Here is a 57023-nt window from a genome sequence, read left to right as displayed (position 1 = left end):
GAGCACAGCGGATTTAAAAAAATAAAGGCCTAGGGTTCCTCAGTGAGGAGCCCTAGGCCTTATCTGCTGCCGCTTGGGCGGCACAGGTTCTTAGTTCACGGTGTGGACGATCATGACGTCGCAATCGGACTGGCGAGCAACATCGGCCGGAACGGAACCCAGCAGACGGCCGGTCAGGGAGTTGATGCCGCGGTTACCGACGATGAGTAGGTCAGCGTTGTTATCGTTGACGATGGACATCAGTGCCTGGACTGGGGTGCCAGGGCGAACCGCGGTCTCAACCTTAGCAACACCGAACTTCTCGGCGTGCTCCTTGCCCGCCTGCAGGTTAGCCTCTGCCTTCTCGTCACCCAGAATGGTCACGGAATCCTGGCGCAAGGTCTTGGAAGCCTGCTCCTGGTTCTCGTAGTAAGCACAACCGATGATTAGAGTTGCATCGAATGCTGCGGCGATCTTGGCGGCGCGCTCCACTGCGAGGAGGGAGGACTTGGATCCGTCGGTGCCAACCACGATCTTGTTGTAATCGCTCATGATGACCTTTCTTTAGGGGCCTTAGCCCCAAGTGATGATGCAGAATATGCAAATTGCTTATGCTTTAAAGGCGCAATCGCTAGTCTAACAATTTTGTGACTGACTCGTTACTCGACGTGTCAATTTTGACGCATTAATCAACGTGCTGTTTTTCTCACAATTTTGCGACCGTGTCGCCCACGCTTCACCTTTAAGCTCTTTTAGATTCCCGCTTCCTTGAGACCGCGCAGTTCTTTCTTGAGATCCGCAATCTCATCACGTAGCCGGCCCGCCAGCTCAAATTTGAGTTCACGAGCCGCAGCGCCCATCTGGGCGGTGAGGTCGTCGATCAGCTTTTGTACCTCATCGACTGCCATCGTGGAGACATCAGGCTTATCCATCAGCGCGGCTGGGTCACTTGCGGCGGCCTCTTCCCCATCGGATTCGTAGACCTGGTCCAGAATGTCCGCGATCTTCTTGCGCAACGGCTGCGGGTCAATTCCGTGTTCCTCGTTATAGGCAATTTGCTTCTCGCGGCGTCGCTCGGTTTCCTCAATGGCCTCCTGCATCGAGTCAGTTATTTTGTCCGCGTACATAATGACCTCGCCTGAGACATTTCGCGCCGCACGGCCAATGGTCTGGATAAGTGACGTCGTCGAGCGCAGAAAGCCCTCCTTATCGGCATCAAGGATGGCCACCAAAGAAACCTCGGGAAGGTCAAGTCCCTCACGCAGCAGGTTGATGCCCACGAGGACGTCGTACTCGCCCAAGCGCAGCTGGCGCAACAGCTCCACGCGCTGCAAGGTATCGATGTCTGAGTGGAGATAGCGAACCTTAACGCCGTGCTCCAACAGGTAATCCGTGAGGTCCTCGGCCATGCGCTTGGTAAGCGTGGTGACGAGCACACGTTCTTGCTTTGCCGTGCGTTGCCGAATCTCATCGATGAGATCGTCGATCTGGCCCTTGGTCGGCTTGACTGTGACTTTCGGATCAATAAGGCCGGTTGGGCGAATAACCTGCTCCACGTACTCGCCTTGGGAGGCCGTGAGCTCGAAGTTGCCTGGGGTTGCGGACATGTAGACGGTCTGGCCAACGCGTTCTTCGAATTCGTCGAAGGTTAGCGGACGGTTGTCCGTAGCTGACGGCAGGCGGAACCCGAATTCCACAAGGTTGCGCTTGCGGGACATGTCGCCTTCGAACATGCCGCCAATCTGCGGAACGGTTACGTGAGACTCGTCAATGATGGTCAGGAAGTCCTCTGGGAAGTAGTCCAGCAGCGTAGCTGGTGCGGAACCTGCCGGGCGCCCGTCAATGTGGCGGGAGTAGTTCTCAATGCCGGAACAGAAGCCAACCTGCTCAATCATCTCTAGGTCGTACTCGGTACGCATGCGCAGACGCTGCGCCTCTAGTAACTTGCCGCGGTTTTCTAGGTCGGCGAGCCGCTCGGCAAGTTCCGCCTTGATATCTTCCACTGCCTTTGCCATGCGTTCTGGACCAGCCACATAGTGCGTAGCTGGAAAGATTCGCACCTCGTCGACGCGCTCGAGGACGTCGCCCGTCAGCGGATGGATGTAATAGAGCTCGTCAACATCATCACCAAAGAACTCAATCCGTACCGCACGTTCCTCGTAGGCCGGGATGATGTCGACCGTATCGCCCTTCACGCGGAAAGTACCACGAGTAAAGCCCACATCGTTGCGCTCATATTGAATATCCACAAGCAGGCGCAGGAAGCGGTCGCGGTCGATTTCCTCGCCTTCCTCGATTATCACCGAACGGTCTAAATAAGATTGCGGCGTGCCCAGACCGTAGATACAAGACACGGAGGAAACAACGACAACGTCGCGGCGAGAAAGCAGTGAGGAAGTCGCGGCGTGGCGCAGGCGTTCGACGTCCTCGTTAATGGAGGAATCCTTCTCAATGTAGGTATCCGTCTGCGCGATATAGGCCTCTGGTTGGTAGTAGTCGTAGTAGGAGACGAAGTACTCCACCGCATTGTGTGGGAGCAGCTGGCGCAGCTCGTTAGCCAATTGCGCTGCCAAGGTCTTGTTTGGGGCCATGACGAGCGTGGGACGCTGTTGCTTTTCAATGAGCCACGCTGCTGTAGCTGATTTGCCTGTACCGGTTGCACCCATGAGCACAACATCGCGCTCGCCTCTACTGAGACGCTCGTCGAGCTCAGCGATGGCAGCCGGCTGGTCGCCCGAGGGCTGAAACTCTGACTCCACCTTGAATTCTGCGGATCGCCGCTCCACCTCTCCAACGGGACGGTGTTCAGAGACGGGCAAAATGGGATGTTCTGCTGCAAAAGCCATGACGGCCAGTCTAGCGCTATTTCTTGGCAACCATTGCGCGGCTAAACGCGCTTTATCGTGTTCGTCCGCCTAGGGCAAAGACGCACGAACCGACTGCACCCAGATCTCCAACTCCCCTGTTGTTTCCCACAGCGCATAAACAGGCGAGCTTTCAGGCTCCAAGGTCGAATTAATCTTCTTTCGCAACCACGCTCGCGACTGCGGAGTACAAATCGACTTCAATTCCTTAGCTGACACGCCGTTGGGCAGCCGATCCTGCGGAGTATTCACTAGCGCTCCCAGCGCAATAACCATTTCAGCTTCATCTACGTCAAGGGGACTATCAGCGCAGGATCTCTTGAAATGCTCGAAATCGAAGGTGCCATCACGAAGCTCCGCAAGCAACTCACAAGCGGCATGATTATCAAATGGCCCTACGTCCCACGTCCCCATAGGAGCAGACACTAAGAAACCAAAATGAACACAAAAAGAGAACTGCGTAAATTTTGTCTACATCAATAATGAAAATTAGTTGTCTTAAGAAAAGCCTGCAACAATCTATTTCTTAACGGCGATTTCATGCACCACACGTTCAACTTGCCCAGGAAGTTCCTCAAGGGAACCGTTGTTATCAATGACAAAGTCAGCGGCTGCCAGCCGCGCGTCATCCGAAATCTGCGCTGCGATCCGGCGCCGCGCATCGGTCTCATCAAGACCGCGAAACTTCACGAGGCGCTGCACACGCGTGGCCACATCCACGTCGACCACGATGGTGTAATCCATCCCAGTGTGGAGACCTTTGTCCACGAGCAATGGCATGTCATACACCACAAATTCCTCGCCAGCGCTGCGGGCAGCGTCGAACCGCCGCTGAGTCTCAGCCTCGATTCGTGGGTGCGTAATGTCGTTGAGGCGCTGCGTCGACGCGGCGTCGCCAAACGCGCGCGTGGCCAGAAGACCACGGTTCAAGCTTCCGTCCTCGCGGATAATATCAGCGCCAAACGCCTCAGCAAGCTCTGTCAGTGCCGGCTCGCCTGGCTCAACGATGTCCCGCGCGATCTGGTCCGCGTCGACCACAGTCCAGCCCTGTTCCTTGAGCAAACGCGCAACGGTGGACTTTCCGCTTCCGATGCCGCCAGTGAGTCCGATGAGTTTCATAAAGGTTCAGATTACGCGAAAAGGCCGCATCCTGCGTTCAAATAAGAACGAAGGATGCGGCCTACATTCAGCTAGGCGCTGTTTAAGCCTTGAAAGTTAAGACTTAGTTGCCAGCGAGCTTGTCGCGCAGAGCAGCGAGCTGCTCGTCGGAAGCCAGGGAGCCGCCAACCTCAGCCGGTGCCTCGGATGCCGGAGCTGCATCGTTGGACTCGGAGGAGTAGTTGGAGGACTCGTTAGCCTCTGCAGCCTCAGCGGCTGCGGCACGGTTGCGCTCGATCTGAGCGGTGTGCAGGTTGAAGCGACGCTCGGACTCGGCGTAGCGTGCCTCCCAAGCCTGACGCTGCTCGTCGAAGCCCTCGAGCCACTCGTTGGTCTCTGGGTCGAAGCCCTCTGGGAAGACGTAGTTGCCCTGCTCGTCGTAGGAGTCAGCCATGCCGTACTTGGACGGATCGAACTCTTCGGTGTAGTCCTCGTCTGCCTGCTTAACAGACAGGGAGATACGACGACGCTCGAGATCGATGTCGATGACCTTGACCATGACTTCCTGACCAACGGTGACAACCTGGTCTGGAACCTCGACGTGGCGCTGAGCCAGCTCGGAGATGTGAACCAGGCCCTCGATGCCCTCCTCGACACGAACGAATGCGCCGAACGGAACGAGCTTGGTGACCTTGCCCGGGACGATCTGGCCCACAGCGTGGGTGCGGGCGAATACGCGCCACGGATCTTCCTGGGTAGCCTTCAGGGAGAGGGAAACGCGCTCGCGGTCGAGATCAACGTCGAGAACCTCAACGGTGACTTCGTCGCCAACGGTGACAACCTCGGACGGGTGGTCGATGTGCTTCCAAGACAGCTCGGAAACGTGAACCAGGCCGTCGACACCGCCGAGATCAACGAATGCGCCGAAGTTGACGATGGAGGAAACAACGCCCTTGCGGACCTGGCCCTTCTGCAGCTGGTGCAGGAACTCGGAGCGAACCTCAGACTGGGTCTGCTCGAGGAATGCACGGCGGGACAGAACAACGTTGTTACGCTGCTTGTCGAGCTCGATGATCTTTGCTTCCAGCTCCTGGCCGATGTATGGCTCCAGGTCGCGGACGCGACGCATCTCGACGAGGGAAGCAGGCAGGAAGCCACGCAGGCCGATGTCCAGAATCAGGCCGCCCTTGACGACCTCGATAACGGTACCGGTAACTGGCTCTTCCTTGGCGTGCAGCTCCTCGACTGCGCCCCAAGCGCGCTCGTACTGTGCGCGCTTCTTGGACAGGATCAGACGGCCTTCCTTGTCCTCCTTGGTGAGAACAAGTGCGTCGATCTGATCGCCGACCTCGACGACCTCATCCGGGTCGACGTCGTGCTTGATGGACAGCTCGCGGGACGGGATGACGCCTTCGGTCTTGTATCCGATGTCGAGCAGGACCTCGTCGTGGTCAACCTTGACCACGGTGCCCTCGACGATGTCACCATCGTTGAAGTACTTGATGGTTGCGTCAACAGCAGCGAGGAAGTCCTCAGCGGTTCCGATGTCGTTAATCGCAACCTGAGGGGTGTTAGAAGTTGGCATATGTAGAAATGCTCCGAAGTGATGTAGGAGATCGTAATTGGACAGTTACGAGTCTCTCGAAAAGCATCTCTAAACAGGCCAAATGGCGATGGTTTAGGATGGATTCCGATCCCGCCGTGACGATGTATAAAGCCCTCCTACGGAAGCCTTAGACAACCCACGGCATAGACACGCCCGTACAACACTACATCCGCGCAGCTAAAACGGCAAATATACACGCGGAACGCGCATTCAAGGAGCCCTTCAGTGTCTGCTGATTCACAGTCCCCCGCGCCACGCTTCTCCCCGTCGCACGCGAATCGTCAATTCTGGGACAGCGACGCCCGCGATTATCATGCGGCACACGAGGAATATTTGTCCTCGTTTTACTGGTGTCCCGAGATGCTACACGAGGAGCAGGCGCAGTTGCTTGGCGACGTCTCTACTTCCACAGTTTTGGAACTCGGGTGCGGCTCTGCGCCGTGTACTGCGTGGTTGCAAGGACGCGCGCGGTTTGCCACGGGCTTCGATATTTCGCGCGGGATGCTGACACACGCGCCTGGGGGCTTGCCGCTTGTGCAGGCTGATGTGTTGGCGCTTCCCTACTCCAACGATTCATTCGACGTGGTGTTCTCAGCCTTTGGCGCCCTTCCTTTCATTGCGAACATCGACCAAGCCTTGGCGGAAGTGCATCGCGTACTTAAGCCCGGTGGGAGATTCGTGTTCTCCACCAACCACCCGATGCGATGGATTTTCCCCGACGATCCCGCGAACCTCACCGCGGAGTTGCCGTATTTCGACCGCGCCTATATCGAGAGCGACGCGGAGGGAAACCTCACCTACGCTGAGTTCCACCGCACCGTAGGCGACTGGCTGCGCGCGCTACAAACCCGCGGCGGATTCCTGATTGAAGACATCCTCGAGCCCGTGTGGCCGGAGGACCTTGACCTGACTTGGGGCCAGTGGTCAAGAGAACGTGGCGAGATTTTCCCGGGAACAATCATTTTTGTCTGTGTCAGACAATGATCACAGTCTGCGTCAGACGACACTCACGGTCTGTGGCAGTTGCTCGCCATTGTCTAGCGCAGACACCCGTTGAGTAGGCTCTACTGCATGCAGATTTTGGTTAAGGAACGCCTCGGTATCACGCTGCGCCGTGTTGTGGCTTGGTGGATTGATGCCTTCCTCGCCGCGGCCATGATCATGGTGGTGAGGTGGAGCGTGAATGCGCTTTTCGACGCCCCGATAACTGGGCGAGTAGGCGCGATCTACGACATCGCGGCCCTCGCTGTGGTCTTTTACCTTTATCGAGTGATCTGCGAGGCACGCACCCGGACCTCGCTTGGAAAGTGGTCCTTGCAGCTCGAAGTCATCACAGACAAACCCGGTTGGTGGAGCGCGGCCCTGCGCAACGCCTGGATTCTGCTGACCCTGATTTCCTTAACCGGGGTCCCTCACGTCGAGACTATCGTGCTCGGAATCCTTGGTCTCTCCGTGTTGACCACTGGTCAAACGCCTTTCGACATGGTGGCTAACTGTCTCGTCGAACGCCGCCAGCGCGCGGCGTAGCGCGGCCCCGCGCGTGGAGTTGCGGGGCCGGTCCTGTCGAGTGACTGACCAGTGATTGCCGCGCCTTAGTGCGCTGCGGCGTCCCAATCCTTGCCCGCGCCGGCGGAAACCTCCAGCGGCACGGTGAGTTCAATTGCGGAGTCCATCTCGCGCTCAAGAATCTTCTTAACCTCATCCGCCTCCCCCGGCGCAACTTCGACGACAAGTTCGTCGTGCACCTGGAGTAGCACTCGGGACTTAAGTTCGCGCAGCGCATTATCGACGCGAATCATGGCTACCTTGATGATGTCGGCTGCGGTGCCCTGGATAGGGGCGTTGAGCGCTGCGCGCTCGGCGTTCTCACGCGCGAGGCGATTATCCGAGTTGAGTTCAGGGAGGTAACGGCGTCGCCCGAACACGGTTGCTGTGTATCCGTCCTTGCGTGCCTTCTCCACCACGTTATCTAGGTAGCGCTTCACGCCACCGAAGCGCTCGAAGTAGTTTTCCATGATTTCTTTAGCTTCACGCGCAGGAATGCCCAGCTGCTGGGAAAGACCAAAGGCAGACAGACCGTAGACCAGACCATAGGACATGGCCTTCACGCGGCGACGCAGCTCTGGGGTGACCTCGTCGACGGGCACGTCGAAGACCTTAGACCCCACGTAGTTGTGCAGATCCTCCCCTGCCCGGTAAGCCTCGATGAGACCGGGGTCCTCAGATAGGTGAGCCATGACGCGCATTTCGATCTGTGAGTAGTCGGCAGTCATCAAGGTTTCAAAGCCCTCGCCCACGATGAATGCAGAACGGATCTGGCGGCCCGCCTCCGTGCGCACAGGAATGTTCTGCAGGTTGGGTTCCGTCGAAGACAAACGGCCTGTCGATGCCACCGTTTGATTGAAGGTAGTGTGAATTCGGCCGTCTGGCTGCACAGTCTTGATGAGACCTTCGAGGGTGGTCTTCATCTTCTGGTACTCACGGTGTGCTAACAGGTGATCAAGGAACGGGTGCGGGTGGTTCACGGCAAGCTGCTCAATCTCTTTGGCAGCCGTGGAATAGCCCGTCTTGGTCTTCTTGGTCTTTGGCATCTCGAAAGTTTCGAAGAGCACGGCCTGCAACTGCTTAGGTGAGTTCAGGTTCAGCGAGTCGTCGCCAGCCAGCTCACGAGCAGCACGTTCCTGCTCGGCTACCTGCTCAATGAAGGCGTCGAGCTGAGTTTCCAGAATCTCCACGTCCACGGCAATACCGGTGGCCTCCATGCGGGCCAAGATTCCCACGAGCGGAAGCTCGAGGTCGGTGTAGAGCTCAAAGGAATCGATGGCTTGCAGCTGCTTTGTAAGTTCTGCGGCCAGCTCCATGATGGCTGCGGCCTGGTCCACCAGGGACGTATCGTCTAGCAGTGACAGCTGATCGCTGGCTTGACCGAGCGTCTTCTTAAGGTGTCGTTGATAAACATCTGACAGCTCATAGGTGCGCTGCCCAGGGCGCAGCAGGTACGCAGCAATTGCAGTGTCGTGCGCAATGCCGCGCAGCTCGATGCCACGGCCAGCAAGCATATGGAACGCTGCTTTGGCCTCGTGGAAATACTTGGGCGCATCCGAAGTAAGCCACTGGGCGAGTGCTGCATCGTCTTCGGCGCTGAGTTCGCCGAGCTCGAGCTGCATGCCGTGGAAATCGGCGTCGACAAGCGCAATTGCGCTCGCGTCCCCGCGGCCCGGACGCCCGTCGCCCTGTACGAACACAGCGACGTCCTTCTTGTCCTTGAGCCACTGCTTCAGCGGCGCATCGACGATCTCCGTCTCCTGCGTAGGCACTTCTGTTTGTGCAGGTGCCTCACCACCGTCATTTGGAATCGCATCAAGGACACGCTCGCGGAGCCCGCCGCCGAACTCGAGCGCGTCAAAACGCTCCGCAACCTCAGACACTGCTGCACCCTTGAACTGCAGATCCGCCGGGGCCACCTCCAGATCCATGTCTGTGATCATCTGGGTCAGTTTGCGGTTCATGCGCACCTGCTCGATGCGATCGCGGAAGTTCTGTCCCGCCACGCCCTTAATATCTTCGGCATGCTCGATGAGGCCCTCGAGGGAGCCGTACTCGAGAATCCACTTTGTTGCGGTCTTCTCACCTACCTTCGGAACCGACGGCAAGTTATCGGAGGGGTCGCCACGCAGCGCAGCGAAGTCCGGATATTGCCGAGGGGTCAAGCCATACTTCTCCACCACTGCATCCGGGGTGAAGCGGTGCAGGGTCGATACGCCGCGCATCGGGTACAGGACTGTGGTGTCCTCGTTAACCAGTTGCAGGTAGTCGCGGTCACCGGTGACGATGAGGGTTTCAAAATCCGTGGCCTGGGTTGCCAGGGTGGCTACGATATCGTCGGCCTCAAAGTTCTCACGTGACAGTGTCGTAATGCCCAGAGTGCCCAGCACCTCGCGAATGAGATCGACCTGGCCGCGGAATTCCTCTGGGGCAGCTTCCCGCTGCGCCTTGTATTCGGGAAACATCTCGGTACGGAAGGTCTTGCGGCCCACATCGAAGGCAACGCCCACATACTCGGGCTTTTCCTCGGCGATAATGTTCGCAAGCATCGAAAGGAATCCGTACACCGCGTTGGTGTGCTGGCCGCCCGACGTTGCGAAGTTTTCAGCAGGCAGCGCATAGAAGGCGCGGAAGGCCATGGAGTGGCCGTCAATGAGCAGAAGTCGCGGTTTGTTGCTGGAGTTTTTGGTCGTCGAAGAAGTCACTCGCCCCATCTTAGAGCCTTTACCCCCACCTGATTAGTATTTGGTTCGACGACTGCGCTAAACTTCATTTCAGTCAACACAACGTTGCACGCCCCTGTAGCCCAATTGGCAGAGGCAATGGATTCAAAACCCATTCAGTGTGAGTTCGAGTCTCACCAGGGGCACCAACAAACCCTCGCATCCGTGCGCTTTATTGCCTAGGTGCGAGGGTTTTTTCACATCGCAGAAACTATTCGCGTTCAACGGTGCCAGTTATCACGGGCTGCGCGCGCCAAAATACGGCAGCCCTTGGGAGGGAGTAGCCAGCTGCGCTTTCACCACCTATCCCCTAATTCCCCCAGAGTAAAATGCGTGTTTCCCGCATCTGTGCTCAGCTCAATCAATACTTTTTAGCAGTAAACAGGCTTTTGCTTAGAGCAGGATCTATGAATAATATAAGACTGAAGGTATTTATCATGTAATGTCGGCACCGCGGATTAAATGAATTAATCAGCATTTTGAGTAAATTCTTTAACCATTACGGCACGTCAGAACGAGAATGAGAGCACCAAGAGGTTAGTTTCGAAAACATGCAATTTGTACTCAACGCCATTCGCGGCGCACTCATTGGCTCGGCTGAATTAGTTCCTGGCATCTCGGGCGGCACGGTTGCGCTCATCGTGGGCATCTACGAACGCGCGCTGCACAATGCTAACTTCCTCATCTCAGGCCGGCTCAAGAAGGTTGAATGGGCTTTCCTCGCGTCGGTTGCGGTCGGCATGTTCGCGGCCGTTTTTGGATTCTCCACGATTCTCCATAACTTCGTCGAAAATCAGGTCTCCGTTTCTAACGCATTATTCCTCGGAATGGTGGCCGTCTCCATTTTCGTGCCTTTGACAATGATCGACAGGGACGAGCGATTCAAGTTTTCATCAATAGTGGCCTTTATCATCTCGGCAGCAGCAATTTTCTTCGTAACCGGTTTTACTTCCGATCCTGTTGAGAACCCATCGCTCATCGTCGTCTTCTTCGCCGCGATGGTCGCCGTGTGTGCTTTAGTCCTCCCCGGTGTTTCTGGCTCCCTGATTTTGCTCACCATGGGTCTTTATCAGCCAATTATCGGTGCTGTTTCAGACCGCGAGATGGGCACCATCGCTGTCTTTGCGTTAGGCGCACTTTGCGGACTTGCTGCATTTGTGAAGGTGCTCAACTACCTTCTGGACAACCATCGTGGGCCAACCCTGGCAGCTATGGCCGGCTTCATGCTCGGCTCGCTGCGTGCGCTGTGGCCATGGGGTGCGGACCAAGATGCTTCGAGTGGCCTCATTGTGGTGATGCTTATCTTGGGAGCGATCATCGTTTCGATCTTCATTTTTATTGACGCCCGCAAGGCTAAGAACTACCACGTGCCAGAAAAGCAAGGCTAAGACCATGTATAAAAAGATTGCTGCCAGCGGCGGGTTACTCGCCTGCGCGATGCTCGCTGCTGGCTGCGTAACAAACGTCGAGTCCTCGACTCCTGATGGCTGGGAAGAACCGCGCCTGGACAAAGTTCCAGAAATCGCCGCGCTTTACGACGACGCCGATGGAGTCCTGACGGCAGGCACTAACCCTCCCTTTGCGCCATTCGAGTTCAAAGACCCCGATGGTGCAATCGTCGGCGTGGAGATGGACATGATGAAGGCTATCGCCGACATCTTGGGCCTTGAATTCCAGCCTGTTGAGCAGGACTTCTCGATGATCCTGCCGGCCGTCCAGTCGGGTCAGATCGATATCGGCGCATCTGGCTTCACCGACAACCAGGAACGCCGAAAGAACTTCGACTTCATCGACCACCTCTACGCAGGCATCCAGTGGGCGGAACGCACAGACGGTATCAAACGCGTCGACCCTTCGAACCCGTGCGGGCTGACCGTGGCGGTTCAGCGCACCACCGTCTCAGAGACAGACGACGTCATTCCCAAGAAGGACGCATGCGGCGGCGACCTCCGCATCCTTTCCTACGATACGAGCGACAACGCTGCGCTCGCCGTCATCATGGGCCGCGCCGACGCAATGTCCGCGGACTCCCCTGTTTCCTCGTGGGCTGTCAACCGTTCCGACGGAAAAATGCGAATGGTCGGTGACATGTTTGACGCCGCACCTTATGGCTTCGCTGTACCTAAAGACTCGAAGCTTGGCCCCGCAGTTGCCGCGGCGCTCAACCACCTCATCGAAACCGGTGAATACCAGAAGATCTTGGAACGCTGGGGCATCAGCGATGGCCTCGTGGAAGAGGCAATGATTAATGAAAGGCCAGTCAATGACTAACCCATCACAGGCCCCTAAAGCCACCAAGTCGGCACGGTCTAACAAGGCCGCTGAGCCCAAAGAGATTCAAGCCCGCCCGCTGCGCCACCCCTGGCGCTGGGTTTTTGCCACGATTCTGGTGTTGCTCGGCGTCTGGTTTGTTATCAGTTCCGCCCGCAACGAAGCCTTCGGCTGGGATACCTATTTCCAGTACCTCTTCGATAGCCGCATCGCAGTTGCTTCCCTACACACCTTGGCAATTACAGCACTGGCGATGATCATCGGCGTCGTAGGAGGTGCCATCCTCGCTGTGATGCGGATGTCACCGAACCCGGTTCTCCAAGGCGTCGCCTGGCTCTTCCTCTGGATCTTCCGCGGCACGCCAGTCTATGTGCAGCTGGTGTTCTGGGGCCTGCTTTCTGCTTTGTACCAGTCCATCAACCTTGGTTTCACCGAGATTTCGCTCGCCAGCGTTTTGACCAACGCCTTCCTGCTTTCGGTCTTGGGCTTGGGCCTTAACGAAGCTGCGTATATGGCCGAGATTGTACGTTCTGGTATCTCAGCCGTTCCCGAAGGCCAGAAGGAAGCCTCTAAAGCACTTGGTATGGGCTGGTGGATGACCATGCGCCGCACCGTCCTTCCACAGGCAATGCGCATCATCATTCCGCCGACAGGCAACGAGTTCATCTCTTTGCTGAAGACCTCTTCGTTGGTCGTGGCAGTTCCGTATACCTACGAGATCTTCGGCCGCGCTACGGACATTTCTGCAGCGCTTTTCGAGCCAATTCCACTGCTCCTCGTGGCAGCAACCTGGTACCTCGTCATCACCTCCCTGCTGATGATCGCGCAGTACTTCTTGGAGCGTCGTTTCGACCGTGGTGCTACTCGTGAGCTCACTGCTCGCCAGCTCGCCGCGCTTGCCGACGCCGAGGGCACCATCCCCCACAACGTTTCCGTCATCCCAGAGGTTAAAAAGTAATGGCAACGCCAATGATTTCCGCACAGAACGTACACAAGTCCTTCGGAAGCCTCAACGTGCTCAAAGGCATTACCTTGGAAGTTCAGCCCGGCGAGGTCGCGTGCCTTCTCGGCCCTTCGGGCTCCGGTAAGTCGACGTTCCTGCGTTGCTGCAACCACCTTGAAAAGGTTACGGCAGGCAGGCTCTACGTAGATGGTGACCTCATCGGTTATCGTGAGCGTGACGGAGCGCTGTACGAGATTTCCGAGAAGGAAGCAGCAGCCCAACGCGCAGACATCGGCATGGTTTTCCAGCAGTTCAACCTCTTCGCGCACCGCACGGTCCTCGAGAACATCATCGAGGCTCCCGTCCATGTTAAAAAGCAGCCTGTGGAACAAGCAAAAAAGCGCGCCATGGAGCTACTCGAGCAGGTGGGCCTTGCACATAAGGCTGACGCCTACCCAGTACAGCTCTCCGGTGGCCAGCAACAGCGTGTTGCTATCGCTCGCTCCGTGGCGATGGACCCGAAGCTGATGCTTTTCGATGAGCCGACTTCAGCTCTCGACCCTGAGCTGGTGGGCGAAGTCCTGCGCGTCATGAAGGAACTCGCTGCGGGCGGCATGACCATGCTGGTGGTCACCCACGAAATGGGATTTGCCCGAGAAGTCGCCGACAAGATTTTCTTCATGGACGGCGGCCAAGTCATCGAATCTGGCACTCCGCAGCAGGTCATCGACAACCCGCAGCACCCGCGCACCCAGGAGTTCCTCTCCTCGCTCCTCTAAGCTCCTGTGGGCCCCTCGAGTGGCCCACATACAACAAAAGCGCTGTTACCTTTCAGTAGGTAACAGCGCTTTTGCTTTGCCCAATGCGGCTTAGTCTTGAGAATCGAACTCGTCTTCAAAATCTTGTGCCGACGCCTCTTCGGCTGCCACAGACATCGGGTTATCGGCCGACTGGGCCTGGATAACGTCATCCAACACAGCGTGGATATAAGGCGGAGCCTGGTCATTTGAATACTCGGAGGCTAGCTCAACGCCCTCGACTAGCGCCGTGGCGTTGGGAACATCCTCATTGAAGAGGATCTCCCACACGGCCACGCGCATGATGGCGCGGTCCACTGCTGGAATACGGTGCAGCTCCCAGTCCGCGGAGAGGTAGCGCTCGATGGTCTCGTCAATGACGTCGAGTTCTTCAGCGGCACCCTTGACGATGATCTGCGTGTACTCAGCGACTGGGGCTACGCCATTGTCATGATCGCGTGCCAGCGAGACTCGATCCTCGATGATGGCCACGGGATCAACATCACGGTTTTCAGCCTCGTACATGATGTCAGCGGCACGACGGCGCGCGCGGTAGCGGGCCGTGTGGCGCTTGTAATTGACGTCTTTTTGCTCAGACACGAAGAAACCCTAGCGTTCTTAGTTGTTGACGCGGGAGAGGTACTCGCCGGTACGGGTATCGATCTTGAGAACGTTGCCGATCTCGATGAAGAGTGGAACCTGGATCTCAGCACCGGTCTCGAGGGTAGCTGGCTTGGTGCCACCGGAGGAACGATCGCCCTGCAAACCTGGCTCGGTGTGCTCAACCTTGAGGTCGACGGAGATTGGCAGCTCGCCGAAGAGAGCCTCACCCTCGTGGAAGGAAACCTGCACGCGCATGTTCTCGAGCAGGAACTTGCCTGCGTCACCGAACTTGTCGAAAGGCAGCTCGAACTGCTCGTAGGTCTTGTCGTCCATGACGACGTAGTTCTGACCATCGTTGTACAGGTAGGTCATATCGCGGCGATCCACCGTTGCGGTCTCAACCTTGACGCCTGCGTTGAAGGTCTTGTCGGTGACCTTGCCGGAAACAACGTCCTTGAGCTTGGTACGCACGAATGCTGGGCCCTTGCCCGGCTTCACATGCTGGAACTCAATAATCTGCTGCAGCTTGTTGTCAATCTTGAGAACGAGTCCGTTCTTGAAATCGGTGGTATCAGCCATGGATCAAACTCCCAGTTAAAATAGTGGTGAAAACAGTGTTCCAGCATACCTTATGCGGCCACGCTGGCATAACAGGGGCCGCGCAAAAGTACGCACGGCCTGTAGGCAAATTTTCCCAAGTACCCTAGAGGATCTGCAGTTCCTTCGGGAATGCGGTGATAATTTTCGGCGCGCCGCCCGTAATGATGAGGGTATCCTCAATGCGCACACCACCCTTCCCGGGAACGTAAATACCCGGCTCAATGGTCAGGGTCATCCCCTCAGCCAGTTCACCGGTTCCCGTCTTAGCTGCAGACGGTCCTTCGTGAACGTCTAGTCCAATACCGTGGCCGGTGGAGTGAACGAAGTACTCGCCGTAGCCGGCTTCCTCGATGATGTCGCGGCACGCTGCGTCGACGTCGACGAGCTTTGCGCCAGGCACTGCAGCCTTAACGCCCGCCAATTGCGCGCGCAGGACAACATCGTAGATTTCACGCGAAAACTCGTTTGGTTCGCCGACAGCGAAGGTACGAGTGCAATCGGAGTTGAAACCACGCAGGTGCGCACCGAAATCGATGGTGACGAGATCACCACTTTCAAGAACGCGATCATCAGCGCCGTGATGTGGTTTGGCGGAGTTAGGGCCAGAGGCGACGATGGTATCGAAGCTAACTCGCTCCGAGCCCAGCTGGCGCATGCGATACTCAAGGTCCGCAGCAATCTGGCGCTCGGTGCGCCCCACCGCGATCTCCCCGGCAGCAACGAGGCCTTCGAGGGCTTCGTTTGCCAATGCTGCAATCTGCTCAAGGCGCTCTAGTTCAACTGGATCCTTTACCAGACGGATCTTTTCGATAACGCCAGAAATAGGAACGAGTACAACGTCCTCTGGCGCTGCCTTCTTTAGCGCTTCAAGCTGCGAAACTGAAACATAGTCTGCTTCAAAAGCAACACGCAATGGTCCTTCAACGCGCTTGAGAAGCTCCGGGCCCACAGCGCGGCCGAGGATGGCCTCCAGGTCAGGTACTTCCTCGGCAATCTGCGTGGTGTAACGGCCGTCAGTTGCCATGATGGCGGATAGGTCCTTGCGCAGGAAGAGTCCACCGTTAGAGCCAGAAAAGCCCGAGAGGTAACGCACGTGGGTCAGATGGGTGATCAAAACAGCGTCGATGCGCTGACCGGCAAGCTCCGCTGCGAGTTTGCGGCGGCGATTGCTAAAGCGAGTATCTGCGAGTGCCATGTGGTGTCCCTTCGTCAATGTTTGATACCTCATGGTATCGCGCGGGTCACAGAGATACATCAAGGACCACCGATATCTCGCAGTCTTTGCTTTTTCTGCCCGTAGCGCTCACCTCTTCGGGGCTATTCTTGCCGCATTTAGGCGCCTCGAACTAGTCCTGTAGAAAGTAACCGAGGGCAGCCTCGTAACCGTAAGCACCAAGGCCGGCGATAACACCACGCGCAATCGGGCTGAGATAGGAATGATGGCGGAAGGCTTCGCGCGCATGCACGTTTGAGATGTGTACCTCAACAAAACCGGGGCCATCAGCTACTTCAGCGAGCGCGTCACGCAGCGCCACCGAGGTATGGGTAAAGCCGCCAGGGTTGATTATGACCGGCCAACCGGCATCGGCAGCTTCGTGCACTTTGTCGATGAGTTCGCCCTCGTGATTGGACTGGAAGAACTCGAGCTCGAGGTCTGGGGAGAGGCTTCCTGCGACTTCACGCACGTGCTTTTCGACGTCCGCAAGCGTGGTCTTTCCATAAACCTCCGGCTGGCGCTTGCCCAAGCGGTTAAGGTTAGGCCCATTGAGAACCAAAATCTTCATCACTTATACCGGCTTTCTCTTGAAATGGCAGCGTAGGCTGCCTGCATTTCCTCAATGGTGGCGTCCTCGATGCGGGTGGTCTGACCGATTCCGGTCAGTGCTACGAAACGAATGTGCCCACCACGATTCTTCTTGTCATGGGTCATGCCAGCATAAAGCTCATCGAAGTGACCGGCCTCGTAGGTGGTTGGCAAACCGACCGATGCCAAGATGTCGCTGTGAGTCTGAAGCAGCGCGGCGTCGATAAGCCCGCGTGTATGAGATAGCTGCGCGATAAACATCATGCCCACCGCCACCGCACGCCCGTGGCGCCAGGTATAGTTCTCCCGCAGCTCCACCGCATGGCCAAAGGTATGGCCGTAATTGAGGGTCTCACGCAGACCTGCTTCCTTGAGGTCCTCGCCCACCACGCGGGCCTTGACCGCGATGGAACGCTCAATAAGCTCAGGAAGGGTCTGCAAAGGATTCAGGCAGGCGGCGGGGTCCGCGAGGTAACGCTCGATGATAACGGGATCATGGATGAAACCAGTCTTGATGATCTCCGCGGAGCCGGCGACGATTTCCTCTTCCGGCAAAGTGACGAGCCGGTCAAGGTCCACGAACACGGAGTCTGGCTCGTGGAAGGCGCCCACGAGGTTCTTTCCGGCGTCCGTGTTGATGCCGGTCTTACCACCTACTGCCGCATCGACCATTGCCAAAAGCGTGGTCGGAACCTGGATCACCTTGATGCCGCGCATCCACGTTGCGGCGAGAAAACCAGCCAAGTCAGTAGTGGCGCCGCCACCCAAGCCCACAATGACGTCACGGCGGCTAAAATTCGCTGCCCCCAACTCGTCCCACAATCCACCGAGCACCTCTAGGCGCTTGGAAGCCTCAGCATCCGGAATTGGTAGCAAAGTGACAACGACGTTGCGCGCCTCAGCCTCCGCAGCGAGCTGACGTGCGGCGGCAGCTAGCGGCGGTTGAAACACGATTCCTACATGGCCTGCGCCGGTGCTTTTTACTCGGTCCGCAATGTCGGCGGTCAAACCTGTGCCGACGGTAACTTCGTATGGATTGGGGCCATTAACTGGAATCGTGGTCATGAGTTCGCTTTCTTAGAGAGTATCGAGGAAGCCGAGGATATCGCCCACTACCTGCTGCGGAGTGCGCGCACCGGTACGGACTTTAAAGTCAGAGACCTCCTCGTAGTACGGGCGGCGGGCGTCGAGAAGCGATGCATAGTGCGCCAGCGGGTCCGCTGCTTCAAGCACGGGGCGGTTGGGATCGCCCAATGTACGCGCAACCCCTTCCTCGGCAGTGACGTCTAGAAATACCACCGTGTGGCGGTCCAACAGCTCGCGGGTGGAGTCAGTAAGCACCGCCCCACCGCCTAGGCTCACAACACCACGAGACTGCAACGCTTCCTTGACCACTTCGGCCTCCAGTTCGCGGAAAGCCAGTTCGCCTAGCGAGGAAAATACTTCGCCACAGGCAACAGATTCGCGCTCCTCAATCAAGACATCGGAATCAATGAGTTCACAATTGAGAGCATTAGCTAAGCGGCGTCCGATCGAGGACTTACCCGAACCCGGTGGGCCCACAAGCACGACTCGCGGGTGCGGGCTACCAGTTACTGAAACCGGTGTGGTCATCACTTACTCCTGTTCAAAAGCAAGACGCTGGGAAACATACTCATTGTAGGCATCGATATTGCGTTTAGTCTCAGCAACGCTATCCCCGCCGAACTTGTCCAAGACGGCACGCGCGAGAACCAAGGCAACCATCGCCTCGGCCACGACGCCAGCAGCCGGAACCGCGCACACATCGGAGCGCTGGTGGATACCGGTGGCGGGCGCGCCGGTGGCCATATCCACGGTCTTCAGTGCACGGGGGACGGTAGAGATCGGCTTCATCGCAGCGCGCACACGCAGTGCCTCACCATTGGTCATACCACCTTCTAAGCCGCCAGCGCGGTTGCTTAAACGCGAAACGGAGTCACCGTCGCGCACCATCTCGTCATGGGCTTCAGAGCCGCGGCGGCGGGCTTCCTCAAAGCCGTCTCCGACTTCCACGCCCTTAATTGCTTGGATGCCCATGAGCGCTGCTGCGAGCTGTGCATCAAGGCGGTCATCACCGGAGATATGCGAGCCCAAGCCGATGGGCAGGCCTTCTACGACAACCTCCACGATTCCGCCGAGCGTATCGCCCTGCTTCTTAGCAGCCTCGATTTCCTCAATCATCGATTCTTCAGCCGCTTTATCGAAGGCGCGGACCGGCGATGCGTCAATGGCCTCGATATCCGCAAAGGTGGGGGTTGGCCCCACGTACGGCTCGGAAGCACCGATGGAGATAACATGCGAAACCACTTCCACACCGAGGGTCTCGCGCAGGAAGTTGCGCGCAACCGTGGCCGCCGCAACGCGGGCAGCGGTCTCACGGGCGGAAGAACGCTCAAGGATTGGGCGGGCCTCAGTGTGACCGTACTTAATCATTCCAGCAAAGTCAGCGTGCCCTGGGCGGGGACGCGTCAGAGCCGCGCCGCGGCCGGAGGACATTGCCTTTACGGTTTCCTCATCGGTCATATCGAGTTCGTCCGGGGACATGATGGTGGTCCACTTCGGCCACTCGGTATTTCCAATCATGATGGCAATGGGGCTGCCCAAGGTCTTGCCGTGACGGATACCGGTGAGCAGCGTTAGCTCATCGGCCTCAAACTTCATTCGCGCACCGCGGCCATAGCCAAGGCGGCGGCGAGAGAGCTGAAGTGCAATGTCATCCTGAGAAACGGAAACCCCGGCGGGCATGTGCTCAAGCATGGCAATGAGCGCCTGGCCGTGGGATTCACCTGCGGTAGTCCAACGAAGCATGCCGATAATTATCGCACGACAGGCAATCCGTGGTGCCAGCAGGGTAAAACTTAGAGCGCAATCACACAAAGTGCTGCGGCAATCAGCATCCCAGGTCCGTGCGGTGGCGCTGAGTCTTTGCGCAACGTGCCCCACACAGCCGTGCTTAGCGACGCCCCCATCATCGCCAGGAGCTGCCCCATCACGCCGCACTCGTGAGTAACCCACATGCCCAGCGGGAAGGCCAACTTGATATCGCCGCCGCCAACACCGCCTCGCCAACAAGCCAAGGCTAGGTAGATCCCAGGCCAGATGAGTCCGGCCGGCTCAAAGAACAGCAACGAAGCCACCGCCGCTGGCAGAGTGAGCCAATCTGGAAGCCGCTTGAAACGGACATCAAAATAAATAAGCGCTGCACCCCACAGCGCACCAATGACAGCACTGATTTCCCCCATAGCCCCACACCCTAGCGAATTCCAGGCAGTGGCATCAGGGACGGGCTTTTATTGGTTAAGCCCCAGCGCTTCGTTGAGCGCCATCTGCATCTGCTCACGCGGAGCCGTATGTCCGGTAAATTGCTCAAACTGGCTAAAGGATTGATGCGCCAACATGACATGGCCGCCCACAGTGGCGTAGCCGTCTGCTGCCGCGTGAATAGTCAAAGGAGTAGGCCACGGATCATAAATAACGTCAAAGACTGGCGCATGGGCGAGATCAAATAGACGTCCTTCGAGTGCAGCAGAGGGAACAGTAGAAACGATCACGTCCATCGCCCGAGTCAATGCGACAAGGTCATCATCAAACGTGGCCTTGTGCAAGGTGATACCCAGAGCTCCGGCTAGAGGACGCAGCTCCTCCATGCGGTCGGAGCGGTTGAGCACCGTTACGTCACAAACGCCCCGCTGGGCAAGCCCCCACAGTGCGGGACGCGCCGTGCCACCAGAACCAATAAGCAACGCAGCATGGGGAGTTTTGTCCCCCAATAACGCGTTCAAAGCACCTAAAACGCCCTCGGTGTCGGTGTTGTCTGCTCGCCAGCCGTCGTCGATTCGCACGAGCGTATTCGCCGACCCGATGAGCTCCGCGCGCTCGGTGCACTGGGATGCGTATTCGAGTGCCGCAAACTTGCCAGGCATCGTGACGGAGAAGCCACGGAAATCCTCTGGTGCCTCATCGAGAAAGCGCGGGAGTTCTTCAGCGGTGACCTCGAATCGGGTGTATTCCCAATCGCTGAGCGACAAAGCAGCGTACCCAGCGTTATGCAGAACAGGGGAAAGAGAGTGCGCTATAGGCTTTCCAAGGACTGCAGCACGTGGCATTCTCTATCCCCTCGTTCCTCGTTAAAGTTCTGTCTTCACGGCCCCGCGCTACTGCGCCGGCTGTTCTGCAGGTTGCTCAGCCGGCTGTCCTTCGCCTTGCGCACCGCCCTGCTGGGCACCTTCGCGTTGAGTATCCAGGATGCCCGAGTTGATGGCCTTATCTACGTTGTCCAGATGCTCGTCATAGTTGTCGGTGAACACGGTAGTGCCTTGAGCATCAATCGTGGCGAAGAACAGCCAGTTGCCCTCAGCTGGGTGCTCCATAGCGTCGATGGCTTCGACGGACGGGGAAGCAATCGGGGTGTCCGGAAGACCTTCCTTGGCGTAGGTGTTCCACGGGGTAACCTCAGCGCGTGCCTCATCGGTGGTTGCAAGCTCAACGTCCGGCAGGCCGTAGTTAACGGTGGAGTCAAGCTCCAAGCGCATTGGCTCGTCGAGACGGTTGAGGATGACGCGGGCAACCTTGCCGAACTCACCGGCTGGGGCCTCGCGCTCGACCAGGGATGCTGCAACCAGCAATTCATATGGAGTCTTGCCAATTGCTTGTGCTCGGTCCACGATGCCGGTCTCGTTGTAGCGCTTGGTCGAACGCTCAATGAGGTCCTTCAGGATGTCCTTTGCATCCATGTTCGGGTCCACCACGTACTGGCCAGGAGCGATGAGGCCCTCCAAGCGCTTCGGGTCTTCACCACGAGAGCGCACCTTCTCCAGTGCCCACTCAGGTGCGCCGAGCTCGGCGGGATCCACCGTCGCAGCGACCTTCTCCAGATCTTCCTTGGTGACAGAGCCACCCTCTTGCTCGGAAACCTTGGCAATCTGCGAGAAGATGCCGTAGCGGACATCCCCGCCGACCACCTTGACGTCGGAAAGCGTTGCGCCACCCTGAACGTCCAGAGGATCAATCTTGTTCTCGTCCTTGAGCAGGGCATCCACTGCGGCCTTCGCACTCATCTCCTCTTGGAGACGGTAGAAGCCCGGCTGAATGCGGCTTGCGCGGGGATTGCTGTTGGCCGCCGAGGAGAATGCCTCTGCGGTCTTGACCACGTTCTTCTCTACAAGAGCAGGCCCAAGCTCGCTCATCGACGAGCCCTCAGGAACCTGTACCAACTGTACAGTTCCGTTGCCGGTGCCTTCGTAGTCCAAGCTACTTCCTCCTCCAAACAGGCGGAACCCTATGTAGCCCAAGGCGCCAATGATTAGAACGACAGAGGCCAGGACGACGGCAAGGCCGCGTTGACGACGCTTGACGTACTTGGGCTCCATAGAGCGTCCGATTCGTTCTTGGTTTCGGCTCACGTAACTAGTCTCCTGCTATTGAAGGCTCGTGGGTGGTTGCATCTGATTGCAGCGCATTGTGGCGCGCATCCAACCAAGATTGCAAAATCTCTACTGCGGCTGCTTGGTCAATAACCTTGCGGCCCTTCTTTTCGGAAACCCCTGACGCCCGCAAAGCTGTAGTCGCGGCGACCGTAGTCAAACGCTCATCAGCCATCCGAACAGGTGGTTGCCCTATCGTTTCATCTTTTCCCAGCCTACGGCGGATGCGAAACGCAATTTCCTTCGCATGTTTCACGCTTTTAGAACCATTGCCCTGCAAATCGCGCGGTAGGCCAACCACAACTTCCACAACGTGGTACTCACGGATGAGCTCCAAGATACGGTCGATGTCACCTTTGTCCTGATCTTTGAAGCCGGTTTCGCGGGACACAGTTTCAACGGGCAACGCCAAGCTGGCGTTTGAGTCAGAGACTGCGACTCCAATGCGCACGGTTCCAACATCAAGTGCTAGGCGACGCCCATTTCCCGGGTCATTAAGCCCCGGGGTATCGGGTTGTACGACCATACTCTTGAAGTTCCTTCGCGTTCGGGTACGACTTTAAGCATGAAGCCAATGTCGCAAAATGATAACGATGACATTTAGATTCTAGTCATATTGCATCAACCAATGGCGCGCAGGGGTTGAAAACATGGCATAAAAAGACAGATTCCCCCAATGCTCGCCCCTTTAGACGCGCAGACACCCCCGCTCCCAGCACGAGAAACGGGGGTTAAGCGCTAGCACCTCATGGGCTTTAGCGGATTAGGCCTTTTCAAGTTCGTCACGCAAAGCGTTGAAGGCAGCCTGCAGGCCTTCAGCATTGGCGCCGGACCCCTGAGCCATGTCAGGCTTTCCGCCACCCTTGCCGTCAACGTAGCCGGAAATTGTCTTGACCAAATCGCCAGCCTTGATGCCACGAGCAACAGCTGCCTTGGTGGCACCAACAATGAACGGGGTCTTGCCCCCCTCATTCTCAGATGCGAGCACAACGACGCCAGCTTCGTCACCTAGACGGTTTTTAATGTCGGTTGCCACGGTGCGCAGGTCGCCGCCGCTGACGTTATTCGGCAGGCGAACGCTGACAACGGTAAAACCGTTCACGGTGATTGCGCCACCGATCATGTCAGCGGTCTGTGCCATCAGCTGTGCCTTGTGCAGCTCATCGATCTGCTTCTCTGCAGCCTTGAGCTTCTCAGTCAGCTGAGCAATACGCTCCGGCAGGTCCTCAGACTGGATCTTGAGCTCGCGGGAGATGCCCTCAACGAGCGCGGTCTCCTTGGAGTAGTAGCGGAAGGCATCCATGCCGGAGTAAGCCTCGATGCGGCGTGTGCCGGAACCAACGGAGGACTCACCCAGGACGGACACCGGGCCGATCTCGGAGGTATTGGCCACGTGGGTACCGCCACAGAGCTCGATGGAGAAAGGACCGCCCATTTCGACGACGCGCACCTGGGAGCCGTAGTTCTCGCCAAAGAGAGCCATAGCGCCCATCTGCTTAGCCTGTTCCAGTGAGGTCTCGATGGTATTGACGGCGAAGTGAGCATCCACAGCCTGGTTGGTGATCAATGCGATCTCTTCCAACTGAGCCGGCGAAAGCTGCTCGGTGTAGTTGAAGTCAAAGCGCAGGTAGCCCGGACGGTTCAAGGAACCGGCCTGGACTGCGGTTGGGCCCAGCACCTGGCGCAGTGCAGCGTGGATGAGGTGCGTTGCGGAGTGAGCCTGGACTGCGCCGTGGCGCCACTTCTCGTCAACCTCAGCGGTCACGGAAGCACCCAGGTCGATGCCGCCTGCAGTAACGGTGGCCTTATGGACCCACAGCTTCTTGCCGATCTTCTGGACGTCGCCCACCTCAAGCAAGCTCTCGCCCGCGTACAGGCGGCCGCGGTCTGCGGTCTGTCCACCGGCCTCGGCGTACAGCGGCGACTGGTCGAGGATGACCTCTACCTGCTCGCCCTCGTGGACCTCGTTGACCTTCTGTCCATCGCGAACCAGACCGATGATCTTGGCGTCGGAAGTAAGCGTCTCGTAACCGGTAAAGACGGTAGGGTTGTTATCGACCCACTCACGGTAGAGAGAAAGGTCGGCGTGGCCGTGCTTCTTGGCCTGGTTATCGGCCTTGGCGCGGCGGCGCTGCTCTCCCATGGCTTCATTGAAGCCGTCCATGTCAACTTCCAGACCTGCTTCCTGAGCCATCTCGAGGGTCAGATCGATTGGGAAACCGTAGGTATCGTGCAGCTCGAAAGCCTTCTGACCCGAAAGAATCTTCGGCGTAGCAGCGCGCGAGGTGGACTTGAGCGCTTCAACAGCCTCGTCAAAGAGCTTGGTGCCGGATTCGAGGGTCTTGAGGAAGGCCTTCTCCTCCGCGATGGCAACGCGCAGGATGCGCTCGCGGTTGTCAGCGATCTCCGGGTAGGACGGGGTCATGGTGTCCATGATCGTGTTCATGAAGCGCTCCATGCTCGGTGCGGTAGCGCCAAGCAGGCGGGCAGAGCGGATGATGCGGCGCAGTAGGCGGCGCAGGATGTAGCCGCGGCCCTCGTTGCCTGGCGTCACGCCATCCAGGATGAGCATCATGCCGGTGCGGGAGTGATCAGCGATAACGCGGAAGCGAATGTTGTCCTGATCGGACGCACCCTCGCCGTACTTTGCGCCGGTGAGTTCCTCAGCTGCGTCGATAACCGGGCGCAACAAGTCGGTTTCGTAGACATTGTCTACGCCCTGCAGGATGCAGGCCACGCGCTCGATGCCCAGGCCGGTATCGATGTTCTTCTTCGGCAGTGGGCCGAGGATTTCGAAGTTGCCCTTGCCGATGCCTTCACCACGCTCGTTCTGCATGAAGACCAAGTTCCAGATCTCCATATAGCGGTTGTCATCAGCTACTGGGCCGCCTTCTGCGCCGTACTCAGGGCCACGGTCGTAGTAGATCTCGGAACACGGACCACACGGACCAGGGATACCCATGGACCAGTAGTTGTCTTCCATACCCAAGCGCTGGATGCGCTCGCGCGGCACGCCAACCTGCTCGTGCCAGATGTCGGCAGCCTCATCGTCATCGAGGTAGACAGTGACCCAGAGGCGCTCTGGATCCAGGCCGAAGCCGCCGTCTTCTACGGAGCCGGTCAATAGACTCCACGCGTTCTTGATGGCGCCTTCCTTGAAGTACTGGCCAAAGGAGAAGTTGCCAGCCATCTGGAAGAAGGTGTTGTGGCGGGTGGTGATGCCCACCTCTTCGATGTCCAGGGTGCGCACGCACTTCTGGATGGAAGTTGCCAAACCATTAGGGAATGGCGGATTCTGCTGTCCCAGGAAGTACGGTTTGAACGGAACCATGCCGGCGTTGACGAAGAGCAGGTTCGGGTCGTCCAGGATCAGCGACGCGCTTGGCACGGCTTCATGTCCAGTCTTGACGAAGTGCTGGGTAAAGCGTTCCCGGATCTCATGAGTCTTCACGAGCTAAAGTCCTTCACTGTTTAAGCGGTACGTAACAGCGCTCAACTCTACCCGTGCGGCAAAAATTTGCCGATATCGGGGCACACTTTTCGCGCGCTCGCCAGTACGAACTTGGCAGTTGGCCGCCCTGCGGCCGATGCGCGCCTTTAGCGCTTACCGCGGATGATGTTGCGCAGTCGCCCCAGATAGTCGAAGATTCGCTTCTCCGCACCGTGATCCGTTGGTTCGTAATAGATGGAGTCCTCGAGCTCGTCGGGCAGATATTGCTGCTTGACGACGCCGCGCGGATCATCATGCGGATACTTGTACCCCACGGCATGGCCCAGTTTCTTGGCCCCCTCATAGTGGCCATCACGCAGGTGCGAGGGCACGTGGCCAATGCGGCCCGACTGGACATCAGCCTGCGCTGCAGAGATCGCAGCGATGACCGAGTTGGACTTTGGCGCGGTAGCCAAGTGGATGGTCGCTTGGGCCAAGGGAATGCGCGCTTCGGGCATGCCGATGAGCTGCGCAGCTTCAGCCGCCGCCACTGCTACTTGCAGCGCAGTGGGATCGGCCATGCCGATATCTTCAGAGGCATGAACGATGAGGCGGCGGGCGATAAAGCGCGGATCCTCCCCTGCTTCCACCATGCGTGCTAGATAGTGCAAGGCCGCATCGACGTCTGAGCCACGAATGGACTTGATGAAAGCCGAGACCACGTCATAGTGCTGATCCCCGTCGCGGTCATAGCGCACCACGGCGCGATTGACGTTGTCACGAATGATTTGCGGCGTAAGCTCGCCGCCGTCGGGGACCGCTTCCGCAGCAGCTTCCAAGTAGGTCAGAGTGCGGCGGGCGTCGCCACCAGCCAAAAGGACCAAATGTTCAAGCGCTTCCTCACTCGCGCTAATCCTTCCGGCAAGTCCCCTCTCGCTCGTCAGCGCCCTTTGCGCAAGGGCTCGCAGGGAGGCGTCGTCAAGCGGCTCCAATTGCAGCAACAGGGAGCGGGACAGCAAGGGCGCAACGACGGAGAAAGAAGGATTTTCCGTGGTAGCAGCCACCAAAAGGACGGTGCGATTTTCTACCGCCGCCAGCAACGCGTCCTGCTGGGTCTTGGAAAAACGATGCACCTCGTCGATGAAGAGCACTGTGCGACGCCCATGGATGAGCTCCTGGCGCGCGTGCGTGATGACTTCACGCACCTGCTTTACGCCGGAATCGAGGGCGGATAAGCCCACAAAGTTCTGGCCAATCGCCTTGGCGATCAGCGAGGCAATCGTGGTCTTTCCCGTACCGGGCGGACCATAGAGAATGACCGAGGCTTCGCCGGAGCCCTCAATAAGGCGACGCAACGGCTTCCCCTTTTCAAGCAGGTGGCCTTGTCCCAAGACCTCGTCGAGGCTTTGCGGGCGCATCCGTGCAGCGAGCGGCGAGCCAGCATGGGTGGCGAAGATTTCCTGACCAGGAAGGGGCCCAGCAGGTTCGCTCCCCCTAGGTGCGGGTCCAAAAAGTGAGTCTTGCGACATCGCCTACGCTCCGCGAAGCCGCGTGGCCACGGTACGGCCAAACTCCGCAACGGGCTGGCAGGTGTCGCTGCCGCACTGTGCCGCATAACGTGACAAGGCCTCGAAGGTCTCATACAGGTCGCGCCTAATGAGGACTTCCTCCTCACTAAATGGCCCTTGGTCTGCAGGGCGCAGCAGGGAGTTGCGCGCATCGTGGAAGACCTCTGCGGAGCCTTCGGCCAAGGCTACGACTCCTTCAATGCCACCGGCATACATGGTGGTCACGCTGGATAGCGCCCACCCGATGAGGGAAGCGACGATGAGCTCGTGCAGCTCTGCGTCATCAGCAAAGCGCGGCCACACGCCGGTGACGTGGCGCTGCCATGCGGAGATGAAGATCTCCGCTTCCTCGTCAGAGATTGGGCGCGCGAAAAGGAACTGCGGGAAACCTGCGATAACGCAGGCGACGTCGAATCCAACGTTGCGGTAGCCGGCCCACTCATAGTCCAAGAAGGACAAACGCTGCGAGACAATGACGTTGTCGGGCGACAAGTCGAAGGGTGTAAAGGCACGCTCTTGGCCATAGCTCAAGGCACTCGCGGCCTTTTCCGCCAGTTCGACAAAGTGCGCTGGCGCGGGAAGGCCAGCCTTGGAGAGAATGTCTGCACCGATGAGGATGGACGCACGCAGGGATTCATCGCGCAGCGCCTGGTGCTCTTCGTATTCAGGATGCTGGCGCAGCATGCGGTTGAGCAAAGTCTCGTAGTCAAGCTCTCGTCCCGCGGTCCCCGCATGCATCTGGCCAAGCGAGCGTCCTAGCTTGCGGAGGACTTCTTTGCGGTCCTCCCCTTTTGCACGCGTCAGAACATCAGCCAATGTGTCACCTTCGCCGGCGTCGGAAAGCACCAAAATGCGACGCTCCAAGTCCGAAGCAAAAAGAACCGGACCAGGGCGCACGTCCTCGTTGAGGGCCGTGGTGAACTGATAGGCCACGACTTCAAGCAGCAACGCCGCATCGTCGATGGAATGGCCCGTCATGGGGTTGTATTTGATGACCACGGAACGGTGCGGGAGAAACGCGGTCGGTGTCATGCGTGCGCGCAGCACTAAGGCATTACCGGAACCGCCCAGGTCGGTCACCTGAGTAAATTCGGGCACACCTCCATAGCGGCGCGACAGCAGCTCTGCTGCAAATGTCACGACCTCATCTTGGGTGTAAACCTTCTCCGTGGTCACTATCTCTCCCTTAAAAATTCCTTATACTGCCCAACGCTAACCGCAATAAAGCGGGGCGCTTCGCTTCCAACGCCCTTTATCGAACGCTGTACCACGTTGCTGCCCCGCTTGATGCCCGCGCTTTAGTTGGCTTCGGCCTTCTTTTCAGCCTTCTTTTCCGGCTTGAAGTCAACGCCGGTCTCCTTGCGCTGTGCAGCAGGGATCGGACCAGGAGCATCAGTCAGCGGGTCAACTCCGCCACCGGACTTCGGGAAGGCGATGACGTCGCGGATGGAGTCAAAGCCGCCGAGCAGGGATACGATGCGGTCCCAGCCGAAAGCGATGCCGCCGTGTGGCGGTGCGCCGTACTGGAATGCATCAAGCAGGAAGCCGAACTTCTCCTGTGCTTCTTCCTCGCCGATTCCCATGACGTCGAAGACGCGCTTTTGCACATCCTGCTGGTGGATACGGATGGAACCGCCACCAATTTCGTTACCGTTGCAGACGATGTCGTATGCGTAGGCAAGAGCCTCGCCCGGCTCCTTGTCGAAGGAGTCGAGGTACTCCGGCTTTGGGGAGGTGAAGGCGTGGTGGACTGCGGTCCACTTGGAGTGGCCAAGTGCCACGTCGCCGGAAGCGGTGGCGTCAGCGGCTGGCTCGAAGAGCGGTGCGTCAACAACCCAGGTAAATGCCCAGTCGCCATCCTTGATGAGGTCGAGCTTGCGGGCGATCTCACCACGGGCTGCGCCCAGCAGCGCGCGGGAGGACTTGGTGTCGCCGGCGGCGAAGAAGATGGCGTCGCCTGGCTGTGCGCCGACGTGGGCGGCGATACCCTCGCGCTCTTCGTCGGTGATGTTCTTGGCGACGGGGCCACCGAGGGTGCCGTCCTCAGCGATGGTGATGTAAGCCAAGCCCTTAGCACCGCGCTGCTTTGCCCACTCCTGCCAAGCATCGAACTGACGGCGTGGCTGGGAAGCGCCGCCCTCCATGACGACTGCGCCGACGTACTCGTTCTGGAACACGCGGAAGGTGGTGTCCTTGAAGAAGTCGGTGCACTCGACGATCTTGATGTCGAAGCGCAGGTCGGGCTTATCGGAGCCGTAGTATTTCATGGCATCCGCGTAGGTCATACGTGGGATTGGGGTGGTGATTTCGTAGCCGATGAGCTTCCACAGGGCGGAAACGATCTCCTCAGCGAGAGCAATGACATCATCCTGATCGACGAAGGACATCTCAACGTCGAGCTGGGTGAACTCCGGCTGGCGGTCAGCGCGGAAGTCCTCGTCGCGGTAGCAGCGAGCAATCTGGTAGTAGCGCTCCATACCAGCCACCATCAGCAGCTGCTTGAACAGCTGCGGGGACTGCGGCAGTGCGTACCAGGAGCCTGGCTTCAGACGAGCCGGCACGAGGAAGTCGCGTGCGCCCTCGGGGGTGGAGCGAGTCAGGGTTGGGGTCTCGATCTCAGTGAAATCGTGGCGGGCCAGGACCTCGCGGGCAGCACGGTTCGCCTCGGAGCGCAGGCGGAGGGCATCACCCTGGGTCTTGCGGCGCAAGTCGAGGTAGCGGTACTTCAGACGGGTCTCCTCGCCGACCTCGCCGGAGGTTGCAGGATCGTCGATCTGGAACGGCAGTGCTGCGGACTTGTTAAGGACCTCAAGCTCAGAAACGTTAACCTCGATCTCGCCGGAAGGCAGGTTGGGGTTCTCGGAGCCCTCTGGGCGCGGCTCAACCACACCGGTAACCTTGACGCAGTACTCGGAGCGCAGGTCGTGGGCGCGCTCTGCAACGTCGGATTCACGGAAGACGACCTGAGCGATGCCGGAACGGTCACGCAGGTCGATGAAGATAACGCCACCGTGGTCACGGCGACGGGAAACCCAGCCGGTCAGGGTTACGGTTTCGCCTGCGATGTCCTTGCGGAGCTCGCCAGCCAAATGAGTGCGCAGCACTGTTGTTCAATCCCTTCTCTATATTTCTTCTTGTAGGCGCCCACGCCACGCGTAAACAGCACGCGCCGAGCGGTACAAGTCATGAACGGCCCAAGTCTACCCTCCAAGGTATGGACGAGTCGCGATGAGCCTAATTGTGACGCCCCTCACCCCCACTCATGGTCGTGTGCGCAGCCTTTATGGCAAGATCTAATCCATGACTTTTAGATCTGGTGCAAGTTTCGACGGCAAGCGAGCCACCACGGGAGGCCGCGGACGCGGTGGCGGTACCATCGCTGCCGGCGGCGGTATCGGCACCATCGTCCTCATTGGCCTGTTCCTGCTCATGGGTGGTAATCCTGGCGATCTAGGCCAGTTGCTCGGCACCGAAAGCAGCCAGCAGCAGGGCGAAGAAACCAGCTCCGGGCATCTCGACCATTGCAAGACGGCTGAGGACGGCAACAAGTACGACGACTGCCGCGTCGACTACACAGCTCAGTCGGTGGACGCCGTGTGGAAAGAACAGCTTCCCGCCCAAGCAGGCATCGAGTACACCGAGCCTGGCCGAGTAGTCTTCGAGAACTCCACCATGTCCGGCTGCGGCCAGGCTTCCGCGGCAACTGGCCCCTTCTACTGTCCTGCTGATCAGTCAGCGTACTTCGACACCTCATTCTTTGAGCAGCTCAAAAACTTCGGTGCGGAAAACGCTCCACTTGCGCAGATGTACATCGTGGCCCACGAGTTTGGCCACCACATCCAGCACCTTGAGGGCACGTTGGGTCTTTCCAACTACAACCAGCCGGGTGAGGATTCCAATGCTGTGAAGATCGAGCTGCAAGCTGACTGTTACGCAGGCATCTGGGCTTTCCACGCTGACGAAGGCGACAATGCCAAGCTAGAGCAAATCACTGATGAGCAGGCACAAGCCGCCATCGATACCGCCCGCGCAGTGGGGGACGATAACATCCAGCGTCGCTCCGGCGGCCAGGTCCGCCCTGACCAGTGGACTCACGGCTCCTCCGCGGACCGTGCCCAAGCGTTCATCAATGGCTATAAGTCCGGCAAGATGTCGCAGTGCGACTACTTGGGCCGCAACGTTTATAACTCCTGATGAACGCAATGCCTTACTAGCTGCATAGCCAACTTGCGCCACAGCCCTTAGCCCGTTGCCGCATCCACCAGGATGTTGCAACGGGCTTTGCCTTTCTTTTCCCTCCCAATGTGCTGTTCGCCCTTTGTGTCAGCCTAGTTGTGAACCTGCTTGATTCTGAGTGGATACAGATTCATGACTGTTGTAGTACCTCCGCAGGGTCTGCGCCGCCAGGAGGACATCAGCCCGGCTGAGCGCGAGGGGTTGGTGATGGCCTACACCAAAGCTCCGTATGGGACGAAGAAGGCTGCTGCCGTCGCGGCCCGTGTGACCCCGGAGTGGATTCGCAACTGGCGCGCCGCGCTTTCCGACGCCGAGCTCTACTGCGAGCGCCACTACCTCGCCGCCTTGCTCGACCTCTTCGAGGTCCGCCTCCCCAGCTATCGCTTCCCCCTGGGCGACCTCGTCGCCGACTTCGTCGCACTGTCATCCGAGTAATCTCACGTCGCCGCGGCAGGCTTACTGCTCTTCCTCGGGCAGCGGCTTGCGTCACATGAGATTGAGCAACTGATTCCGCCCGCGCGGGTCGCCGTCCCACTCCACTTCGAGGTCGTGACGCTTAAGGATGTCCAGGAGGAACCGCCCCAGCGCGGCGTCCATGCGCGCCCACTCCTCCTTCCTCTCGGGTTGGCCTTTGCGCAGCTTCTCGGCGTCGACCTCACCAGCAATCGGCGGGCCCGGCGTCCACGCACCGAAGACGAGATTAAGCTCCGTCGGCTCGTACGCCAGTCCCTCGGCATCCTGCATGTGGAAGCCACACGATGCCCATTCGCGGTAGGGATACTCCCCCTCCGGCACGTCGATCTGGGTGCGTTCCTCCCCGAGCAGCTCGTTACAGTCGCTGACATCGAATCCAAGGCTCATTCTCGTCACGAGCCCCTGTTCTTCCATCTCATCGAACGCAGCCTGCACCAGGTCGTAATCAGTGGGATGCTCCCGCTCCGACTCCTGGGCCTTGCGTTCTTTCCATACTTGCTCGGCGGCCGCGTGCGGATCATCATTGGGGTACCCGTCTTCAAGTTCGTTGTCGTCCACGGCTTCGTAGACCTCGTCCAAGGTCATGAAACCGGGAAGAATCCAATGGTTGAGTTGTTGGCGCAGCGAATCTGAAATCTCCATGCCTCCACAGGATAATGAAAATCTCCCCGCTCGCCGCGGCACCTGACGTGGCGATTTATCGAAGCGCCACCCTCGTCCAGGCACGCACCTACGACACCCCGGACGGCACCCCGCAGGAGTGCACCGGCGCGGCCATCGCGCCGGAATGGATCCTCACCGCCGCCCACTGCGCTGAGGGCCCCTACTCCGACCCGGACGTCTCCCCCGAACGTCCTCAAGGTCCACTTCTCCAACAATAAGTCGAACCCGGGCCCGTCCATCGATGTCGACCGCTTCGGAAAGGCGCCCAAGGCCGACATCGGGCTCCTTCACCTCGAAGCCCCGAAGAAGCTCAAGAAATACCCGACGATCGCCGATGACCACCAGAACCGCGACGGCGAGGACTGGCTCCACGTGGCCCGCATGGAGATCGTTGTCCAGCGCGACAACATAAACGCCGTCAAGACCATCGCCATGCACGGCATCACGGGCGGCTCCAACCACGGCTACTCCGGCGGCCCGGTCTTCACGCAGAAACGCTAGCTCAACGCCGTCGACGTCATGGGCTCCCACTCCGTGTGGTTTGACCCCTACGCCGACTCCGACGCTGTATACCTCAAGTACTACCGCTACTGGATTCGCGATACGGTGGGCGTCTAACGCCTCCAGACCCACAGCGCGAGCTCCCTCAGGGGTCAGTTCCCGGCAGCTGTCGATTTTGATGTTTGCGCCCCTCTTACTCGAGATGCGATTCGGGAGTTCGGGGAACAGATCGCAATTAAGGTCCGGTTTACAACTTCGGCTGGCAGGTTAGAACGACGGGGTTCATACGCTTCCTGACATGGACTCCGATGAGGATATCTTGCGAGACGCAAGACTTCCAGATACACCTTAACGGCGGTGGGCCAGCTTTCGAGAATGACTGCTGCCGCGCTGCGCGAGACGCGAAGAACCAGCCCCAGAGGTGAATCGAGGCTATTGAGCTATAGTTCTTCGTCAGCCTCAGCGGTTTGTTCCGGAGTAGTTCCGTATAAAGGATCGTCTTGATTCTTGGGTGGTTTGACAACGCACTCACGGACACCATCAACATGTTCATTTAAGCTCTCAGAGACTGGGGCCCAGAGCGGGTCTAATATGAAATCGATTCCTGACCTACGCGCGTGCTTAGCTGCGGGGACGAAATCGCTATCACCTGAAATCATGATGATTTGATTCACAAGTCCGCGTTCTGCCAGGGAAGCTATATCCAAGCCTATCCGCATATCCACTCCCTTCTGAGTGATATCCAGTGAGAAGTCTCGCTCAGTCAGATCTGAAACTTCAATTTCCCCGCGACAGAGCTTCTTTAGCAGGTTAGGTTTAAGGGTGTACTCATTTTGGGTTTCAAGTTCTTCGCCTCGGCGTAAAGCGACTTTTCGTTTCTTTACGATTTCGTCTAGAAAGTCTGTCATCCAGCGGTATTCCTCAGTTTTTCCGAGGTTCTTCTGTGTCTGTGTGAGCGGATGAAACAGGACCTTTGTTGAAGGATTGCAGTCGTAGTAGAAGATTCTATAGAGACTGCTTCCGGACTCCCGTATATGCCTACGGCAATACTCTAAAAGTTCGTTTGCTCGATCTCGCGGGTCTTTCTTGCCGAAGAGAACTCGCGCACGATGTCTGTAAAACCCACCGTCTACCAATATGGCTGTGACAATTGGCCGCCGAGGGAAATTACTAGCCGATTTCCCTGAAGAGTGCTTTCCCATTTTAACCTTCTGGAGAACTAGCTGGGGCCCAGTCATCGGCGATCTCCTTATCGGTGGAGGGTCAACGGCTAGGCCCAGTAAAACGATACTACCACCGGTCCCCTCGTCAATGTCAATACACATTCCGTCCTGTGGTTTGATGAGTTTTTCAAAGAATGCGCTACGACATGTCAGCGAGGCTAGCGGGGAACGAGAATGGCAGCGATGGTACAAGCGACCTGTGCATCCTAATAGTGAGCACATCGAGGCGGAGAAAACCCTTGCCGCATTCTCGAGGGGTGAATACAATGTATTCAAAGCGTTAACGAGAAGGAAGAATCGAATGGCAACTATGACCGTACGCATGAGCGACGAAGACGCCGCGCTCGTCCGCAAGTATGTCGGATTCGAAGGCACAACAATCTCGGAATTCGCCCGAAGCGCAATGCTGGAGAAAATCGAAGACCATGCCGACCTTCAGCAACTTCGAGCCGCCATCGAAGCCGATGACGGACAGCGTTTTAGCATCAATGATGTTCTCGAAGAGCTTGATTAATGTCAGCCAACGGCCCTAGCTACAGCGTTGAACTCACCGCCTCGGCTCGGAAACAGCTCAAAAAGATGGACCGCTTCGATGTCAAGCTTCTGCTCACTTGGATGAAAACCCATCTCGAAGGCTGTGCCGAGCCGCGTGCTTTCGGCAAAGGCCTCACAGGTGATCGATCTGGCGAATGGCGCTACCGTGTCGGCACTTATCGAATCCTCGCGCTCATTCACGAATCAACCATCACGACCGAAGTTTTTGCTGCTGGAAGGCGCGACACGATCGATCGCTAACCGAAACAAAAGAAGCGAGCTCCAGACCTTCTCAGTCTGGGGCTCGCTTTCGGCTCCGGGGTGGAAACCCGAGGCTGGGGAATCACGCAACCACCATCTCGCATCCGACTTCTCGCTGCCCACTGGTTTGACCGCCGCCAACCACGTCCTAGGCGGCCCTAACGGGAAAGCGACATGTGAGATGTCCCCTGCCAATGAGCATTTGCTGGAAGATGTGGCTGCGATCCGCCGGCCAGACGGACGTCGGCGCTATTCCTCGGTGTGGACCATTCGCCGCAAGAACCACAGGGGCGAGTTTCCCCACGCGATGCGTGCCGGCGCGTACTACGTGACCGGAGCGGAGCTGTACGCTCTGGCGCGGCTGCTGCCGGCGCCGCGGTAGATTCTTCACCGAGTTGCACGACAACACGGTAGACTTGCTGCGCACTGTCGGCATGGTTATGGCCGCTTCCTTGTTGGGCCTGCCAGTTTCCTCGACGCACATCCTCATCGGTGCCGTCCTGGGCGTCGGCATTGTTAACCGCGCCGCCAACTGGGGGGCATATGAAACCGATTGCTCTGGCGCGGGTCATTACGTTGCCTGCATCGGCAGGCATTGCCGCCATCACCGTTTCTGTCCTCCCCGCGTCCTGTTCTAACTCTCTCACTGCAGCGCGCCTCGTGGTTTCTTAGACTGGTCTTCTATGGACCAGAACACCCCGGCGCGCTTTTTTGCTGCTTTCAACGACATTGAGCAATTCCTCCGCCAAGCTATCAATGCCAAGAACTCGGATTCCTTCTGGTGGATAGTCGACCGCGCGCACGAGAAACACATGCTTAATAAACGCCAAACAGAGATGCTGAAAGACTTCGGTAATCTCCGCAATGCCATAGCTCACGGACGCTACTACGACGACGAGCCACTGGCCTCTCCGCACCCCAGGGTGGTGGAGCAATTGGAAAAGCTGCGCGAATTGTTAACTTCGCCGCCCAACGCGCTCGCCGTACTCGGTTCCTCCGAAGTTGTAACGCTGGAAGCCGATGCCGATATTCGCCAAGCGCTGAAGCTGATCGCACACAACGATTATTCCCAGATTCCGGTATATAGCGGTGAGAACTACGCGAATTTGTTGACAACTAACGTAGTAGCCCGCTGGATTGCCGCTGATTTAGCTGACGACAATCACGTGATCAGCGTGGCAGTTGGCAAGGTTTTGAAATACGCCGAAGCAGGTGACCGTGCTGCTTTCCTTCCCCGCACAGCCACTGCACAAGAAGCACTCGATGCCCTGACCGAATTGGCCAAGGACGGTACGCATCCTTGCGCGCTAATCTTTACAGAAGATGGCGCAAAGAATAAGCGCCCACTGGGCATCGCCACTCCCACTGACCTCGCAGTTTTGGTCGATGCGCTGGAGTGGGAATAAAGCTCACCCCCCTTCATGTTGACACGTCATATACACTCGTTGGCGAACACACCTTAAGGACTTCATATGCAATTCGGCATCTTCACCATCGGTGATGTCACCACCGACCCAACTAGCGGCATCACGCCTAGTGAAGCCGAACGTATCCGCAATATGACGGAAATTGCGCTCAAGGCCGAGGAGGTAGGCCTCGATGTTTTTGCCACGGGCGAGCACCATAATCCGCCATTCGTGCCTTCCTCCCCAACTACTCACTTGGCCTACATCGCAGCACAAACCAAGAACCTGCTGCTTTCGACTTCGACAACGCTAATTACCACCAACGATCCGGTGAAGATTGCTGAGGATTACGCCTTCTTACAGCACCTGTCTGGCGGGCGCGTAGACCTCATGATGGGCCGCGGCAACACCGGCCCGGTTTACCCATGGTTTGGCAAAGACATTCGCGAAGGCATCCCGCTGGCGGTTGAGAATTACCACCTGTTGCGCCGCCTATGGCGTGAGCCAGTGGTCAACTGGTCGGGCAAGTACCGCACTGCCCTGCAGGGTTATACGTCCACGCCTGCCCCGCTTGACGACGTCCCGCCTTTCGTATGGCACGGTTCTATCCGCTCCGTGCAAATCGCCGAACAGGCTGCCTATTACGGCGATGGCTTCTTCCACAACAACATCTTCTGGAACAAGGAGCACACGGCAAAGATGGTCAGCATCTACCGCCGTCGCTTCGAGGCTTACGGCCACGGCCGCGCCGACCAGGCAATCGTGGGACTTGGCGGCCAGGTGTTCATCGGCGAAACCGAGCAGCAGGCTAAAGACTTCTTCCGCCCTTATTTCGACAATGCGCCCGTCTACGGCCACGGCCCCTCACTGGAGGATTTCACCGCGCAAACGCCGCTGACGGTCGGCACCGTAGAACAGGTCATCGATCGCACGATGCAATTCGCAGATTGGGTCGGTGACTATCAGCGTCAGCTCTTCCTCATTGACCACGCTGGTTTGCCACAGGAGGTGGTGCTCCAGCAGATAGAGTTCCTCGGTATCCAAGTTGTGCCTGAGCTACGCCGTCGCATGGAGGCCCGCCGCCCCGACCATGTCGCTTCAAACCCGCCGACGCACGCAACGCTCAAGGCCAATCCTGGCTCGCCGCACTTCCGCGTCAACCCTGGTGAAGACGCTTCATAAGTACAACTGCAGATAGACCGATTGACAATCTGTTCCTAGGAGGAATTCTTTCATGCGCTCACTCGTCGTCGTCACGGCTGGCCTTTCCACGCCGTCGTCTACGCGCGCGCTAGCCGACGCCCTGGCCCAAGCCGTAGTCTCCCAAGTCGGCGCTCGCGGTGAAGGGCTCGAAGTAACCGTCATCGAACTACGCAAGCTAGCCACTGAGCTGGCTGAGGCAATGACTAATTGGGGTGCTACAACGCCCCTGCTCGACGAAGCAAAGCGAGCACTCTCGCATGCGTCCGGGTTGATTGCGGTAACTCCCATTTTCCAAGGCAGCTACTCGGGCCTTTTCAAGATGTTCTTCGATACCTTGGATCCGCACGCACTCGACCACCTTCCGACCTTGGTCGCAGCTACCGGTGGTTCTTCCCGCCACGCGCTGGTTCTGGACTACGCGCTTCGCCCGCTGTTTAACTACTTGCATGCCACCGTCGTACCAACCGGCATCTTCCAAGCCACAGAGGACTTCGGCACTGACGAGGGAGCAAAGACCACACGCCGCATCGAAAGAGCCGCCAAGGAACTTGCGGACCTCATTGTCATTCCTTCCGATCGCGTGGGCGGATTAGCCAGCCCCGACATCACGGCAAGTCAGCAAACTACGCCACGTAAAACCGGCTTGGATTTGGAAGAGGAATTCACCCCCTTTAGTTCTCTACTCTCCGGCCACGACGGAAACTAAGAAAAGTCCGCCACTTAGATTAAGGTGACGGACTTTTTGCTACTCAGCCAACGCGCACGGTGTTAGCAGCACCGCGCGCCGGGGTTGGCATCCTGTTCGGCGTAGCGGGCGCGCCAATATTCACGCTCCGTTGGAATCTCAGCATCAGGATGATGCGCACGGAGGTGATCGCAGTACTTAGCGTAAGCATGGTCCCCCATGAGCTCGCCGAAGTACCAGGAGATCTTTTTGAGCGCCGTAATCACTAATGCCCTCCTGTTTCCTCGAAGGTCATGTTGTACTCCGCTGCCACTTCCTTTTCGCGCTTTGTCGGCATGAGACCACGTGGAAGGAAGAGCTTGGATGGAATGAATTCCGTTTCGGAGTCCGCAGGTTCAATACCTGCAGAACGTTGCTGGAGAGCCTTGGCGCAGGCAACGATTGCCGCACCGATAACTACCAATACCAGCACCGCCAACAGAATAGATAGGCATCCTTGGATAAAGGTGTTGCGAACAACGGCATCAATCTCTTCGGCGCTCTTGGCAGATCCGAACTCGGTGAGACCTTGAGCTGCTGCTTCCTTCTATTTTGCATGGTTGGCCCAGTAACCAATAGAGGCGTCGGAGCTGAAAATCTTTTGCCACGAGGCGGTCATTGTCACGATGAGATCCCAAGCCAATGGAATAGCTGGAATCCATGCCCACTTGTACATTCCCTTCTTGATAACAACCACAAGCACCAAAGCGAGTGCCATTGCAGCAAGTAGCTGGTTGGCGATGCCGAAGAGTGGGAACAAGACGTTGATGCCGCCCAGCGGGTCAGTAACACCCATGATGAGGATGGCACCCCACAGTGCACACACGAAGAAGGTGGACAGGTAGGTGCCAAGCTTCCAGCTCTGATCACGAAACTTGCCCAGGCCCGGGATTGCGCCCAGCGAATCCGACATCATGAAACGTGCAACACGGGTACCAGCGTCCACCGTGGTCAGGATGAACAAGGCCTCAAACATGATGGCGAAGTGGTACCAGAATGCCTGCATTGCCGGATTACCGAGCATCTCGGTCATGATTTGGGACATGCCATAAGCAAGGGTTGGAGCACCACCGGTGCGGGAGACAATGGTTTCCTCTCCCACTGCTTGAGCTGCTGCGGCAAGCTGATCAGCGGTAATGTCGGCGCCGGGCAGGTGCAGGGTTGCTACGAAGTCCGCCGCGCCTTCTGGAGTACCCAGTGTCTTAGCTGCCGGTGAGTTCATTGCGAAGTACATGTGGCGGTCAATGACGACTGCAGAAATGAGTGCCATGACTGCGACGAAGGACTCCATAATCATGCCGCCGTAGCCGATGGCGCGCATGTGAGACTCCTTCTCAATGAGCTTCGGCGTAGTACCGGAGGAAATCAACGCATGGAAACCAGAAAGCGCACCACAGGCAATAGTGATGAACAAGAATGGGAAGAGGTTGCCGGAAAAGACCGGGCCGTTGCCATTAACAGCAAAGGAGGTAACCGCCGGCATGTGGACCTCAGGGCGTTCGATAACGATGGCGATGGCCAGCAAGGCGATAACGCCGATCTTTATGAAGGTTGACAGGTAGTCGCGTGGCGCAAGCAGAAGCCACACTGGAAGGATGGCAGCGACCAAGCCATAACCGATGATCGCGAATGCCAGGGTTTCCTTGGACCAGGTGAACATGCTAGCGCCGACCTCAGTGCCGGAAACGTAGCCGCCGCCGATGATGGCTGCCAGCAAGAGGATGACGCCGATGACCGAAATCTCCGTGACCTTGCCGGGGCGAATGTATCGCAGGTACAGGCCCATGAAAATGGCGATCGGGATGGTCATCGTGATGGAGAAAACACCCCATGGGGAGTCAGCAAGAGCGTTCACGACGATCAGCGCCAGCACGGCGATGATGATGATCATGATGGCGATGGTGGCCAGGATGCCCGCGGCGCCACCGACTTTGCCCATCTCATCGCTAATCATCTGGCCAAGCGAGCGACCCTTGCGGCGGGTAGATACCCAGAGCACCAGGTAATCCTGCACCGCGCCGGCGAAGATAACGCCCAGCACAATCCACAATGTTCCCGGCAAATAGCCCATCTGAGCAGCCATAACCGGGCCAACCAAGGGGCCGGCACCGGCAATGGCCGCGAAGTGGTGACCAAAGAGAACACGACGGTCCGTAGGCAGGAAGTCCTTACCATCGTTTGCATACTCTGCAGGGGTAGCGCGGTTGTTGCGCGGCTTAACCACCTTGTACTCAATCAAGCGTGCATAAAGCGTGTAACCAATGATGTAGGAGCCCACCGCCGCAAAGACCAACCACACGGAGTTGATGGTCTCACCGCGGTGGAGAGCGAGCACTCCCCAACCGGCAGCCGCAGCGATAGCGGCAATCAAAATGATGACCTTCTCAACGTTACCGATGAGCTTTTTCGGCTTTACGTCGATGGGCTGTGCTTGGCCGTCGACTTCAACAAATTCGATGTCGGACCGCGGTTCGGGTCCGGTCTTGATACTCACGATAATCTCCCGAGGAATCAGACAGAGCAAATGAAAGAACTTTTATCCAGCCACAACTGTTAGGCACGCTAAACTGCTTAACTAATGTGAACTGGGATACTAAACAGTATTCATTGTGGCCGAAAGTCACACATTAAAAATTCAATAATTTCTATCGGCTTATCCCTCAAAATCACCTGGCCTTGGTCACACCCGCTCCGCGGGGCTAACAATGCTGACTGCACGTAGTGAACTACTGACAAAGCGGTAACATGGAGAAACTGTATGCGCGGCCTACATGCAATACTCCTCATCCCAGAGAATTTTGACCGCAGCGAGACCGCAATTAACACGGGTTTAGCCACAGCCTGCCCCTAGAAATAATCCCCCCACCAACCCCCGACTTAATTTCCAAACTCACAAAGGAGGCACCGCCCAGCATGGCAATCAGCGTCACCGACATTTTCTCCATCGGCATTGGCCCATCTTCCTCGCACACCGTCGGCCCAATGCGCGCGGCCCTTGCGTTCCTGAAAACGCTGCCGGAGCATCCAGCCAAGGTGCACACCGAGTTGCGCGGCTCGCTCTCGCTGACTGGCCGCGGCCACGGCACCGACCGCGCGGTGATTCTGGGCTTGGCCGGCTGGGATCCGCTTACCGTCCCGGTTGACGCTGAACCGCGTTCCGATCAGCCCATTCCGAGCAAGGGCATGACCGACGGCCCGCTGGGCGCGTTAGAATATTCCATCGAGTTCAACAACGAGCCGGTCCCCGAGCACCCGAATTGCCTCATCTTTGACGCATGGGACGCTGAAGGCAACCTATTGGCAGAGCACGCCGAGTACTTCTCCGTCGGCGGCGGATTCATTCTCTCCCGCGAGGAACTCGACGCAGAGGTGGCAGCCTCCGCCGAAGTACCTGCTGGCATGGCGGCGGCCGAATCCACCGACGATGTTCCTTACCCATTCACCACGGGCGAGCAATTGCTTGCGCTGTGCGAGAAGCACGATTTGAAGATCTGGGAGATTGTCGCCGCCAACCAGGAAGCGCTCCATAAAGAAGACGGCGGCCTCGAATACGTCTACGCGCACCTGGATTTGGTGTGGGACATCATGCGCGAGTGCGTCACCGACGGCATCTCCACCTCCGGAATCTTGCCGGGCGGCCTGCAGGTCCCACGCCGCGCGCCGGGCATGTACAAGCAGCTGCTGGAGGGCCACGACGATAAGTCTTTCGGCTTTTCCGCTATGGAGTGGGTCAACCTGTATGCGCTCGCCGTCAACGAGCAAAATGCCGCTGGCGGCCGAGTGATTACGGCCCCAACAAACGGCGCCTGCGGCATCATCCCAGCGGTGTTGCACTATGCCCGCGACTTCAAGCCGAACTTCACCCGCGATTCCGCCCGCCGCTACCTACTTACTGCGGGTGCTATCGGCATGATCATCAAGCACAACGCCTCCATTTCGGGCGCCGAGGTGGGCTGCCAAGGCGAGGTAGGCTCGGCGTCGTCAATGGCGGCGGCTGGCATGGCTGAACTACTGGGCGCAACGCCGGCGCAGATCGAAAATGCCGCCGAGATTGCGCTAGAGCACAACCTCGGCCTTACCTGCGACCCAGTCGGCGGCCTCGTGCAGATTCCGTGCATCGAACGCAACGCTATCGGCGCGGTCAAGTCCATCAACGCCGCGCGCCTGGCTCGCATGGGCCAAGGCACGCACCACGTTTCTCTCGACGCCGCCGTGCAGACGATGGCCGATACCGGCCGCGACATGCTGGCGAAGTACAAGGAGACCTCCATTGGTGGCCTCGCGAAGACGCTAGGCTTCGCCGTCACGCAGGTGGAGTGCTAGTGCAAAAGGCTTGCATGGCAAAAGGTAGTCTTATCGCTAACGCACAGACTCTAACCTAGAAAGCGATACCTACCTCCATGCGAGCCGATGCATTACGCCGTCGAATAGCCATCATAGAGGCGGCATGTGCCATGTTTAAACGCCATGGCAACTCGGTCTCCCTTGAAAAGATTGCCCAGGAAGCAGGCGTGGGCGTTGCAACGCTTTACCGCAACTTCCCGGACCGTGAAGCGCTAATTCACGCGTGCGCGGAACACATGAGCGACGGTTTCCTGGTCTTCCAAAATCGCTTGATTGAAGACTTCGAATCCGATCCTTCGGACGCGGAAAACTTCGTCCTGGACTATGCCCTCAAGCTCACAACGATGGGTTTGACCAGCCTCATTCCCTCCTTCGCGCCGGAAGACTTAGATACCCTGCCGGAGCATTTGAAATTGAAGCGCGACGCGTTACAAGAAAATGGCGAAAGGTTCATTGAGCTCGGAAAGCAGCACGGAGTAATCGGCCCCGGCGTGGGGCACCTCGACTTCGTGGTGGGTATCTTGACGCTGGTGCGCCCCAGGAAGGTGCAGGTGGAGAACTACGTGCCCGATATCCAAAAGCGCATGCTGCGCATCTACTTAGCGGGCATCAAAAGCGGCATCACGAACGCATAGTAGCAAAACACAAGGCCCCTCACTCCCTAATCGATATGTAGGAAGGAAGGCGCCTTTGGCATCTCAGCGAGATGCCCTTTGACGTCATTGGCTTAGTTCAGCTGGTTGCGTAGGTGCTCAACAAGGGCGTCGATAGCCACATCGTTCTGCTCGTGGGCTGCCAGGTCCTTGACGGCCACAACGCCGTTTTCAAGCTCTTGCTCACCGAGCACGAGAGCAAAGCGCGCGCCTGCGCGGTCAGCGCCCTTCATCGCGCCCTTGAGTCCGCGGTCGCCGAAGGACATGTCCGCAGAGATACCGGCATTACGCAGGTCATTGATGATGCCAGCCATACGACGCTTCGCATCAGCGCCCAGCGCAACGCCGAACACAGCAACGCGCTGATCGACGCCGTCGAGCTCGATGCCTTCGGCTTCGAGAGCCAGGATCGTGCGGTCGACGCCAAGTCCATAACCAATACCGGAAAGCTCCTGACCACCGAGCTGTGCCATAAGTCCGTCGTAGCGGCCACCGCCGCCGATACCGGATTGAGCGCCCAGCAGTGGGTGCACAAACTCGAAACAGGTCTTGGTGTAGTAGTCCAGCCCGCGCACCATGCGCGGGTTGATGGTGTATTCAATACCCATGTCATCAAGAAGGCCGGTGACGGTCTCGAAGTGGGTACGGCATTCCTCGTTGAGGTGGTCGAGCATCAACGGGGCGTCGACAAGCTGCTCTTGCACCTCCGGACGCTTATCATCCAAAACGCGCAGCGGGTTGATCTCCGCACGCTTGCGGGTCTCTTCGTCCAAATCCAGCTTAAAGAGGAAATCCTGCAGCTTCTCACGATAAGCAGGACGACAATTGTGATCGCCAAGGCTGGTTAGCTCGAGGCGGAACTTGCTGAGTCCAAGCGAACGGAAGGAACGATCAGCTAGCGCAATAATCTCCGCGTCCAATGCGGGATCGTCGACGCCGATTGCCTCGACGCCCACCTGCTGAAGCTGGCGGTAGCGGCCGGCCTGCGGACGCTCATAGCGGAAGAAAGGTCCGAAATAATTGAGCTTGACCGGCAGCTGACCGCGGTCGAGGTTGTGCTCAATGACCGAACGCATCACACCCGCAGTGCCTTCGGGGCGCAGGGTTACCGAGCGGTCACCACGGTCTGCGAAGGTGTACATCTCCTTGGAGACCACATCGGTGGATTCACCAACACCACGCGCGAAAAGCGTAGTGTCTTCGAAGATCGGAAGCTCGATGTGCTGGAAGCCGGACAGATGCGCCTGGTGAACCAGGTTCTCACGCACCTTGTAGAAGGTCGCCGATTGCGGCGGAATGTAGTCCGGCACTCCTTTGGGGGCGGACAGGGCCTTGAACTGCTTCTTATCACTCACGCATATCAGAGTACATCCCGCAGCGTGGCGAGGAACGGATTAGTGGCCCTTTCTGCGCGCATCGTGGTCGTCGGGCCATGCCCTGGCAACACAGCCAGCCTGTCATCAAGGTTCCACACCGGACCAGCAAGCGAACGCTGCATGGCCGCAGGATCGGAGTGCTCCAAGTCAGTACGCCCGATCGAGCCTTTAAACAAAACATCACCGGCGAGGACAAAATCTTCCGCAATAATGAGAACGCAACCCGGGGAATGCCCTGGGGCGTGCTCGAGGCGGAATTCATGGCCAACCAGTTCGATAGTCTCGCCACCGCGCAGATCGCGCAGGTCCTCAATCTGCACCATGTTCTTCGCATCAAAGAGCACTTGGGACTCGGCGGAGACCCCGGAGCCGTCGACAAGCATGAATGCGTCATCAGGGTGGATATAAACCGGCAGGTCGAGCTGGCGCGCCAAGTCCCCTGCTTCACGGGTATGGTCCAGGTGGCCGTGGGTGAGGACGATCGCTTCGAAGGTCAGCCCCTGTTCAGCACCGATTTCCAGGACGCGCTGCATCGCATGCATGCCCGGATCAACCACGAAGGCACGTGCACCGTTTGCCACGATGTACGTGTTGGTCTTATAGGGGCCCGCTGCGAAACCTAAAACGCTCAAAGTCATAAAACGCAGTCTAGCGCCCCCACGGATGCGGAAGCGCTAGCTAGCTGGAAAGCCACTCGAAGCCGCCGCGCCCATAGAAAGCGACGTCGGCCAGGTGATTAGCTCAGTGCCTCAATGGCTGCATCGTAGTTAGGCTCGGTGGTCACCTCAGGAACCAGCTCGGTGTAGATCACCTTGTGGTTTTCATCGGTGACAACGACGGAGCGTGCGAGCAGGCCCTTCAGCGGGGAACCCTGCAGGGTAATGCCGAGCTTTTCACCGAAATCAGAGCGGAAGTCAGAAGCGCTGACGACGTTCTCGATGCCTTCAGCTGCGCAGAAACGCTCCTGTGCGAATGGCAGGTCACGGGACACGGACAGGACAACGGTGTTGTCCAATCCCGCTGCCTTCTCATTGAACGCGCGAAGCTGCGCCGCGCACACGCCGGTGTCAACGGATGGGAACAAGGAGATCACAAGGCGCTTGCCCGCGAAGTCCTTGTTGGTGACCTCAGAAAGGTCAGTGCCAACGAGGTTAAACTCTGGCAGCTGAGCACCAACCTCTGGCAGGTCGCCTGCGATCTGGGTTTCATTTCCTTGGAAGTTCACTGTAGTCATGGCGCCCCACTGTACTGGAGCTAAACAGCTAGCGCCACGAGGATCAGATGAGACTCACAGGAGACTGAATAAGGCCCAGTTTTGCTCACAAGCTAGAATCAGTGCGGTAATGCTCGAGTTCAATCGACCGAGCCCAAGTGACTGACATAGACACCCATTGCCAAAGGACACTTACATGCCCAACAACGCACAGCGCCGTGAAGAGGCGCTCAACAGCCTTGAGCGCGAGCTCAAGGCCCGTGACCGCAAAGAAAAGACTCGCCCGCTGGGCGTCGTTGCTGCTTCGCTCGTAGTCATTCTCGCCCTTGTTGGCGGAATTTACTTCTTTGCAACACGCGACAACTCTGCGGAGAAGGTCGTAGCTGAGGAATCCAGCACTGCCGCAACCTCAAGCCAGGATAAAACTCCCGAAGCAACTGCACTGAGCGGTAAGCGTAAGGAAGCACTCCCGGCAAGCGTCCAGTGCAAGTACGAGGATGACGGCCGCGACGACAATGGCGCCAAGGCCCCTAGCGGCAAAGACGTCTCCACGAAGGGCACCGTTCAGGTCACGTTCAAGACCAATCAGGGTGACATCGTAATGGACCTGGATCGTTCTCTCGCCCCTTGCACAGTGCAGGCAATCACTTCCCTGGCAAAGAGTGGCTTCTACGATGACACCATTTGCCACCGTATGACCTCCGGCGGTTTGAACGTCCTCCAGTGTGGTGACCCAACTGGTACCGGCTCCGGCGGCCCTGGCTTTAGCTTCGCCAACGAATACCCAACCGATGAGGTGGACTCCTCCGCTGGAAAGAAGCCTGTGACCTACCCGAAGGGTTCCATCGCAATGGCCAACTCTGGCAAGGACACCAACGGTTCCCAGTTCTTCATCAATTACGCCGACTCCATGTTGGCTCCTGATTACACCTACTTCGGCAACCTCACCGACCAGGGTCAAAAGACCTTGGACAAGATTGCCAAGATTGGCGTCGAAGGCGGTGCCACCGACGGCAAGCCAGCTGAAGAAATCAAGATTTCCACGGCTACCGTTTCCTCCTAAACCTAGGACCACGGCGCTCCTCTCCCCCACAATGAGGAGCCGAGAATTGCCCTTTCCAGTCGCAGCAGCTGGAAAGGGCTCTTTTTTACTTCTCACGCTCTACCCCCGCAGTTGAACCTAAGAGAAATTCAGGTCAGCCCGGCACGTTCACATTTGGTTTATTGGTTTAGACTCACTTGAACTTATATCCGCAGCACAACAAGCACCCAACCTCAACATCCAGTTAATTCACAGACAGAACTAATTCTTGGAAAAGGTGTTGCAAAAGTCTAGGAGCAACACTAACATTCATGGAGTCTTTGAAATTCCCGACTCTTAAGGATTGAACATATGAAGTTCTTCTCCCGCAAGGCACTCGTTGCCGCTGCAGCAGCTGCAACCATCTCCTTCGGCGGCGCTGGCGCTGCTATGGCTCAGGAAGGCCCAGCAGCTGACGCCCCGGCTCAGCCGGTCACCACAACTGGCCAAAATACCCCGGACACCGACAAGACCAACAAGGGATCTTCCCTCGACGGTCTCTCCTCCAGCCAGGGTGACAACAAGGACAAGAACAGCGGAGACAAGGCAAAGCAAATCAAGGATTGGATCGGCGTCTTCACCGCTGTTATCTCTGCACTTGGCGCACTGTTCGCTTTTGCAAACAAGTACCTGAAGTTCTAGTTTATTCCTGAGCTTCGATGTAAAGCACCTGCTTTGAGCAGGTGCTTTTCTTGTTTTCCTGCACAAACTCTATCCTGCCCACCTGGAGGCACGAGCCGCTACTAATCCCCTGCCTCGCCTTCGATTCCTTTAATGCGCTCAGCTCCCAAGATGTCACGGAATAAAGCGGGATCGACGAACTGTCCAATTTTAATTACCGAAATTTGGCCAGTGGGCTCCAAGATCATCAACTGGATGTCCGCGCGCCGACCCAACCCTGCCTTGCGAGTAGCCGAGTTAACATCACTTTCCGTAATGTGCGCAAAATGCATGTTCTCAGGCAATAACTCGCCGTCATAGACAAGAAGCACAGGGCGACGGTCGATGTAGCGTGACCAACGAATATAACGGCGGAACGTACCGAAGGCCGCCTCCAACACCATCAGAGTCAAAAGTCCGACGATACCTGCTGCCAGGGTGGGCGGGTTACCCACAATCACACGGCCCGAAACCGCGCCGAACATAATGATGATGACCGCGTCAGAGGCGGTCATCGATGTCAGTACGCGGGTGCCAAAGAGCTTGACCAAAATCATGAAGGCCAAATAGATACCCACCGTGGCCAAAATGACCACAGGTATTCGATGCGGCTCAATACCCAATTGGTATAAAGCCTCACGTCCCATTAGCCCTAGCGTATCCACGGTTTTCCAGCTTACATCGAGCGTCCTTGCGCTTTCCGACGCCCCCTTCCCCGAATCACGCCTCCACACGATGGTGGCATTAGCGCCCGGGGCAAAGTGCTTATCGACGTCGCAGGTTCCCAGGCGGAGGCCGCCCAGCCACAGCAGTAGCTAGGCGGTGACGCGACGAGCTAGGCGGTGACGCGGTAGACGTCGAAGACTCCCTCGGTGTTGCGCAGCGTAGTCATCAGCTGGCCCAGCTGCTTGGTATCCGAGATGGAGAACGTAAAGCGCATGGTGGCAATGTGGTCGTCGCCGCGGTTCGAGCTCATCGACAAAACATTGAGCTTTTGCTCGCTGAATACGCCAGTTAGCTCGGCCAGCAGACCTTGCCGGTCAATCGCTTCAAGCTGGAGGCTAGCGGAGAACTCGCCGGACGATCCCTTGCCCGAAGACCATTCGACCTTCATCATGCGCTCCGGCTCAGACTTGAGCTTTTCCGCATTGGTGCAGTCTGCGCGGTGGACGGAAACACCACCACCACGGGTGACGAAGCCGAAGATAGCGTCGCCAGGGACTGGCTGGCAGCAACGCGCCAGCTTAGCCATGACATCAGGGCTACCCTCAACCAAAATTCCGGTTCCTTGCTCTGAGTCGTGGGTGCGCTGATTACGCGAGCTTTCCAGCTCAGAGAATGGTGTACGCGACGCCAGGGCCTCTGCAGCGTCGTCTTGGTCCCCAAAGAGGGACATCAGTTGATTCGACACATGCTGTGCCGATACATTTCCGGCACCTATAGCGGTGTAAAGGGCGTCCACATCGGAATAGTGGAGTTGCTCGGCGACTTGCTTCATGGAAGAAGCAGTAAACAACCTATGCATTGGCAGGCCGCCGCGTTGAATCTCAGCCGCCAAAGCATCGCGCCCGGACTCCAAGTGCTCCTCGCGGCGCTCCTTGGCAAACCACTGACGCACTTTTGCTTTGGCGCGTGGCGAGACCAAGAAGTCCTGCCAATCCCTCGACGGCCCAGCGTTAGGATCCTTCGAGGTAAAGATCTCAACCTTGTCACCAGACTTTAGCTCTGACTCAAGCGCAACCAGCTTTCCGTTGACCTTCGCACCGATACAGCGGTGGCCCACCTCTGTGTGCACAGCGTAGGCAAAGTCCACCGGCGTTGAACCCGCCGGCAAGTTGACTACATCGCCCTTCGGGGTAAATGCAAAAATCTGCTTAGCCGTAAGGTCATAACGCAGCGAGTCCAAGAACTCATTCGGGTCAGCGGCTTCCTTCTGCCAGTCCAGCAGCTGACGCATCCACGCCATCTGGTCGACCTCAGCGTCGCCTTTACCGTTCTTGCCCTTCTTCTCCTTGTAACGCCAGTGCGCAGCAACACCAAACTCCGCGTTGTAGTGCATCTCATGCGTGCGCACCTGAACTTCCAGGGTGGAACCACCTTCTGCAATCACCGTGGTGTGCAGGGACTGGTATACCCCGAAACGCGGCGCAGAAATATAGTCCTTAAAGCGCCCCGGAAGCGCCTGATAAAGCGAGTGCACAACGCCAATCGCGGCATAACAAGAGTTGACGTCATCAACGAGGATGCGGATACCTACGAGGTCGAAGATCTCCGCAAAATCGCGGCCACGCACCATCATCTTCTGATAGATGGACCAGTAGTGCTTCGGACGTCCCATGACCTCAGCATCGATGCCGTTTTCCCGCAGGGCCTGCGTAACCTGCGTTTTGATTTCTTTCAAAGCGCGGTCGCGAGAAGGAGCTCGGTCCGCCACCATGCGTACGATCTCGTCGTATTTCTTGGGGTACAAGATGGCAAAAGAAAGGTCTTCCAGCTCCCATTTCACGTTGGCCATGCCCAAGCGGTGTGCCAATGGCGCAATGACGTCGAGAGTCTGCCGTGCCTTCTTCGCCTGCTTCTCTGGGGGGAGAAAGCGCATGGTGCGCATGTTGTGGAGGCGGTCCGCCACCTTGATAACGAGCACGCGGGGATCGGTGGCCATGGCCACGATCATCTTGCGGATAGTTTCTGCCTCAGCTGCGGCGCCGAGGGCAACCTTGTCGAGCTTTGTCACGCCGTCGACAAGCCTCGCAACCTCAGGACCGAAGTCCCTTGTCAGGTCTTCGAGTGAATAGTCCGTGTCCTCGACCGTGTCATGCAGCAGTGTTGCAACGATGGTCGTGGTGTCCATGCCAATCTCAGCCGCGATGGTGGCTACGGCGAGGGGGTGGGTGATATATGGTTCCCCAGACTTACGGAACACACCCTCGTGGAGGCGCTCAGCCGTGTTGTAGGCGTTATTAAGTAGCTCTACGTCAGCTTTGGGATGGAACTGCCGGTGGATGGACATCAGTGGATCCAGCACCGGGTTGATCTTTACCCTGCCTCCGGTCAAAGACCGAGCCAAACGTGCCGACATGCTCCGCATCCCGCCATTCGGGCGCTTTGTCGACTTCTCAGTGGTCAAGGCGTCGCCCTCCTCCTAGTCATGGGGTGTATCCGGCCAACGATGGCTTTAGACACATCATTCTAGTCGGTGGCTGCTGCCTGGTTGAGCACTACCAGCGGAACATCTGCCAAACGCTCGCGACCAGCTAGTCCGTTAACTTCCAAGACCACGACGTTTCCAGCTACCTTTGCGCCCGCAGACTCCAAAAGCAGCTTCGCGCCGTAGAGCGTGCCTCCGGTGGCCAGAACGTCGTCGACAAGCACGATGCGCTTGCCTTCAATATCGACTCCCTCACCGGGAATCTCGAGCGCCGCCGAACCGTACTCCAGCGTGTACTCCTGAGTCAGAACGGGTGGTGGTAGCTTGCCCTTCTTGCGGATGGCCAAAATGCCCACGCCTAGCTTGTACGCCACGGCAGAGCCCAGCAAGAAACCGCGAGCATCGAGGCCACCAATCATCTCGGCGCCCAAGTCTTCGCAGGCCTTCGCTAGTCCGTCGACAACCGCCTGAAATGCTTCGGCGTCGGCAAGCACTGGTGTCAAATCCTCGAAGAGGATGCCCTTCTCAGGGAAGTCTTGCACCAAACGCACTTTTTCATTCAGTGCCCGCGCCGCGGCGGAATAAGTTTCACTCACAACAAATCCTTCAAAAGTTCGTGTCAAATTTGAGACTAGAAATCAACAACTGATTAACGCTGAGTGCTGACTGGAGCTGCACTCGGCGCACTCCAACGATCCATGTTCCAGCCAATGCCCGCAGCACCAGTGTATGGGACCACGCCCTTGACCGAGCGGTCAACGATGAAGACGCGGGGCTGGGCGGCCAAAGGAATAGAAGGGACGTCCTCCCATAGCTTTTCCTCTGCTTCTTTGATCTCCTTGAGCCGTTTGATGTTTGAGTCCGGCGTAGAGTACTCCGTCATTGGATCAACCGGGCCCAAGAATGCATCGATAGTCGGAGTCCATGTCGCAGGGTCCATCTCCAAATAATGCTGCGACATATACTCAGCAGACTGGTCCTCGACCGTGATACCGGCGGGTTCACACATCTTCTTAATCTCTTCGACCATGGCGCTGTAGCGCTCATCCGGGCCCAAGTAACCAATCTTGACGGTGTACCCAGACAGGTTCGCAGCCTTAGCCATGTCCTGGCCCTGGTGCTCCTTGGCTACCTGGCCCAAATGGGTGGCGACCGGGTCAGAATGGCGCAACGTGCGCAGGTACACAGGTGGTACTTCTACGCCAGATTGCTGCGAACTGACCTCGGCCAACCGCACATGGTCGATGCAGGAGGCAAAAGCCTCCCGGGCCCACGATTCCTGAAATACGCCGGACTGCGACAACGCCAGGGTATCGGTCAAGCCACCTACTACGGGTTCGACCTCATAAGGGCTTGCTTGGTCAGCAGCAGGTAACCAGTCTGGCTTAGCCTCAGCAGCATCGACAACACGCAAATTGCCCCTATCCTTGAGAGCCTTAGCGTCTGCAGTGTTGGGCCATACAACAACGGTATCTGTCGCCGGTTTATCGCCGAAGTACTCCTTGTTAGCCTTCAGGATGATCTCACCCTGCTCCCCCACCTTGTCCACCACGAAGGGGCCAAAGGAAACTTGTAGCTCCGAGTCAAAGTCAGCAGGGGCTGTGGAGAATCCATAACGCCACGCGTCTGCCACTGGTTGCAAAGCAGTGGGGTCTTGCAAGGACAGAGTCGTGTTGAGCTCCTCCATCGTCAACCCGGCCTTCTTGGCCAAGGCATGCGCCGGCATAACGGTGCCTGGGCCAAAGAGATAGCGCCAGCGATCGCCTTCGCCTTCGTTGAAGGTGAGCGTAAATTCCTTGGAATTCGGGGCGCACTCGAATTGGGCAATCTCGTTCATCAGAGGCATGTGCGAGCCGAACTCGGATGCCATGACACCTGCGGTGAAGGCGAGGAGGTAGTCATCACAAGTTACGGGAACGCCATCGGAGAATTTTGCTTGCTCCGAAAGGGTAAAACTAATCTGCTTATGAGGATTTTCCGGGGAGGGTGGCAACTCTTCGGTCTGCACAAGATCCGAGTTGGGGATCATCTGCCCCGAGGGGCCGGGAACATAAATGGCCGGGTATAAGCGGCTGGACAACTGCGCTGCACTCGTTGCGCTGCCGAACGAGGTGCCAGCATTTGTAGTGGCAAGCGGGGTATTGACCATGTATCCGAAGAAATCGGTGGACTGTGGTCCGCTCGGTTTTTCTTCCTCGTTACCGTCCTGGTTACCTTGGTCTGAGCAGGCCGTTGCGGTGAGGCCGACAACGGCGAGGAGCGCCACTGTGGCCTTTTTAGCCCAATGGCGCTCTGTTTGTGGTTTAACTACCACCTTTTGTCCTCGCTTCTTTTCGACGTCCGTTCCCGAGGTCCTGGATCAACGGCCTAGAGTAGCGGCCTGGAGTAACGGCTCATCTACCGGCCTGGACGCCAGCTTGTCCCGGCGCTGCCTGGGGTGCCCGGGTTCCTAGTGAAGGGGGCCGATGCAGCATCGCTTGAGGACGCCTCCCCTTCCGAATCCTGGGCTGCCAGAGAAGTGACCTTTCGGGAACCCACTGCAGCAGCGGCCACGGTGTCTTCATCTGCGTCCTCGCCGTGCTTAGCGCGGAACTGCCGCACCTCAGTGTTGTGCTTCTTGACGGACTTACGACGGTTTGCAATGGACACCAGCAATGGGGTTGCCAGGAACAACGAGGAGAAAATGCCCTCGATGACGCCAATCAGCTGAATGAGCGCAAGGTCGCGAAGGGTGCCAATGCCCATCAGCCAGACGGCGATGACGAACAGCGCAATAATCGGCAGGACCGAAATGATAGACGTGGAAATGGAACGCATAACTGTCTGGTTAACGGCGAGGTTCGCAAGCTCGCCATATGTCTTCTTGCGCTGGCCCTGGAAGCCTTCAGTATTCTCGTTGACCTTGTCAAAGACGATAACGGAGTCATAGATAGAGAAGGTCAGCACCGTAAGCAGACCAATGATGACTGCCGGGGAGACTTCTAGCCCGAAGAGGGCGTAGATGCCCGCGATGATGACGCCGTCAAGAATCAGCGCGAGAATCGCTGCGAAGGCCATGTCTCGCTGCAGTCGAACTGCAACATACACCGTCGCCGTCGCAAGAAATACAGCCATAGCGAGAAGCATGCGCTGCGTAATCGCGGATCCCCATGACTCAGACACAGTTGAAGAACCAATTGCATCCGGGGTGGCCTTGCCCTCGGAATCCTTTGGATGATACTGCTCAAAGATTGCTTGGCGGGCGGTATCTACCTGCTCCTGAGAAAGGCGTTCGGAAGTGATTTCCAAGGTACGCGAGTCGCCGGCGCCGACGATCTGTACCATTTCCGGCTCAACACCGATAGCTTCTTCGAAGGTATCGCCGACCTGCTCTGCCACGAGATCGGCGGCTGGCATGTTCAGCTTGGTGCCGCCCTCGAAGTCAAGGGAGAGGCTAAAGCCGCGAATTGCAATGGCCAAGATGGATGCAGCGACCAATACTGCGGTGATGGCGTACCACGTCTTGGAATGACCAATAAAGTCGTATCCGCCCTCGTCTTCATACAGACGATCCATCTTGGAGATCTTGTGATTGTTCACTTTAGTAGTCATCTCTACTTGTCCTCCTCGGTGAGGCGGGAATCGGCTGCTGCTGTATGAGACGCTGCAGCTGCGCTTGCAGCGGTTTCCTTGTGTCCGGTTTTTCCAGACTTTACGTAATAACCACGGGCACGACGTTCCTCAACCAGAGCGTAAATACCGCCAAGTCCGTTCATAGACGGCTTAGCTGCTGCTGGCCTTGCGCCGATGAGCTGCATCAGCGGAGCCATAATGAGGAAGGAGACAACCAAGTCGAATGCGGTGGTCAGGCCCATAGTGAAGGCGAAGCCTTTGACCTCACCAATTGCGAGGAAGTACACGATGACAGCGCCAATAAGCGTAACAGCGTTACCCGTAACGATGGTTGCGCGTGAGCGCTCCCACGCCTTGGTAGTTGCCGAACGGAAGGTTCTGCCTTCCAACAGCTCATCCTTGATGCGCTCGTAGTAGACCACGAAGGAGTCCGCAGTAGCACCGACACCAATGACCAAACCGGCGATGCCCGAAAGGTCCAGCGAGTAGCCAATCCAGCGACCCAACAGAACGAGTGCACCGTAGGTCAAAATGCCGGAGGCGACGAGGGTAATCAGGGAGACACCGGCGAGTGCACGGAAGTAATACAGCGAGTAAAGGACAACCAAGATGAAGCCCACGATGCCCGCGATGAGTCCGGCCTTCAGAGCAGCCTTACCCAGTGATGGTGGAACAGTTTCCACGGTGCCGCCAGGCTCGCCATTGGAACCGGTAAAGGACAGCGGAAGAGCGCCATACTTTAGGTTGTTAGCCAGGCTAGTTGCTTCTTCTTGGCTGAAGTCACCGGTGATGGAGGTAGCGGAGCCAACCGGAGTTGCGCCCTGGATGACCGGAGCAGAAATAACCGCAGAGTCAAGGGTGATGGCGACCTGCTTCTTCAGGTTCTGCTGTGTCACCTTGGACCAAGTCTCGGAACCGTTAGGGCCATCGCCGGTCTTGAAGGCGAAGCTGATCTCCATCTGGCCGGTCTGCGGGTTGAGGCCACCGTTAATTGGCTTGTTGGTGTCAATCTCGTTACCGGTCAAACGAGTACCGTTAGGATCCTTTATGCCTTCGAGCAATGGCGCTGGGGCCAAAAGGTATGGGGTTTTGTTTGCAAAGTCACAAGCCACGAACTGCTTTGCTGGATCATCGGTACCCGCAAGCGGATCAGAATCAGCATCGCACTTCAAAAGGGCCGCTGCAGCAGAGATAGTCGTTGGATCGTCAGACTGACGGTCCTTGCGGAGCATCGCCGTCATCTCATCGCGGAAATCGGCCTTCTCGAGCGAGTTTGAAGGCTCCTTCTTTGGCTTTGCGGTAACAGTCGGGGCCTGTGAGTCCTCCGACTTCTTGTCCTTCTTTTCTCCGGACTGTTCCACGGCCTTCTTAATAGCATCATGTACTTGCTTTAGTGACGCGTTGGCTTCCTCCACGCTAAGAACGCGGTACTCAACCCACCGGTTTGCCATGTCGAGCAAAGTGTCATTGAGCTTGTTCATGTCCGGCATCGGCTGTTGCGCAACTGGACGGAACAAAAGCTGGGAAGTCTGGCCCACTGCCTGCGCCTGGGAAGCATCCTCGCCTGGAACCGTGATTACGAGCGTGGAGCCATTGATCACAACCTCGGAACCAGAAACGCCCATTCCGTTGACGCGCTGTTCAAGGATGTTACGAGCTTGCTGGAGCTGGTCTTGAGTGGGCTCCTCGCCTTGCGGTACGAGGGTCACACGGGTACCGCCCTGCAAGTCAATGCCGAGTTTCGGCGTGCCTTGGCGAGCACCAGTTAGGAAAATAAGGGCATAAATGGCAACGACGATTAGCGCAAACAAGGCAATAGCACGCTTTGGCCACTGCCTGTTCCTATTGCGCAATGCGCCACGATTCTTTGCGGACAAGGAGTTCTCCTGTGCAACTAAAACAGGGTTTTACGATTAACTTTGAATAATTCGTGGGCATTTGAAACAAAAGTCCACGAGCACGATCCCTCATGCTACGTCATGAAAGGCCCAATGACTTAACGGGCTCTCAGCTTTTGCCACCTAGTGTGATAAGCGCTACAAAACGGCAACTGGAATCGCACTAGCGAATCCCGTTTGCTTCCTCTTCACTGACAATTTCCGGCGTACGAACAATGGCCATCTTGTCGAAGGTGATTACGACGCCTCCGGCCACTTCTAGATCCACTTCCTGCTCGCGGGTAGCCGCGACAGTCCCGTGCAGGCCGCCCGCAGTAATTACTTTCTGCCCTACATACAAATTTTGCTGCAGCTCAGAAAGTTTGTTTTGACGCTCACGCTGTTTGCGCATCGTCATAAAGCTAGGGAGGAAGATGAGAATTGCGAGAACTAGAAGAAGTGCGTATTCCATAACTGGCTAGTGTGCCAGACTCATGCACACAGATGCCAGCCCTTGCACTAGAAGTGTTATGTCCATGGGCTTTTTGGACACGGAGTC

Annotated in this window: 53 protein-coding genes, 1 tRNA gene and 2 pseudogenes; 21 read left to right on the top strand and 35 right to left on the bottom strand. The window is 57.6% G+C overall.

What is annotated here, in order from left to right; all coding sequences use genetic code 11:
• Positions 1-90: 90 nt before the first annotated feature.
• The 5 genes from HMPREF3148_RS09390 to rpsA all read right to left on the bottom strand — a co-directional run bounded on the left by HMPREF3148_RS09390 (position 91) and on the right by rpsA (position 5526).
• The gene (locus HMPREF3148_RS09390) at positions 91-531 is read right to left on the bottom strand and encodes a universal stress protein (protein WP_005529320.1); all 441 of its coding nucleotides are present in this window, start codon (positions 529-531) and stop codon (positions 91-93) included.
• A gap of 200 nt (positions 532-731) precedes the next feature.
• Positions 732-2825, bottom strand: coding sequence for an excinuclease ABC subunit UvrB (gene uvrB, locus HMPREF3148_RS09385; RefSeq protein WP_049151738.1), 2094 nt, complete (start codon positions 2823-2825; stop codon positions 732-734).
• Positions 2826-2894: 69 nt separating this feature from the next.
• On the bottom strand, positions 2895-3257 hold the full coding sequence (locus HMPREF3148_RS09380) for a DUF4259 domain-containing protein (protein ID WP_049151737.1): 363 nt from the start codon (positions 3255-3257) through the stop codon (positions 2895-2897).
• Positions 3258-3362: 105 nt separating this feature from the next.
• Positions 3363-3962 (bottom strand): dephospho-CoA kinase, encoded by a 600-nt coding sequence (gene coaE, locus HMPREF3148_RS09375; protein ID WP_049151736.1) that lies wholly within the window; start codon positions 3960-3962, stop codon positions 3363-3365.
• A gap of 103 nt (positions 3963-4065) precedes the next feature.
• Positions 4066-5526: a 30S ribosomal protein S1 gene (gene rpsA, locus HMPREF3148_RS09370; protein ID WP_049063996.1), complete on the bottom strand. Its 1461-nt coding sequence runs from the start codon at positions 5524-5526 to the stop codon at positions 4066-4068.
• A 246-nt stretch (positions 5527-5772) separates the two neighbouring features.
• Between rpsA and HMPREF3148_RS09365 the strand changes: the two genes are divergently transcribed.
• Entirely contained in the window at positions 5773-6531 is a 759-nt protein-coding gene (locus tag HMPREF3148_RS09365) for a class I SAM-dependent methyltransferase (protein WP_049151735.1), read from the top strand.
• Positions 6532-6618: 87 nt separating this feature from the next.
• Positions 6619-7074, top strand: coding sequence for an RDD family protein (locus HMPREF3148_RS09360; RefSeq protein ID WP_172454573.1), 456 nt, complete (start codon positions 6619-6621; stop codon positions 7072-7074).
• A gap of 65 nt (positions 7075-7139) precedes the next feature.
• Here HMPREF3148_RS09360 and polA read toward each other — a convergent pair whose 3' ends face one another.
• Complete coding sequence (polA, locus tag HMPREF3148_RS09355; RefSeq protein WP_049151734.1) at positions 7140-9806, bottom strand: DNA polymerase I; 2667 nt, start codon at positions 9804-9806, stop codon at positions 7140-7142.
• A gap of 81 nt (positions 9807-9887) precedes the next feature.
• Between polA and HMPREF3148_RS09350 the strand changes: the two genes are divergently transcribed.
• The 5 genes from HMPREF3148_RS09350 (at position 9888) to HMPREF3148_RS09330 (ending at position 13808) form a co-directional block, all read left to right on the top strand.
• Positions 9888-9964: transfer RNA gene (locus HMPREF3148_RS09350), tRNA-Leu, on the top strand.
• Between the two features lie 402 nt (positions 9965-10366).
• Positions 10367-11203, top strand: coding sequence for a DUF368 domain-containing protein (locus HMPREF3148_RS09345; RefSeq protein WP_005529304.1), 837 nt, complete (start codon positions 10367-10369; stop codon positions 11201-11203).
• Positions 11204-11207: 4 nt separating this feature from the next.
• Entirely contained in the window at positions 11208-12086 is an 879-nt protein-coding gene (locus HMPREF3148_RS09340; protein ID WP_049151733.1) for an ABC transporter substrate-binding protein, read from the top strand.
• Complete coding sequence (locus tag HMPREF3148_RS09335) at positions 12079-13044, top strand: amino acid ABC transporter permease (RefSeq protein WP_049063988.1); 966 nt, start codon at positions 12079-12081, stop codon at positions 13042-13044. Before HMPREF3148_RS09340 ends, HMPREF3148_RS09335 begins: the two co-directional genes overlap by 8 nt.
• The gene (locus tag HMPREF3148_RS09330; protein WP_005529299.1) at positions 13044-13808 is read left to right on the top strand and encodes an amino acid ABC transporter ATP-binding protein; all 765 of its coding nucleotides are present in this window, start codon (positions 13044-13046) and stop codon (positions 13806-13808) included. Before HMPREF3148_RS09335 ends, HMPREF3148_RS09330 begins: the two co-directional genes overlap by 1 nt.
• A 90-nt stretch (positions 13809-13898) precedes the next feature.
• Here HMPREF3148_RS09330 and nusB read toward each other — a convergent pair whose 3' ends face one another.
• The 15 genes from nusB to aspS all read right to left on the bottom strand — a co-directional run bounded on the left by nusB (position 13899) and on the right by aspS (position 30379).
• Complete coding sequence (gene nusB, locus HMPREF3148_RS09325; RefSeq protein ID WP_049063987.1) at positions 13899-14426, bottom strand: transcription antitermination factor NusB; 528 nt, start codon at positions 14424-14426, stop codon at positions 13899-13901.
• 18 nt (positions 14427-14444) lie between these two features.
• Positions 14445-15008, bottom strand: a complete 564-nt coding sequence (efp, locus tag HMPREF3148_RS09320; protein ID WP_005529296.1) for an elongation factor P — start codon at positions 15006-15008, stop codon at positions 14445-14447.
• A gap of 124 nt (positions 15009-15132) precedes the next feature.
• On the bottom strand, positions 15133-16224 hold the full coding sequence (locus tag HMPREF3148_RS09315) for a M24 family metallopeptidase (protein WP_049151732.1): 1092 nt from the start codon (positions 16222-16224) through the stop codon (positions 15133-15135).
• 151 nt (positions 16225-16375) lie between these two features.
• Entirely contained in the window at positions 16376-16813 is a 438-nt protein-coding gene (aroQ, locus tag HMPREF3148_RS09310) for a type II 3-dehydroquinate dehydratase (protein ID WP_005529291.1), read from the bottom strand.
• A complete protein-coding gene (gene aroB / locus HMPREF3148_RS09305) occupies positions 16813-17898 on the bottom strand; it encodes a 3-dehydroquinate synthase (protein WP_049063984.1) in 1086 nt (361 codons plus the stop codon). Before aroB ends, aroQ begins: the two co-directional genes overlap by 1 nt.
• A gap of 12 nt (positions 17899-17910) precedes the next feature.
• Positions 17911-18447: a shikimate kinase gene (locus HMPREF3148_RS09300; protein ID WP_034656871.1), complete on the bottom strand. Its 537-nt coding sequence runs from the start codon at positions 18445-18447 to the stop codon at positions 17911-17913.
• Between the two features lie 3 nt (positions 18448-18450).
• On the bottom strand, positions 18451-19662 hold the full coding sequence (gene aroC / locus HMPREF3148_RS09295; protein WP_005529285.1) for a chorismate synthase: 1212 nt from the start codon (positions 19660-19662) through the stop codon (positions 18451-18453).
• A 50-nt stretch (positions 19663-19712) separates the two neighbouring features.
• On the bottom strand, positions 19713-20096 hold the full coding sequence (locus HMPREF3148_RS09290; protein ID WP_005529284.1) for a prepilin peptidase: 384 nt from the start codon (positions 20094-20096) through the stop codon (positions 19713-19715).
• A gap of 48 nt (positions 20097-20144) precedes the next feature.
• Entirely contained in the window at positions 20145-20960 is an 816-nt protein-coding gene (locus HMPREF3148_RS09285; protein WP_005529282.1) for a shikimate dehydrogenase, read from the bottom strand.
• A 48-nt stretch (positions 20961-21008) separates the two neighbouring features.
• Complete coding sequence (gene mltG, locus HMPREF3148_RS09280; RefSeq protein WP_049063976.1) at positions 21009-22223, bottom strand: endolytic transglycosylase MltG; 1215 nt, start codon at positions 22221-22223, stop codon at positions 21009-21011.
• A gap of 37 nt (positions 22224-22260) precedes the next feature.
• Positions 22261-22803 (bottom strand): Holliday junction resolvase RuvX, encoded by a 543-nt coding sequence (ruvX, locus tag HMPREF3148_RS09275; protein ID WP_005529278.1) that lies wholly within the window; start codon positions 22801-22803, stop codon positions 22261-22263.
• A gap of 237 nt (positions 22804-23040) precedes the next feature.
• Entirely contained in the window at positions 23041-25728 is a 2688-nt protein-coding gene (gene alaS, locus HMPREF3148_RS09270) for an alanine--tRNA ligase (RefSeq protein ID WP_049063974.1), read from the bottom strand.
• A gap of 146 nt (positions 25729-25874) precedes the next feature.
• Positions 25875-27236, bottom strand: coding sequence for a replication-associated recombination protein A (locus HMPREF3148_RS09265; protein WP_049063973.1), 1362 nt, complete (start codon positions 27234-27236; stop codon positions 25875-25877).
• 3 nt (positions 27237-27239) lie between these two features.
• Positions 27240-28454, bottom strand: coding sequence for an aminoglycoside phosphotransferase/choline kinase family protein (locus HMPREF3148_RS09260; protein ID WP_049158862.1), 1215 nt, complete (start codon positions 28452-28454; stop codon positions 27240-27242).
• 119 nt (positions 28455-28573) lie between these two features.
• A complete protein-coding gene (gene aspS / locus HMPREF3148_RS09255) occupies positions 28574-30379 on the bottom strand; it encodes an aspartate--tRNA ligase (RefSeq protein ID WP_049158860.1) in 1806 nt (601 codons plus the stop codon).
• Positions 30380-30575: 196 nt separating this feature from the next.
• Between aspS and HMPREF3148_RS09250 the strand changes: the two genes are divergently transcribed.
• Together HMPREF3148_RS09250 and HMPREF3148_RS09245 are read left to right on the top strand one after the other, a co-directional pair.
• Entirely contained in the window at positions 30576-31469 is an 894-nt protein-coding gene (locus tag HMPREF3148_RS09250; RefSeq protein WP_049063968.1) for a KPN_02809 family neutral zinc metallopeptidase, read from the top strand.
• Positions 31470-31643: 174 nt separating this feature from the next.
• Entirely contained in the window at positions 31644-31946 is a 303-nt protein-coding gene (locus HMPREF3148_RS09245; RefSeq protein ID WP_049063966.1) for a hypothetical protein, read from the top strand.
• A 51-nt stretch (positions 31947-31997) separates the two neighbouring features.
• Here the strand turns inward: HMPREF3148_RS09245 and HMPREF3148_RS09240 are convergent, their stop codons facing one another.
• The gene (locus tag HMPREF3148_RS09240; RefSeq protein ID WP_070509043.1) at positions 31998-32627 is read right to left on the bottom strand and encodes a DUF6891 domain-containing protein; all 630 of its coding nucleotides are present in this window, start codon (positions 32625-32627) and stop codon (positions 31998-32000) included.
• Between the two features lie 14 nt (positions 32628-32641).
• On the opposite strand from HMPREF3148_RS09240, the gene HMPREF3148_RS09235 reads away from it, so the two are divergent.
• Both HMPREF3148_RS09235 and HMPREF3148_RS14155 read left to right on the top strand, forming a co-directional pair.
• Entirely contained in the window at positions 32642-32866 is a 225-nt protein-coding gene (locus HMPREF3148_RS09235; protein WP_034656866.1) for a trypsin-like serine protease, read from the top strand.
• A gap of 154 nt (positions 32867-33020) precedes the next feature.
• Positions 33021-33149 (top strand): hypothetical protein, encoded by a 129-nt coding sequence (locus tag HMPREF3148_RS14155; RefSeq protein WP_255313639.1) that lies wholly within the window; start codon positions 33021-33023, stop codon positions 33147-33149.
• A gap of 440 nt (positions 33150-33589) precedes the next feature.
• On the opposite strand, the gene HMPREF3148_RS09230 is transcribed toward HMPREF3148_RS14155, so the two are convergent.
• Entirely contained in the window at positions 33590-34351 is a 762-nt protein-coding gene (locus HMPREF3148_RS09230) for an NYN domain-containing protein (RefSeq protein WP_049158879.1), read from the bottom strand.
• Between the two features lie 322 nt (positions 34352-34673).
• Here HMPREF3148_RS09230 and relB point away from each other — a divergent pair, with 322 nt between their 5' ends.
• The 6 genes and pseudogenes from relB (at position 34674) to HMPREF3148_RS09195 (ending at position 38482) form a co-directional block, all read left to right on the top strand.
• Complete coding sequence (relB, locus tag HMPREF3148_RS09225; RefSeq protein WP_034656865.1) at positions 34674-34886, top strand: type II toxin-antitoxin system RelB family antitoxin; 213 nt, start codon at positions 34674-34676, stop codon at positions 34884-34886.
• Positions 34886-35167, top strand: coding sequence for a type II toxin-antitoxin system RelE family toxin (locus tag HMPREF3148_RS09220; RefSeq protein ID WP_005529257.1), 282 nt, complete (start codon positions 34886-34888; stop codon positions 35165-35167). The genes relB and HMPREF3148_RS09220 overlap by 1 nt, the downstream gene beginning before the upstream one ends.
• A 419-nt stretch (positions 35168-35586) precedes the next feature.
• A pseudogene (locus HMPREF3148_RS09210) lies at positions 35587-35839 on the top strand (inorganic phosphate transporter); the annotation flags it as partial.
• 11 nt (positions 35840-35850) lie between these two features.
• On the top strand, positions 35851-36573 hold the full coding sequence (locus HMPREF3148_RS09205) for a CBS domain-containing protein (RefSeq protein WP_049063962.1): 723 nt from the start codon (positions 35851-35853) through the stop codon (positions 36571-36573).
• 66 nt (positions 36574-36639) lie between these two features.
• The gene (locus tag HMPREF3148_RS09200) at positions 36640-37755 is read left to right on the top strand and encodes an LLM class flavin-dependent oxidoreductase (RefSeq protein ID WP_070509039.1); all 1116 of its coding nucleotides are present in this window, start codon (positions 36640-36642) and stop codon (positions 37753-37755) included.
• 52 nt (positions 37756-37807) lie between these two features.
• Positions 37808-38482 carry an FMN reductase gene (locus HMPREF3148_RS09195; RefSeq protein WP_070509037.1) on the top strand — a complete coding sequence of 225 codons (675 nt, stop codon included), beginning with the start codon at positions 37808-37810 and terminating at the stop codon, positions 38480-38482.
• Positions 38483-38544: 62 nt separating this feature from the next.
• Here HMPREF3148_RS09195 and HMPREF3148_RS09190 read toward each other — a convergent pair whose 3' ends face one another.
• Positions 38545-38727, bottom strand: coding sequence for a YbdD/YjiX family protein (locus HMPREF3148_RS09190; RefSeq protein WP_005529243.1), 183 nt, complete (start codon positions 38725-38727; stop codon positions 38545-38547).
• A pseudogene (locus tag HMPREF3148_RS09185) lies at positions 38727-40994 on the bottom strand (carbon starvation CstA family protein). Before HMPREF3148_RS09185 ends, HMPREF3148_RS09190 begins: the two are co-directional and overlap by 1 nt.
• Positions 40995-41413: 419 nt before the next feature.
• Here HMPREF3148_RS09185 and HMPREF3148_RS09180 point away from each other — a divergent pair.
• On the top strand, positions 41414-42823 hold the full coding sequence (locus HMPREF3148_RS09180) for an L-serine ammonia-lyase (RefSeq protein ID WP_046646623.1): 1410 nt from the start codon (positions 41414-41416) through the stop codon (positions 42821-42823).
• 77 nt (positions 42824-42900) lie between these two features.
• On the top strand, positions 42901-43479 hold the full coding sequence (locus tag HMPREF3148_RS09175; protein ID WP_070509035.1) for a TetR/AcrR family transcriptional regulator: 579 nt from the start codon (positions 42901-42903) through the stop codon (positions 43477-43479).
• A gap of 92 nt (positions 43480-43571) precedes the next feature.
• Here HMPREF3148_RS09175 and hisS read toward each other — a convergent pair whose 3' ends face one another.
• The 3 genes from hisS to tpx form a co-directional block, all read right to left on the bottom strand.
• Positions 43572-44852, bottom strand: a complete 1281-nt coding sequence (gene hisS / locus HMPREF3148_RS09170) for a histidine--tRNA ligase (RefSeq protein ID WP_046646625.1) — start codon at positions 44850-44852, stop codon at positions 43572-43574.
• Between the two features lie 5 nt (positions 44853-44857).
• Positions 44858-45511, bottom strand: a complete 654-nt coding sequence (locus HMPREF3148_RS09165) for an MBL fold metallo-hydrolase (protein WP_049063954.1) — start codon at positions 45509-45511, stop codon at positions 44858-44860.
• A 98-nt stretch (positions 45512-45609) separates the two neighbouring features.
• Positions 45610-46107, bottom strand: a complete 498-nt coding sequence (tpx, locus tag HMPREF3148_RS09160) for a thiol peroxidase (protein WP_005529233.1) — start codon at positions 46105-46107, stop codon at positions 45610-45612.
• 175 nt (positions 46108-46282) lie between these two features.
• Here tpx and HMPREF3148_RS09155 point away from each other — a divergent pair, with 175 nt between their 5' ends.
• A complete protein-coding gene (locus HMPREF3148_RS09155; RefSeq protein WP_049063952.1) occupies positions 46283-47149 on the top strand; it encodes a peptidylprolyl isomerase in 867 nt (288 codons plus the stop codon).
• 330 nt (positions 47150-47479) lie between these two features.
• Positions 47480-47809: a hypothetical protein gene (locus tag HMPREF3148_RS09150; protein WP_049146505.1), complete on the top strand. Its 330-nt coding sequence runs from the start codon at positions 47480-47482 to the stop codon at positions 47807-47809.
• 101 nt (positions 47810-47910) lie between these two features.
• Here the strand turns inward: HMPREF3148_RS09150 and HMPREF3148_RS09145 are convergent, their stop codons facing one another.
• The 7 genes from HMPREF3148_RS09145 to yajC form a co-directional block, all read right to left on the bottom strand.
• Positions 47911-48474, bottom strand: a complete 564-nt coding sequence (locus HMPREF3148_RS09145; RefSeq protein ID WP_181814983.1) for a DUF421 domain-containing protein — start codon at positions 48472-48474, stop codon at positions 47911-47913.
• Between the two features lie 188 nt (positions 48475-48662).
• A complete protein-coding gene (locus HMPREF3148_RS09140) occupies positions 48663-50915 on the bottom strand; it encodes a RelA/SpoT family protein (protein ID WP_005529227.1) in 2253 nt (750 codons plus the stop codon).
• Positions 50916-51016: 101 nt separating this feature from the next.
• Entirely contained in the window at positions 51017-51571 is a 555-nt protein-coding gene (locus tag HMPREF3148_RS09135) for an adenine phosphoribosyltransferase (protein ID WP_049063947.1), read from the bottom strand.
• A 53-nt stretch (positions 51572-51624) separates the two neighbouring features.
• Entirely contained in the window at positions 51625-53241 is a 1617-nt protein-coding gene (locus HMPREF3148_RS09130; RefSeq protein WP_070509048.1) for an ABC transporter substrate-binding protein, read from the bottom strand.
• Positions 53242-53372: 131 nt separating this feature from the next.
• Positions 53373-54566, bottom strand: coding sequence for a protein translocase subunit SecF (gene secF / locus HMPREF3148_RS09125; RefSeq protein WP_070509034.1), 1194 nt, complete (start codon positions 54564-54566; stop codon positions 53373-53375).
• A 2-nt stretch (positions 54567-54568) separates the two neighbouring features.
• Positions 54569-56464, bottom strand: coding sequence for a protein translocase subunit SecD (secD, locus tag HMPREF3148_RS09120; protein ID WP_083287752.1), 1896 nt, complete (start codon positions 56462-56464; stop codon positions 54569-54571).
• A 184-nt stretch (positions 56465-56648) separates the two neighbouring features.
• Entirely contained in the window at positions 56649-56936 is a 288-nt protein-coding gene (gene yajC / locus HMPREF3148_RS09115; RefSeq protein WP_046646632.1) for a preprotein translocase subunit YajC, read from the bottom strand.
• Between the last annotated feature and the right edge of the window lie 87 nt (positions 56937-57023).

The sequence above is a fragment of the Corynebacterium sp. HMSC05D08 genome (assembly GCF_001807215.1).
Taxonomy (GTDB): Bacteria; Actinomycetota; Actinomycetes; order Mycobacteriales; family Mycobacteriaceae; genus Corynebacterium; species Corynebacterium striatum.
The sequence above is the reverse complement of the archived record's forward strand: the minus strand, read 5'-3'. Positions and strand labels throughout refer to the sequence as shown.

Bases quoted from the DNA above. Each gene is read 5' to 3' on its own strand.
- aroC (WP_005529285.1), bottom strand. From the start codon at position 19,662: ATGCTTCGTTGGACTACCGCAGGTGAATCCCACGGCCAGGCGCTCATT.
- HMPREF3148_RS09140 (WP_005529227.1), bottom strand. From the start codon at position 50,915: ATGCGGAGCATGTCGGCACGTTTGGCTCGGTCTTTGACCGGAGGCAGG.
- HMPREF3148_RS09315 (WP_049151732.1), bottom strand. From the start codon at position 16,224: ATGGCACTCGCAGATACTCGCTTTAGCAATCGCCGCCGCAAACTCGCA.
- HMPREF3148_RS09290 (WP_005529284.1), bottom strand. From the start codon at position 20,096: ATGGGGGAAATCAGTGCTGTCATTGGTGCGCTGTGGGGTGCAGCGCTT.
- HMPREF3148_RS09285 (WP_005529282.1), bottom strand. From the start codon at position 20,960: ATGCCACGTGCTGCAGTCCTTGGAAAGCCTATAGCGCACTCTCTTTCC.
- HMPREF3148_RS09195 (WP_070509037.1), top strand. From the start codon at position 37,808: ATGCGCTCACTCGTCGTCGTCACGGCTGGCCTTTCCACGCCGTCGTCT.
- HMPREF3148_RS09250 (WP_049063968.1), top strand. From the start codon at position 30,576: ATGACTTTTAGATCTGGTGCAAGTTTCGACGGCAAGCGAGCCACCACG.
- HMPREF3148_RS09390 (WP_005529320.1), bottom strand. From the start codon at position 531: ATGAGCGATTACAACAAGATCGTGGTTGGCACCGACGGATCCAAGTCC.
- HMPREF3148_RS09155 (WP_049063952.1), top strand. From the start codon at position 46,283: ATGCCCAACAACGCACAGCGCCGTGAAGAGGCGCTCAACAGCCTTGAG.
- HMPREF3148_RS09165 (WP_049063954.1), bottom strand. From the start codon at position 45,511: ATGACTTTGAGCGTTTTAGGTTTCGCAGCGGGCCCCTATAAGACCAAC.
- aroB (WP_049063984.1), bottom strand. From the start codon at position 17,898: ATGACCACGATTCCAGTTAATGGCCCCAATCCATACGAAGTTACCGTC.
- HMPREF3148_RS09205 (WP_049063962.1), top strand. From the start codon at position 35,851: ATGGACCAGAACACCCCGGCGCGCTTTTTTGCTGCTTTCAACGACATT.
- ruvX (WP_005529278.1), bottom strand. From the start codon at position 22,803: ATGGTCGTACAACCCGATACCCCGGGGCTTAATGACCCGGGAAATGGG.
- secF (WP_070509034.1), bottom strand. From the start codon at position 54,566: ATGACTACTAAAGTGAACAATCACAAGATCTCCAAGATGGATCGTCTG.
- HMPREF3148_RS09175 (WP_070509035.1), top strand. From the start codon at position 42,901: ATGCGAGCCGATGCATTACGCCGTCGAATAGCCATCATAGAGGCGGCA.
- HMPREF3148_RS09235 (WP_034656866.1), top strand. From the start codon at position 32,642: ATGAAAATCTCCCCGCTCGCCGCGGCACCTGACGTGGCGATTTATCGA.
- coaE (WP_049151736.1), bottom strand. From the start codon at position 3,962: ATGAAACTCATCGGACTCACTGGCGGCATCGGAAGCGGAAAGTCCACC.
- efp (WP_005529296.1), bottom strand. From the start codon at position 15,008: ATGGCTGATACCACCGATTTCAAGAACGGACTCGTTCTCAAGATTGAC.
- HMPREF3148_RS09230 (WP_049158879.1), bottom strand. From the start codon at position 34,351: ATGGGAAAGCACTCTTCAGGGAAATCGGCTAGTAATTTCCCTCGGCGG.
- HMPREF3148_RS09345 (WP_005529304.1), top strand. From the start codon at position 10,367: ATGCAATTTGTACTCAACGCCATTCGCGGCGCACTCATTGGCTCGGCT.
- yajC (WP_046646632.1), bottom strand. From the start codon at position 56,936: ATGGAATACGCACTTCTTCTAGTTCTCGCAATTCTCATCTTCCTCCCT.
- aroQ (WP_005529291.1), bottom strand. From the start codon at position 16,813: ATGAAGATTTTGGTTCTCAATGGGCCTAACCTTAACCGCTTGGGCAAG.
- tpx (WP_005529233.1), bottom strand. From the start codon at position 46,107: ATGACTACAGTGAACTTCCAAGGAAATGAAACCCAGATCGCAGGCGAC.
- HMPREF3148_RS09265 (WP_049063973.1), bottom strand. From the start codon at position 27,236: ATGTCGCAAGACTCACTTTTTGGACCCGCACCTAGGGGGAGCGAACCT.
- polA (WP_049151734.1), bottom strand. From the start codon at position 9,806: ATGGGGCGAGTGACTTCTTCGACGACCAAAAACTCCAGCAACAAACCG.
- HMPREF3148_RS09180 (WP_046646623.1), top strand. From the start codon at position 41,414: ATGGCAATCAGCGTCACCGACATTTTCTCCATCGGCATTGGCCCATCT.
- HMPREF3148_RS09220 (WP_005529257.1), top strand. From the start codon at position 34,886: ATGTCAGCCAACGGCCCTAGCTACAGCGTTGAACTCACCGCCTCGGCT.
- HMPREF3148_RS09200 (WP_070509039.1), top strand. From the start codon at position 36,640: ATGCAATTCGGCATCTTCACCATCGGTGATGTCACCACCGACCCAACT.
- HMPREF3148_RS09150 (WP_049146505.1), top strand. From the start codon at position 47,480: ATGAAGTTCTTCTCCCGCAAGGCACTCGTTGCCGCTGCAGCAGCTGCA.
- HMPREF3148_RS09240 (WP_070509043.1), bottom strand. From the start codon at position 32,627: ATGGAGATTTCAGATTCGCTGCGCCAACAACTCAACCATTGGATTCTT.
- uvrB (WP_049151738.1), bottom strand. From the start codon at position 2,825: ATGGCTTTTGCAGCAGAACATCCCATTTTGCCCGTCTCTGAACACCGT.
- HMPREF3148_RS09145 (WP_181814983.1), bottom strand. From the start codon at position 48,474: ATGGGACGTGAGGCTTTATACCAATTGGGTATTGAGCCGCATCGAATA.
- HMPREF3148_RS09340 (WP_049151733.1), top strand. From the start codon at position 11,208: ATGTATAAAAAGATTGCTGCCAGCGGCGGGTTACTCGCCTGCGCGATG.
- relB (WP_034656865.1), top strand. From the start codon at position 34,674: ATGGCAACTATGACCGTACGCATGAGCGACGAAGACGCCGCGCTCGTC.
- HMPREF3148_RS09245 (WP_049063966.1), top strand. From the start codon at position 31,644: ATGACTGTTGTAGTACCTCCGCAGGGTCTGCGCCGCCAGGAGGACATC.
- HMPREF3148_RS09330 (WP_005529299.1), top strand. From the start codon at position 13,044: ATGGCAACGCCAATGATTTCCGCACAGAACGTACACAAGTCCTTCGGA.
- rpsA (WP_049063996.1), bottom strand. From the start codon at position 5,526: ATGCCAACTTCTAACACCCCTCAGGTTGCGATTAACGACATCGGAACC.
- HMPREF3148_RS09380 (WP_049151737.1), bottom strand. From the start codon at position 3,257: ATGGGGACGTGGGACGTAGGGCCATTTGATAATCATGCCGCTTGTGAG.
- mltG (WP_049063976.1), bottom strand. From the start codon at position 22,223: ATGGAGCCCAAGTACGTCAAGCGTCGTCAACGCGGCCTTGCCGTCGTC.
- HMPREF3148_RS09335 (WP_049063988.1), top strand. From the start codon at position 12,079: ATGACTAACCCATCACAGGCCCCTAAAGCCACCAAGTCGGCACGGTCT.
- HMPREF3148_RS09300 (WP_034656871.1), bottom strand. From the start codon at position 18,447: ATGACCACACCGGTTTCAGTAACTGGTAGCCCGCACCCGCGAGTCGTG.
- HMPREF3148_RS09360 (WP_172454573.1), top strand. From the start codon at position 6,619: ATGCAGATTTTGGTTAAGGAACGCCTCGGTATCACGCTGCGCCGTGTT.